Annotated in this window: 57 protein-coding genes and 1 pseudogene (1 of these 58 running past the window's edge); 21 read left to right on the forward strand and 37 right to left on the reverse strand. The window is 67.9% G+C overall.

Going from position 1 to position 54,280, the window contains the following annotated elements; genetic code table 11:
• Window positions 1-204 precede the first annotated feature (204 nt).
• Genes rph through ACWPKK_RS12535 form a run of 4 tightly spaced genes read left to right on the forward strand, consistent with a single transcriptional unit; the run spans window position 205 to window position 3,267 of the window.
• A complete protein-coding gene (gene rph, locus ACWPKK_RS12520) occupies window positions 205-924 on the forward strand; it encodes a ribonuclease PH (RefSeq protein ID WP_085086951.1) in 720 nt (239 codons plus the stop codon).
• 27 nt (window positions 925-951) lie between these two features.
• Complete coding sequence (rdgB, locus tag ACWPKK_RS12525; protein ID WP_452004350.1) at window positions 952-1,551, forward strand: RdgB/HAM1 family non-canonical purine NTP pyrophosphatase; 600 nt, start codon at window positions 952-954, stop codon at window positions 1,549-1,551.
• A complete protein-coding gene (gene hemW, locus ACWPKK_RS12530) occupies window positions 1,539-2,738 on the forward strand; it encodes a radical SAM family heme chaperone HemW (RefSeq protein WP_452004353.1) in 1,200 nt (399 codons plus the stop codon). The genes rdgB and hemW overlap by 13 nt, the downstream gene beginning before the upstream one ends.
• Before the next feature lie 34 nt (window positions 2,739-2,772).
• Window positions 2,773-3,267 carry a dihydrofolate reductase gene (locus tag ACWPKK_RS12535; RefSeq protein ID WP_452004355.1) on the forward strand — a complete coding sequence of 165 codons (495 nt, stop codon included), beginning with the start codon at window positions 2,773-2,775 and terminating at the stop codon, window positions 3,265-3,267.
• Between the two features lie 25 nt (window positions 3,268-3,292).
• Here the strand turns inward: ACWPKK_RS12535 and ACWPKK_RS12540 are convergent, their stop codons facing one another.
• From ACWPKK_RS12540 to ACWPKK_RS12570, 7 genes are all read right to left on the reverse strand, one after another.
• Window positions 3,293-4,204, reverse strand: coding sequence for a ParB/RepB/Spo0J family partition protein (locus ACWPKK_RS12540; RefSeq protein ID WP_452004358.1), 912 nt, complete (start codon window positions 4,202-4,204; stop codon window positions 3,293-3,295).
• Window positions 4,201-4,998 carry a ParA family protein gene (locus ACWPKK_RS12545; protein WP_111067462.1) on the reverse strand — a complete coding sequence of 266 codons (798 nt, stop codon included), beginning with the start codon at window positions 4,996-4,998 and terminating at the stop codon, window positions 4,201-4,203. The genes ACWPKK_RS12540 and ACWPKK_RS12545 overlap by 4 nt, the downstream gene beginning before the upstream one ends.
• A 65-nt stretch (window positions 4,999-5,063) precedes the next feature.
• Window positions 5,064-5,678, reverse strand: a complete 615-nt coding sequence (gene rsmG, locus ACWPKK_RS12550) for a 16S rRNA (guanine(527)-N(7))-methyltransferase RsmG (RefSeq protein ID WP_452004362.1) — start codon at window positions 5,676-5,678, stop codon at window positions 5,064-5,066.
• The gene (mnmG, locus tag ACWPKK_RS12555) at window positions 5,675-7,570 is read right to left on the reverse strand and encodes a tRNA uridine-5-carboxymethylaminomethyl(34) synthesis enzyme MnmG (RefSeq protein WP_452004364.1); all 1,896 of its coding nucleotides are present in this window, start codon (window positions 7,568-7,570) and stop codon (window positions 5,675-5,677) included. The genes rsmG and mnmG overlap by 4 nt, the downstream gene beginning before the upstream one ends.
• Before the next feature lie 252 nt (window positions 7,571-7,822).
• Window positions 7,823-9,166: a tRNA uridine-5-carboxymethylaminomethyl(34) synthesis GTPase MnmE gene (gene mnmE / locus ACWPKK_RS12560; RefSeq protein WP_452004366.1), complete on the reverse strand. Its 1,344-nt coding sequence runs from the start codon at window positions 9,164-9,166 to the stop codon at window positions 7,823-7,825.
• Between the two features lie 11 nt (window positions 9,167-9,177).
• Entirely contained in the window at window positions 9,178-9,552 is a 375-nt protein-coding gene (locus tag ACWPKK_RS12565) for a (2Fe-2S) ferredoxin domain-containing protein (RefSeq protein WP_452004368.1), read from the reverse strand.
• Window positions 9,549-9,800 carry a DUF6489 family protein gene (locus ACWPKK_RS12570; RefSeq protein WP_014249167.1) on the reverse strand — a complete coding sequence of 84 codons (252 nt, stop codon included), beginning with the start codon at window positions 9,798-9,800 and terminating at the stop codon, window positions 9,549-9,551. Before ACWPKK_RS12570 ends, ACWPKK_RS12565 begins: the two co-directional genes overlap by 4 nt.
• 182 nt (window positions 9,801-9,982) lie before the next feature.
• On the opposite strand from ACWPKK_RS12570, the gene ACWPKK_RS12575 reads away from it, so the two are divergent.
• Genes ACWPKK_RS12575 through ACWPKK_RS12585 form a run of 3 tightly spaced genes read left to right on the forward strand, consistent with a single transcriptional unit; the run spans window position 9,983 to window position 13,587 of the window.
• Window positions 9,983-12,034: a thioredoxin domain-containing protein gene (locus ACWPKK_RS12575; RefSeq protein ID WP_452004370.1), complete on the forward strand. Its 2,052-nt coding sequence runs from the start codon at window positions 9,983-9,985 to the stop codon at window positions 12,032-12,034.
• A gap of 18 nt (window positions 12,035-12,052) precedes the next feature.
• A complete protein-coding gene (locus tag ACWPKK_RS12580) occupies window positions 12,053-12,565 on the forward strand; it encodes a methylated-DNA--[protein]-cysteine S-methyltransferase (protein ID WP_452004373.1) in 513 nt (170 codons plus the stop codon).
• A 47-nt stretch (window positions 12,566-12,612) separates the two neighbouring features.
• On the forward strand, window positions 12,613-13,587 hold the full coding sequence (locus ACWPKK_RS12585; protein WP_452004375.1) for a quinone oxidoreductase family protein: 975 nt from the start codon (window positions 12,613-12,615) through the stop codon (window positions 13,585-13,587).
• 153 nt (window positions 13,588-13,740) lie between these two features.
• On the opposite strand, the gene dnaQ is transcribed toward ACWPKK_RS12585, so the two are convergent.
• From dnaQ to ACWPKK_RS12610, 5 genes are read right to left on the reverse strand one after another with little or no spacing between them, the layout of a single operon-like run.
• Window positions 13,741-14,424, reverse strand: a complete 684-nt coding sequence (gene dnaQ / locus ACWPKK_RS12590; protein ID WP_149223746.1) for a DNA polymerase III subunit epsilon — start codon at window positions 14,422-14,424, stop codon at window positions 13,741-13,743.
• Window positions 14,417-15,061 carry a dephospho-CoA kinase gene (coaE, locus tag ACWPKK_RS12595; protein WP_452004377.1) on the reverse strand — a complete coding sequence of 215 codons (645 nt, stop codon included), beginning with the start codon at window positions 15,059-15,061 and terminating at the stop codon, window positions 14,417-14,419. The genes dnaQ and coaE overlap by 8 nt, the downstream gene beginning before the upstream one ends.
• A 10-nt stretch (window positions 15,062-15,071) precedes the next feature.
• Window positions 15,072-15,938, reverse strand: coding sequence for a shikimate dehydrogenase (locus tag ACWPKK_RS12600; RefSeq protein ID WP_452004379.1), 867 nt, complete (start codon window positions 15,936-15,938; stop codon window positions 15,072-15,074).
• Entirely contained in the window at window positions 15,935-16,537 is a 603-nt protein-coding gene (locus ACWPKK_RS12605) for a Maf family protein (RefSeq protein WP_324867697.1), read from the reverse strand. Before ACWPKK_RS12605 ends, ACWPKK_RS12600 begins: the two co-directional genes overlap by 4 nt.
• Window positions 16,534-17,373: a pyruvate, water dikinase regulatory protein gene (locus ACWPKK_RS12610; protein ID WP_098740894.1), complete on the reverse strand. Its 840-nt coding sequence runs from the start codon at window positions 17,371-17,373 to the stop codon at window positions 16,534-16,536. Before ACWPKK_RS12610 ends, ACWPKK_RS12605 begins: the two co-directional genes overlap by 4 nt.
• Before the next feature lie 502 nt (window positions 17,374-17,875).
• Here ACWPKK_RS12610 and hemE point away from each other — a divergent pair.
• From hemE to rho, 4 genes are all read left to right on the forward strand, one after another.
• Window positions 17,876-18,901: a uroporphyrinogen decarboxylase gene (gene hemE, locus ACWPKK_RS12615; RefSeq protein WP_452004782.1), complete on the forward strand. Its 1,026-nt coding sequence runs from the start codon at window positions 17,876-17,878 to the stop codon at window positions 18,899-18,901.
• Between the two features lie 90 nt (window positions 18,902-18,991).
• Complete coding sequence (hemH, locus tag ACWPKK_RS12620; RefSeq protein ID WP_452004383.1) at window positions 18,992-20,131, forward strand: ferrochelatase; 1,140 nt, start codon at window positions 18,992-18,994, stop codon at window positions 20,129-20,131.
• A 41-nt stretch (window positions 20,132-20,172) separates the two neighbouring features.
• Window positions 20,173-20,601, forward strand: a complete 429-nt coding sequence (hemJ, locus tag ACWPKK_RS12625; RefSeq protein ID WP_324867703.1) for a protoporphyrinogen oxidase HemJ — start codon at window positions 20,173-20,175, stop codon at window positions 20,599-20,601.
• 382 nt (window positions 20,602-20,983) lie between these two features.
• Complete coding sequence (gene rho / locus ACWPKK_RS12630; protein ID WP_085086916.1) at window positions 20,984-22,240, forward strand: transcription termination factor Rho; 1,257 nt, start codon at window positions 20,984-20,986, stop codon at window positions 22,238-22,240.
• 254 nt (window positions 22,241-22,494) lie between these two features.
• Here the strand turns inward: rho and secB are convergent, their stop codons facing one another.
• Together secB and ACWPKK_RS12640 are read right to left on the reverse strand one after the other, a co-directional pair.
• Window positions 22,495-22,983, reverse strand: coding sequence for a protein-export chaperone SecB (gene secB, locus ACWPKK_RS12635; RefSeq protein WP_324867709.1), 489 nt, complete (start codon window positions 22,981-22,983; stop codon window positions 22,495-22,497).
• 184 nt (window positions 22,984-23,167) lie between these two features.
• A complete protein-coding gene (locus ACWPKK_RS12640) occupies window positions 23,168-23,803 on the reverse strand; it encodes an FxsA family protein (protein WP_452004388.1) in 636 nt (211 codons plus the stop codon).
• A gap of 259 nt (window positions 23,804-24,062) precedes the next feature.
• Here ACWPKK_RS12640 and ACWPKK_RS12645 point away from each other — a divergent pair, with 259 nt between their 5' ends.
• Both ACWPKK_RS12645 and mltA read left to right on the forward strand, forming a co-directional pair.
• Entirely contained in the window at window positions 24,063-24,743 is a 681-nt protein-coding gene (locus tag ACWPKK_RS12645; protein WP_324867723.1) for a Tim44/TimA family putative adaptor protein, read from the forward strand.
• Window positions 24,744-24,760: 17 nt separating this feature from the next.
• A complete protein-coding gene (gene mltA, locus ACWPKK_RS12650) occupies window positions 24,761-25,987 on the forward strand; it encodes a murein transglycosylase A (protein ID WP_452004391.1) in 1,227 nt (408 codons plus the stop codon).
• Window positions 25,988-26,041: 54 nt separating this feature from the next.
• Here the strand turns inward: mltA and hslU are convergent, their stop codons facing one another.
• From hslU to ACWPKK_RS12665, 3 genes are all read right to left on the reverse strand, one after another.
• The gene (gene hslU / locus ACWPKK_RS12655) at window positions 26,042-27,385 is read right to left on the reverse strand and encodes an ATP-dependent protease ATPase subunit HslU (protein WP_452004394.1); all 1,344 of its coding nucleotides are present in this window, start codon (window positions 27,383-27,385) and stop codon (window positions 26,042-26,044) included.
• A 5-nt stretch (window positions 27,386-27,390) separates the two neighbouring features.
• Window positions 27,391-27,954 (reverse strand): ATP-dependent protease subunit HslV, encoded by a 564-nt coding sequence (hslV, locus tag ACWPKK_RS12660; RefSeq protein ID WP_324867196.1) that lies wholly within the window; start codon window positions 27,952-27,954, stop codon window positions 27,391-27,393.
• A gap of 99 nt (window positions 27,955-28,053) precedes the next feature.
• Window positions 28,054-29,607, reverse strand: a complete 1,554-nt coding sequence (locus ACWPKK_RS12665) for a serine protease (protein ID WP_452004397.1) — start codon at window positions 29,605-29,607, stop codon at window positions 28,054-28,056.
• 171 nt (window positions 29,608-29,778) lie between these two features.
• Here ACWPKK_RS12665 and hisB point away from each other — a divergent pair, with 171 nt between their 5' ends.
• The 7 genes from hisB (at window position 29,779) to ACWPKK_RS12700 (ending at window position 33,980) form a co-directional block, all read left to right on the forward strand.
• Window positions 29,779-30,402: an imidazoleglycerol-phosphate dehydratase HisB gene (hisB, locus tag ACWPKK_RS12670; protein WP_324867200.1), complete on the forward strand. Its 624-nt coding sequence runs from the start codon at window positions 29,779-29,781 to the stop codon at window positions 30,400-30,402.
• Between the two features lie 61 nt (window positions 30,403-30,463).
• On the forward strand, window positions 30,464-31,108 hold the full coding sequence (hisH, locus tag ACWPKK_RS12675) for an imidazole glycerol phosphate synthase subunit HisH (RefSeq protein ID WP_324867202.1): 645 nt from the start codon (window positions 30,464-30,466) through the stop codon (window positions 31,106-31,108).
• Window positions 31,109-31,112: 4 nt separating this feature from the next.
• Entirely contained in the window at window positions 31,113-31,655 is a 543-nt protein-coding gene (locus tag ACWPKK_RS12680) for a GNAT family N-acetyltransferase (RefSeq protein WP_324867204.1), read from the forward strand.
• Window positions 31,656-31,685: 30 nt separating this feature from the next.
• Window positions 31,686-32,432: a 1-(5-phosphoribosyl)-5-[(5-phosphoribosylamino)methylideneamino]imidazole-4-carboxamide isomerase gene (hisA, locus tag ACWPKK_RS12685; protein ID WP_452004401.1), complete on the forward strand. Its 747-nt coding sequence runs from the start codon at window positions 31,686-31,688 to the stop codon at window positions 32,430-32,432.
• The gene (gene hisF / locus ACWPKK_RS12690) at window positions 32,432-33,229 is read left to right on the forward strand and encodes an imidazole glycerol phosphate synthase subunit HisF (RefSeq protein ID WP_452004404.1); all 798 of its coding nucleotides are present in this window, start codon (window positions 32,432-32,434) and stop codon (window positions 33,227-33,229) included. Before hisA ends, hisF begins: the two co-directional genes overlap by 1 nt.
• Window positions 33,222-33,581, forward strand: coding sequence for a phosphoribosyl-ATP diphosphatase (locus ACWPKK_RS12695; RefSeq protein ID WP_194913318.1), 360 nt, complete (start codon window positions 33,222-33,224; stop codon window positions 33,579-33,581). The genes hisF and ACWPKK_RS12695 overlap by 8 nt, the downstream gene beginning before the upstream one ends.
• A gap of 30 nt (window positions 33,582-33,611) precedes the next feature.
• Window positions 33,612-33,980, forward strand: coding sequence for a histidine triad nucleotide-binding protein (locus ACWPKK_RS12700; protein WP_452004408.1), 369 nt, complete (start codon window positions 33,612-33,614; stop codon window positions 33,978-33,980).
• A gap of 162 nt (window positions 33,981-34,142) precedes the next feature.
• Here the strand turns inward: ACWPKK_RS12700 and ACWPKK_RS12705 are convergent, their stop codons facing one another.
• From ACWPKK_RS12705 to ACWPKK_RS12760, 12 genes are all read right to left on the reverse strand, one after another.
• Window positions 34,143-34,541, reverse strand: a complete 399-nt coding sequence (locus ACWPKK_RS12705) for a helix-turn-helix domain-containing protein (protein WP_324867215.1) — start codon at window positions 34,539-34,541, stop codon at window positions 34,143-34,145.
• 24 nt (window positions 34,542-34,565) lie between these two features.
• Entirely contained in the window at window positions 34,566-35,141 is a 576-nt protein-coding gene (locus ACWPKK_RS12710; RefSeq protein WP_452004410.1) for a Smr/MutS family protein, read from the reverse strand.
• Window positions 35,142-35,279: 138 nt separating this feature from the next.
• Window positions 35,280-36,683 carry a c-type cytochrome biogenesis protein CcmI gene (ccmI, locus tag ACWPKK_RS12715; RefSeq protein ID WP_452004412.1) on the reverse strand — a complete coding sequence of 468 codons (1,404 nt, stop codon included), beginning with the start codon at window positions 36,681-36,683 and terminating at the stop codon, window positions 35,280-35,282.
• Window positions 36,683-37,165, reverse strand: coding sequence for a cytochrome c-type biogenesis protein (locus ACWPKK_RS12720; protein ID WP_324867221.1), 483 nt, complete (start codon window positions 37,163-37,165; stop codon window positions 36,683-36,685). The genes ccmI and ACWPKK_RS12720 overlap by 1 nt, the downstream gene beginning before the upstream one ends.
• Entirely contained in the window at window positions 37,165-37,704 is a 540-nt protein-coding gene (locus ACWPKK_RS12725; RefSeq protein ID WP_452004415.1) for a DsbE family thiol:disulfide interchange protein, read from the reverse strand. The genes ACWPKK_RS12720 and ACWPKK_RS12725 overlap by 1 nt, the downstream gene beginning before the upstream one ends.
• 13 nt (window positions 37,705-37,717) lie before the next feature.
• Window positions 37,718-39,712 carry a heme lyase CcmF/NrfE family subunit gene (locus ACWPKK_RS12730; RefSeq protein ID WP_452004418.1) on the reverse strand — a complete coding sequence of 665 codons (1,995 nt, stop codon included), beginning with the start codon at window positions 39,710-39,712 and terminating at the stop codon, window positions 37,718-37,720.
• 7 nt (window positions 39,713-39,719) lie between these two features.
• A complete protein-coding gene (gene ccmE, locus ACWPKK_RS12735) occupies window positions 39,720-40,184 on the reverse strand; it encodes a cytochrome c maturation protein CcmE (RefSeq protein ID WP_149223723.1) in 465 nt (154 codons plus the stop codon).
• Window positions 40,181-40,414: a heme exporter protein CcmD gene (ccmD, locus tag ACWPKK_RS12740; protein WP_324867230.1), complete on the reverse strand. Its 234-nt coding sequence runs from the start codon at window positions 40,412-40,414 to the stop codon at window positions 40,181-40,183. Before ccmD ends, ccmE begins: the two co-directional genes overlap by 4 nt.
• Window positions 40,415-40,432: 18 nt before the next feature.
• Window positions 40,433-41,179 carry a heme ABC transporter permease gene (locus ACWPKK_RS12745; protein ID WP_324867232.1) on the reverse strand — a complete coding sequence of 249 codons (747 nt, stop codon included), beginning with the start codon at window positions 41,177-41,179 and terminating at the stop codon, window positions 40,433-40,435.
• A gap of 235 nt (window positions 41,180-41,414) precedes the next feature.
• Window positions 41,415-41,897 carry an EVE domain-containing protein gene (locus tag ACWPKK_RS12750; protein ID WP_452004422.1) on the reverse strand — a complete coding sequence of 161 codons (483 nt, stop codon included), beginning with the start codon at window positions 41,895-41,897 and terminating at the stop codon, window positions 41,415-41,417.
• The gene (locus ACWPKK_RS12755; protein WP_452004425.1) at window positions 41,894-42,346 is read right to left on the reverse strand and encodes a VOC family protein; all 453 of its coding nucleotides are present in this window, start codon (window positions 42,344-42,346) and stop codon (window positions 41,894-41,896) included. Before ACWPKK_RS12755 ends, ACWPKK_RS12750 begins: the two co-directional genes overlap by 4 nt.
• Window positions 42,347-42,478: 132 nt before the next feature.
• Window positions 42,479-43,186, reverse strand: a complete 708-nt coding sequence (locus ACWPKK_RS12760; RefSeq protein WP_452004428.1) for a helix-turn-helix transcriptional regulator — start codon at window positions 43,184-43,186, stop codon at window positions 42,479-42,481.
• A 116-nt stretch (window positions 43,187-43,302) separates the two neighbouring features.
• On the opposite strand from ACWPKK_RS12760, the gene ACWPKK_RS12765 reads away from it, so the two are divergent.
• A complete protein-coding gene (locus tag ACWPKK_RS12765; protein WP_452004430.1) occupies window positions 43,303-44,037 on the forward strand; it encodes an SDR family oxidoreductase in 735 nt (244 codons plus the stop codon).
• A 75-nt stretch (window positions 44,038-44,112) separates the two neighbouring features.
• Here the strand turns inward: ACWPKK_RS12765 and pnp are convergent, their stop codons facing one another.
• From pnp to rimP, 8 genes and pseudogenes are all read right to left on the reverse strand, one after another.
• The gene (pnp, locus tag ACWPKK_RS12770; protein ID WP_063635661.1) at window positions 44,113-46,224 is read right to left on the reverse strand and encodes a polyribonucleotide nucleotidyltransferase; all 2,112 of its coding nucleotides are present in this window, start codon (window positions 46,222-46,224) and stop codon (window positions 44,113-44,115) included.
• Between the two features lie 358 nt (window positions 46,225-46,582).
• The gene (gene rpsO / locus ACWPKK_RS12775) at window positions 46,583-46,852 is read right to left on the reverse strand and encodes a 30S ribosomal protein S15 (RefSeq protein WP_014249210.1); all 270 of its coding nucleotides are present in this window, start codon (window positions 46,850-46,852) and stop codon (window positions 46,583-46,585) included.
• A gap of 14 nt (window positions 46,853-46,866) precedes the next feature.
• Entirely contained in the window at window positions 46,867-47,808 is a 942-nt protein-coding gene (gene truB / locus ACWPKK_RS12780; RefSeq protein ID WP_452004434.1) for a tRNA pseudouridine(55) synthase TruB, read from the reverse strand.
• A gap of 130 nt (window positions 47,809-47,938) precedes the next feature.
• A pseudogene (rbfA, locus tag ACWPKK_RS12785) lies at window positions 47,939-48,406 on the reverse strand (30S ribosome-binding factor RbfA); the annotation flags it as partial.
• Window positions 48,407-48,644: 238 nt separating this feature from the next.
• Window positions 48,645-51,512, reverse strand: coding sequence for a translation initiation factor IF-2 (gene infB / locus ACWPKK_RS12790; RefSeq protein ID WP_452004437.1), 2,868 nt, complete (start codon window positions 51,510-51,512; stop codon window positions 48,645-48,647).
• Window positions 51,513-51,533: 21 nt separating this feature from the next.
• On the reverse strand, window positions 51,534-52,334 hold the full coding sequence (locus ACWPKK_RS12795) for an RNA-binding protein (RefSeq protein WP_324867249.1): 801 nt from the start codon (window positions 52,332-52,334) through the stop codon (window positions 51,534-51,536).
• Between the two features lie 74 nt (window positions 52,335-52,408).
• Complete coding sequence (gene nusA / locus ACWPKK_RS12800; RefSeq protein ID WP_452004440.1) at window positions 52,409-53,968, reverse strand: transcription termination factor NusA; 1,560 nt, start codon at window positions 53,966-53,968, stop codon at window positions 52,409-52,411.
• Window positions 53,969-54,096: 128 nt separating this feature from the next.
• Window positions 54,097-54,280, reverse strand: the 3' end of a protein-coding gene (gene rimP / locus ACWPKK_RS12805) for a ribosome maturation factor RimP (RefSeq protein WP_194913331.1). It continues 317 nt past the right edge of the window; the window shows 184 of its 501 coding nt (coding positions 318-501); its start codon lies off the right edge, out of view — the gene reads right to left on this strand; it ends in the stop codon at window positions 54,097-54,099.

Consider the following 54,280-nt stretch of genomic DNA (forward strand, 5'->3'; position numbering starts at 1 on the left):
GCGCCGTTTTGTACGAATCATGCATTTTCCTGCCGATTAACGACACATCCAGTTTGTTTGTCATCCCATCCAATTCGTCTCCGCCCGTTCCACGGCCGCGCCCGCGCGCCGCTGCCGACCGACAGGCGGGACGCCATGCTGGACTGGGACGGGCGGAGCCGTTAGCTTGCCGCCCCATTGCAACCGACCTTCGGAATGATGCCCATGCGCCCCTCCGGCCGCGCCTTCGACCAACTGCGCACCGTCTCCCTCGAACCCGGCTTCAGCCGCTATGCCGAGGGCTCCTGCATGGTGCGCTTCGGCAACACGCATGTGCTGTGCACGGCCAGCGTCGACGAAACGGTGCCGCGTTTCCTGAAGAACACCGGGCTCGGCTGGGTCACCGCGGAATACGGCATGCTGCCGCGCTCCACCCACAGCCGCACCGACCGCGAGGCGGCCAAGGGCAAGCAGTCCGGCCGCACCCAGGAAATCCAGCGCCTGATCGGCCGCGCGCTCCGCGCCGTCACCGACCGTTCGGCGATGGGCGAGAAGCAGATCAAGATCGACTGCGACGTCATCCAGGCCGATGGCGGCACCCGCACCGCCGCCATCACCGGCAGCTATGTCGCCCTGCATCTGGCCTTCCAGCACCTGATGCAGATCGGCGCGCTGAAGACCATGCCGCTGACCGATCAGGTCGCCGCCGTGTCCTGCGGCCTGTTCCAGGGCAACGCCGTGCTCGATCTCGATTACGACGAGGATTCCAAGGCGCAGGCCGATGCCAACTTCGTCCTGACCGGCAAGGCCGGCATCGTCGAAATCCAGGGCACCGCCGAAGAAACCCCCTTCTCCGAGCCGCAGTTCATGGAACTGCTGGCGCTCGCTCGCAAGGGCGTGAACGAGCTGGTGGCGTTGCAGAAGCAAGTCCTCGGCATCAAGTAAGGCCGTATCAGCCAGAGGTTCATCATCATGTCCGCTCCCCGCCGCTTTACCGGCGACACCCTCGTCATCGCCAGCCACAACAAGGGCAAGGTGCGCGAGATCGCCGACCTGCTCGGCCCCTATGTCGCCACCTTCACCTCGGCCGGGGAGCTGGGCCTGCCCGAACCGGAAGAGACCGGAACCACCTTCATCGCCAATGCGGAGCTGAAGGCGAAGGCTGCGGCGGCCGCCGGCCATGTCGCGCTCGCCGACGACAGTGGGCTGGTGGTGCCGGCGCTGAACGGCGATCCCGGCATCTATTCCGCCCGCTGGGCTGGGCCGGCCAAGGACTTCGCCATGGCGATGCAAAAGGTCGAGGATGGCCTTGCCGGCAAGACCGACCGCAGCGCCTATTTCGTCTGCGCGCTGTCGCTCGCCTGGCCGGACGGCCATGTCGAGACGGTGGAAGGCCGCTGCTACGGCACGCTGGTGTGGCCGCCACGCGGGCCGCACGGCTTCGGCTATGACCCGATGTTCCTGCCGGACGGGCATGGCCTGACCTTCGGCGAGATGGATCCGGCCAAGAAGCACGAGATGAGCCACCGCGCCGACGCCTTCCGCCAGCTGGTGGAGCGGTGTTTCCGGTGAGTGGTTTCGATCATGGGTATGATGGGCCTGGGTATGATGGGCCTGGATTTGCCGTCTACGTCCATTGGCCCTTCTGCAAGTCGAAGTGCCCGTACTGCGATTTCAACAGCCATGTCCGCGAGCGCGTCGACCATGACCGCTGGCGGGCCGGGCTGCTGCGCGAGCTGGACCATTATGCCGACCTGACCGCCGGGCGCACGGTCACCTCGATCTTCTTCGGCGGCGGCACCCCGTCGCTGATGGAACCGGCAACGGTCGGCGCCATCATCGACCGCATCGCCCAACGCTGGCCGGTCGCCGATCAGCTGGAGGTGACGCTGGAGGCCAACCCGACCTCCGTCGAGGCCGACAAGTTCCGCGCCTTCCGCACCGCCGGGATCAACCGCGTCTCTCTCGGCATTCAGGCGCTGGACGACGCCAGCCTGAAGTTCCTCGGCCGTCAGCACAACGCGGCTGAGGCCACCGGCGCCATCGAACTGGCGGCGCGGACCTTCGACCGCTTTTCCTTCGACCTGATCTATGCCCGTCCCGGCCAGACGGTGGCGGCTTGGCAGGCGGAACTGGCGCGGGCGCTGGATTACGCGGTCGGCCATCTCTCGGTCTATCAGCTGACGATCGAGGAGGGGACCGCCTTCTACCCGCTGCATGCCCGCGGCGATCTGGTGCTGCCCGACGAGAACCTGTCCGGCGATCTCTACGAGGCGACGCAGAGCCAGCTTTCTGCCGCAGGTTTGCCGGCCTACGAGATCTCCAATCACGCCCGTCCGGGCGAGGAAAGCCGCCACAACCTGACCTATTGGCGCTATGGCGATTATGTCGGCATCGGTCCCGGTGCCCATGGCCGGCTGACGCTGGATGGCGAGAAGTTTGCGACCCGCGCCCACCGCGCCCCGGAGATCTGGCTGGAGCGGGTCGAGCGCGACGGCCATGGTGCCGCCGCTCCCGACCCGATCAACCGCGATGCCCGTGGCACCGAGCTGCTGATGATGGGGCTGCGCCTCAGCGAGGGGGTGCGGCTTGCCCGGCTGGTGGAGGAAACCGGCCGAACGCTGGACGATTTCGTGGAGCCGGCGGCGTTGTCCCGCCTGATCGAAGGCGGCTTCCTGACCCGCGATGCGGATCGGCTCTCTGCGACATCGGAGGGGCTACAGCGACTGAACGCGGTCCTCGGCGCGATTTTGGCGTAAGATCCACCGGTTTGGAGCCGGGAAAGGGCAGGGGATGCGCATCAGTCTGATTGTGGCCGCTGCGATGAACGACGTGATCGGCCGCGATGGCCGATTGCCCTGGAGTCTTCCGGGCGATCTGCGTCGGTTCAAGCAGCTGACCATGGGCAAGCCGGTGCTGATGGGTCGCAAAACCTGGGAGTCTCTGCCGCTGCGCCCGCTTCCCGGCCGCGACAATCTCGTCGTCAGCCGTCGGACAGCGGTGGGCGAGCATGACGGTGCCCGCTGGTTCTCCGGGTTGGGAGCCGCCGTATCCTGGGCGCAGGAATCCGGTGCGGCGGAACTCTGTGTCATCGGCGGCGCCGCGCTGTTCCGCGAGACGTTGCCCATCGCCGATTGCCTGCATCTGACCCGCGTGGAGAGCGCAGTGAGCGGCGACACGCTGATGCCGCCCATCGGTGCGGAATGGGTCGAAGTCTGGTCGAGCGCGCCCATGGAAGAGAACGGGCTGTTCTACCGCTACATCGATCTGGAGAAGGTGCGGGGATAGGGGGCGAGCGCCCCCCTGAGGCCCTTTACTCCTCCCCACCCAGACGGTGCAGGACGTCGTCCAGCTGGTCGAGCGTCTGGTAGTGGATGGTGATCGTGCCGCGCTGCCCCTGGGGATTGATCGCGACCTTCAACCCGATGCGGGCGGAGATCTCCTCCTCCAGATTGATCAGGTCGACATCCTTCATCGCCGGGGCGGCACCGGGCCCGTCGTTCGCCGCCTTGCCCTTCTTCGCCTTGGGCTGGTCGCCGCGCATGAGGTCTTCGGTCTGGCGGACGTTCAGGCCGCGCGTGATCACCTCGCGGGCAACTGCGGTCGGATCCGGGGCGGTCAGCAAGGCACGGGCATGGCCGGCTGTCAGCGCACCGTCCTGCACCATCGACTTGACCGGATCGGGCAGGGCCAGCAGCCGCATCATGTTGGCGACATGGCTGCGGCTCTTGCCGACGGCGCGGGCCAGATCCTCCTGCGTGTGCTCGAACTCCTCCATCAGGCGGCGGTAACCCTCCGCCTCTTCCAGAGGAGTCAGATCCTGGCGCTGGATGTTCTCGATCAGCGCGATTTCCAGCGCCTCGCGGTCGCTGAGATCGCGGATGATGACCGGCACCTCGTGCAGGCCGGCGATCTGCGCGGCGCGCCAGCGGCGTTCGCCGGCGATCAGTTCGTAGGAGTTCGCGTCCTCCGCATCACGGCGGACAAGCAGCGGCTGAAGGATGCCTTTGTCGCGGATGGACTCGACAAGGCCGCTGATCGCCTCTTCGTCGAACTTCCGCCGCGGCTGATATTTACCGGGATGAACGAATTCGATCGGCACCTGTTTGGACTGCCGCACCTTGTCGAGGGCCGAATAATCATCGGTTGCCTCGCCGAACAGGGCGGAAAGGCCGCGGCCCAGGCTGGCGCGGCGGGCGCCACCTTGCTTGGTGTCGTCGATCATGCGGTCAGTCTCTTCTCACGGCGCAGCACTTCGCCCGCCAGATGGATGTAGGCCTGGGAACCGGGGCAGCGCATGTCGTAGATCAGCACCGGCTTGCCGTGCGACGGAGCCTCGGAGACCTTGACGTTGCGCGGGATCACGGTGTCGTACACCTTCTCCCCGAAGAAGCCACGAACGTCCGCCGCCACCATGTCCGACAGGTTGTTGCGCTTGTCGAACATGGTCAGCACGACGCCGTGGATGTCGAGATTCGGGTTGAAGGCGCGCTTCACCCGCTCGATGGTGCGGACCAGATGGCTGAGACCCTCCAGCGCGTAGAACTCGCACTGCAAGGGAACCATCACGGCATGCGAGGCGACCAGCGCGTTCAGCGTCAGCAGGCCGAGTGCCGGCGGGCAGTCGATCAGGACATAGTCGTATTCCAGCGCGCTGTTGGCGACCGCCTCGCGCAGGCGGAACTCGCGCCGCTCGGCGCCGACCAGTTCGATCTCCGCACCCGACAGATCGACCGAGGAGGTGATGATCGACAGGTTCGGCACGGAGGAAGGAGTGGCGGCATCCTCCAGCGACACGTCGTCGAACAGCACGTCATAGATGCCGATGCGGCGGTCGGAGCGCGGAATGCCGAGACCGGTGGACGCGTTGCCCTGCGGGTCGAGGTCGATCACCAGCACCCGCTTACCGATGACGGCGAGCGCAGTGGCAAGGTTGATCGTCGTCGTGGTCTTGCCCACGCCGCCCTTCTGGTTGGCAATCGCAACCACACGGGCAAGGGGACGGGTGACGGCAGACATGGCAGCCTCTCGGGAGTCCGGTTGGCGGAAAGAAGGCGGGGGAACAACTGTGTCAGGCACGGTCTTCACGCACGCTCAAGGTGACTCACACGCAGGATGGTTCCGCTCGGATCGGTGCGGCTGTCAAATCGCTCAGGATCCATTGTCCAATATTGCGTGGTGGCGGTCAATTCATCGTCCAGGGCCGCACCCTTGAGGAACAGACACTTGCCGCGCGATCCGATGAAGGGATGAGCCCAGCCGAAGAGGTCGGTCAGCGGCGCCAACGCTCGGGCTGTGACGACATCGGCCTCGATCCCGGTGACGGTCTCGATCCGCTTTGTGTGGACGGTGACCGATGCTTCGCAGACGCGGGCCACCTCGCGCAGGAAGGCGCATTTGCGCACGTCGCTCTCGATGAGATGCACCTGCGGCACGCCGAGTATGGCAAGCACCAGACCGGGGAAGCCGGCACCGCTGCCGAGATCGACCAGCACCCGTGTGCCCTCCGGCAGCAGCGGATGGAGCTGGGCGGAGTCGAGGAAGTGACGCTTCCACGCATCGGGCAGGGTGGAGGGACCGACCAGATTGATCTTCGGCTGCCACTTGCGCAGCAGCCCTTCATAGGCAATCAGGCGGTCGAGCGTTTCACGTGAAACACCGGTAACTTCCCGAAACGCGACGGCATCGAACCCACTCATTCCGCGGCCACTCCGGATGCAATCCCATCGCGACGTTTCACATGACGAAGCAGAGCGACCAGAGCCGCCGGTGTCATGCCGGGAATGCGGGCCGCCGCCCCCAATGTCGCGGGCCGCGACTGGCGCAGCTTCTGGCGAATTTCGGCGGACAGACTTCCGATCCCATCGACGTCGAGATCGGCAGGAAGGGCGAGAGACTCGTCCTTGCGGAAGGCGCGGATGTCGGCCTCCTGCCGGCCGAGATAGCCGGCGTATTTGCCGTCGATCTCCAGCTGCTCGGCGATCTCCGGAGCGATATCGCCAAGCTCCGGCCATAGGCGGGCGAGGGCGGCGAGGTCGATGTCAGGATAGCGCAGCAGGTCGGCGGCGCTGCGGCGCACACCATCCTGGTTGACCGCCACGCCTTGGCGGGTCAGTTCGGCCGGCGTCGCCTGCAGCGAAGCGACCAGAGCACGGCCAGCCGACAGCGCGGCGCTCTTGGCGGCGAAGACATCGCGACGCTCCGACCCGACACAACCGACGGCAACACCCTTGCCGGTCAGCCGCTGGTCGGCATTGTCGGCACGCAGCAACAGCCGGTATTCGGCACGCGAGGTGAACATGCGGTAGGGCTCGTTGGTGCCCCGGCCGATCAGGTCGTCGATCAGCACGCCGATGTAGGCGTCGGCACGGTCGAGCACAAAGCCATCGCGGTTACCGCTCGCCGACAGCGCGGCGTTGATGCCGGCCATCAGGCCCTGGGCCGCTGCCTCTTCATATCCGGTGGTGCCGTTGATCTGGCCGGCCAGGAAAAGGCGTGGCGCCCGGCGTGTCTCCAGCGTCGGCTTCAGCTCGCGCGGATCGACATAGTCGTATTCGATGGCGTAGCCGGGGCGGATCATCACCACCTTCTCCAGGCCGGGCATGCTGGCGAGGATGCCAAGCTGCACGTCGCGGGGCAAGGAGGTCGAGATGCCGTTCGGATAGACGGTCGGGTCGTCCAGCCCTTCCGGCTCGAGGAAGATCTGGTGCTTCTCCTTCTCGGCGAAGCGGACGACCTTGTCCTCGATCGACGGGCAATAGCGCGGACCGGTGCCGGTGATCTGGCCGGAATACATCGGGGCACGATGCAGGTTGGCGCGGATCAGCGCATGGGCCTCATGCGTCGTCCAGGTGATCGCGCAGTCGATCTGCGGCGTGTCGATCCGCTCCGTCATATAGGAGAAGGGCGGGGGCGGTGTATCGCCGGGCTGCTTCTCCAGCGCGTCCCAATCGATGGTGCGTCCATCGAGGCGCGGCGGCGTTCCGGTCTTCAGTCGGCCGAGCGGGAAGCCCAGTCGGGCCAGCGTGTCGGACAAGCCGATGGACGGCGCTTCGCCCACACGGCCGGCGGGGGTGCGTTCCTCGCCGATGTGGATCAGGCCGCGCAGGAAGGTCCCAGTGGTCAGCACCACCGCACCCGCGCGGATGGACTCGCCGGCGCCGGTGACGACACCGGTGATGCGCTGCCCAGAAATACTGGAATCCGCATCGACGATCAGGTCCTCGGCACCGCCGGCTTCGATGAACAGGTTCTCCTGTTCGGCCAGCAGCGACTGCATCGCCTGACGATAGAGCTTGCGGTCCGCCTGGGCGCGCGGGCCGCGAACGGCGGGACCCTTGCTGCGGTTCAGGATGCGGAACTGGATGCCGCCGCGGTCGATGGCCTTCGCCATCACGCCGTCCAGCGCATCGATCTCCCGCACCAGATGACCTTTGGCGAGTCCGCCGATGGCGGGGTTGCAGGACATCTCGCCGATGGTTTCGACCTTGTGGGTCAGCAGGAGCGTGCGCGCACCCATGCGCGCTGCCGCCGCAGCCGCCTCACAGCCGGCGTGACCGCCGCCGACAACGATGACATCAAAGCTTCGCATGTGCGGGACCATAGCGGAATGGTGGTGCGGATCCAAGAGGCGGGGCAGGGATATCGTGGGGTGGGGTGGTTGCGGGATGGTAGAGTGGTCGTCCGATGCCCCCACCTTAATCCTCCCCCGCTGGGCGGGGGAGGAGATTGGTGCTGATGCGGGAGAGTGGCGGCAGTCCCTCCCCTGCGTGAGCGGGGGAGGTTAGGTTGGGGGTCTAGCTCCGCAACGCGCCACACCCACTGTTTCACGTGAAACACGCCCTCACTTCCCAATGCAGAAATCCCGGAAGATCACGTCCAGCAGGTCCTCCACATCAACCCGCCCGGTGATGCGCCCCAACGCCCGGCTGGCGAGCCGCACATCCTCCGCCGCCAGTTCGGGCAACGGTGCCTCCAACGCCCGCAGCAGGGACTCCCGGCATTCGGTCAGCGCAGCGCGGTGGCGGGCCCTGGTGAGGGACGGCGCACCGCCGATGGCAAGGCGGTCGGCGCTGTACTCGGTCAGCTTTTCCTCCAGCGCCTTCAACCCTGACCCGGTGTGAGCGGAGACCGGGATCGGGGACAGATCCGGCCGCAGGTCACCGGCGGTCGCGAGGTCGGTCTTGTTGAACACCACCACCGTATCGAGGTCGATCAGGTCCAGGGTCGCCGGGTCGAGGTCGGGCAGGGTGGTAGCGTCGAACACCGCCACCTTCACGTCCGAGCGCGCCGCCCGGTCACGGGCGCGGCGGATGCCTTCCTCCTCCACTTCGTCGGCGGCGGCTTCGCGAAGCCCGGCGGTGTCGGCCAGCACGACCGGATAGCCACCGAGGTCGAGATGAACCTCGATGATGTCGCGGGTGGTGCCGGCGCGGGCGGACACGATGGCGGCGTCACGCCGGGCCAGCGCGTTCAGCAGGCTCGACTTACCGGCATTGGGCGCGCCGACGATGGCGATGTGCAGCCCTTCGCGCAGACGCTCACCACGGCCGCCGTCATTGAGATGGGCGGCGATCTCGTCGGCCAGCCCGGCGATCACCGGACGGACGGCATCGGCGACACCGCCCGGCAGATCATCCTCGGCGAAGTCGATGTCGGCCTCGATGTGGGCGAGCGAGCGCGTAAGCCGCTCCCGCCAGCCGTCATAAAGCCGGCCAAGCGCACCCTCCATCTGCCGCAATGCCTGGCGGCGTTGCGCGGTGGTCTCGGCGTCGATCAGGTCGGCGACCGCCTCGGCCTCCGTCAGGTCGAGCTTGCCGTTTTCGAAGGCGCGGCGGGTGAACTCGCCGGGCTCGGCGAGCCGCAAGCCGGGCAGGGTGGCGAGCGCCTCGATCACCCCGGTGACGACGGCACGGCCGCCATGCAGGTGCAGCTCCACCACATCCTCGCCGGTGAAGCTGGCGGGGGCGGTGAAGCGCAGGACCAGAGCGTCGTCGAGCGCATCACCGGTGCGTGGGTCCCGCAATTTGGTCAGCACGGCGCGGCGCGGCGCGGGAAGGGCGCGGCCGGTCAGCGCGGCGAGGGCGGATCCGGCTTCGGGTCCGGAAATGCGAACCACCGCCACACCGGATCGGCCGGGGGCGGTGGCGAGCGCAAAGATGGTGGTGAGCAAGTTGGTGGTGACCATTGATGGGTGGATCAGCCGCGCTGCTCGGGGCGCAGCTCCCGCTGCTCCGTGGTCAGCATCAGGCGCTCGACGCGGCGGCCTTCGACCAGATGGGTTTGCAGGATTTCGTCCACGTCGCCGGTGCTGTGATAGGTGTACCAAACGCCATCGGGATAGATCACCAGCGTCGGACCCAATTCGCACCGGTCGAGGCAGCCGGCCGAGTTGATCCGCACCTTGCCGTCGAAGCCGAGTTCACGGGCGCGGGCCTTCATATAGTCGCGCAGCTTCTCCGAGCCGTGGGCGGCGCAGGACCCACGCTTGTGCCCGTCGGGGCGGCGATTGGTGCAGCAAAAAACATGGGCTTCGAAATACGGCTTTTGCGCTTCAATAATTTGGTCGGTCACTTTCTTCCTTCCTGCCCCAAGGCAGACGCCATCTGGGACCAAAACATCTTCTGCATCTGCTCCATGCCCTGGATGCCGGCGGGAAGCCAGGTTTTCAGCATCGTCTCCGGGTCCATGGCCTGGAGGTTCGCACGCATCCGCTCCTGGATCTCGTGCATCATGGCATCCTGCATCGGCTTCACGTCGGGCAGGCCCAGGAAGTGCCGGGCCTCGTCCGGGGTGCAGTCGATGTCGACGGTGATTTTCATGGGACCCCCTCCAGACCGGGACCAAGAGCCGGATCCGGCACCGGTCCAGGCATTGGCCGTGTTGATTTTGGGGTTGAGCGCCGCGGCGGCTCATGCCCCACTATACAGATAGGATGCACTGGCGCAACGCCACCCCGGCGCCACCTATTGATTCACGACACACCAACAGATCGGACACCGCCATGCCCGCCACTCCGTTGGGCGCGAACCTGCTAGGCCGGGAGACGAGCCCCTATCTGCTGCAGCACAAGGACAACCCGGTGCATTGGATGCCCTGGGGACCGGAGGCGTTCGCCCGCGCGAAGGCGGAGAACAAGCCGGTGCTGCTGTCGGTCGGCTATGCCGCCTGCCACTGGTGCCACGTGATGGCGCACGAGAGCTTCGAGAATCCGGAGATCGCCGGGCTGATGAACGAGCTGTTCGTCAACATCAAGGTGGACCGGGAGGAGCGGCCGGATCTCGACACCATCTACCAGTCGGCGCTTGCGCTGCTGGGGCAGCAGGGCGGCTGGCCGCTGACCATGTTCCTGACGCCGGATGCGGAGCCCTTCTGGGGCGGCACCTATTTCCCGCCGGCCCCGCGCTATGGCCGCGCCGGCTTCCCCGACGTGCTGCGCGGCATCGCCGGCACCTACGCCCAGGAACCGGACAAGGTCGGCAAGAATGTCGACGCGCTGAAATCGGCGCTCGCGGGAATGGGAGAGAACCGGTCGGCCGGCGCCGTCGATGCCGGGGTGCTGGATCAGGTGGCTCAACGGCTGCTGCGGGAGGTCGATCCAATTCATGGCGGTATCGGCACGGCGCCGAAGTTCCCGCAGGTGCCGCTGTTCGAGCTGCTGTGGCGGGCTTGGCAGCGTACCGGGCGCGAACCGTTCCGCGAGGCGGTGACCCACACGCTGGCCAACATGGCGCAGGGCGGCATCTACGACCATCTCGGCGGCGGCTTCGCCCGCTATTCGGTCGACGAACGCTGGCTGGTGCCGCATTTCGAAAAGATGCTCTACGACAACGCGGAGCTGCTCGACCTGATGACGCTGGTCTGGCAGGAGACGCGCGACCCGTTGCTGGAGACCCGCATTCGCGAGACGGTCGGCTGGCTCCTGCGCGAGATGATCGCCGACGGCGGCGGCTTCGCCGCAACGCTGGACGCCGACAGCGAAGGCGAGGAGGGACTCTTCTATATATGGAACGAGGAGGAGGTCGACCGGCTGCTGGCTCCCGCCCTGGGCGCCGACGGGCTGGCGACGTTTAAGCGCGTTTACGAGGTGCTGCCCCAGGGCAATTGGGAAGGCGTCACCATCCTGAACCGGCTGGGCGGCCTGTCGCTGGCCGACGACGCCACCGAGGCGACGCTCGCGAAGGGCCGCGAGATTCTGCTGCGGGCGCGGGCCAAGCGGGTGCGGCCGGGCTGGGACGACAAGGTGCTGGCCGACTGGAACGGCCTGATGATCGCGGCGCTGACCCATGCCGCCCTGGCGCTGGACGAGCCGGAGTGGCTGGACGCCGCCGGTCGCGCCTTCGCCTTCGTCCGCGACCGGATGGACACGAACGGGCGGCTCTGCCACAGCTGGCGTCACGGGCAGGGCAAGCATGCGGGCATGCTCGACGACTATGCCCACATGGCGCGCGCCGCACTGGCGCTGCACGAGGCGACCGGGGATCCGGCGGCGCTCGATCGGGCCAAGCTTTGGGTGGCGACGCTCGACGCCCATTTCTGGGATGGCGCCAACGGTGGTTATTTCTTCACCGCCGACGATGCGGAAGGGCTGATCGTCCGCACCAAGACCGCCTACGACAACGCCACGCCCAGCGGCAACGGCACCATGCTGGCGGTGCTGACAACGCTGTTCCAGCGCACCGGCGAGGATGCCTATCGCCAGCGGGCGGATGCGCTCGCCGCCGCCTTCTCCGGCGAGTTGACCCGCAACTTCTTCCCCCTGACCACCTTCCTGAACTCCGTGGAACTGATGACGGCGCCGCTGCAGATCGTCGTCGTCGGCCCGCCCAAAGCGGCGGAGACGGAGGCGCTGCGCCGCACCGTGCTCGGCCATTCGCTGCCCAACCGCATCCTGACCGTGCTCGCACCGGGGGCGGATCTGCCCGCCAATCATCCGGCACAGGGGAAGGGGATGCGCGACGGGGCGGCCACCGCCTATGTCTGCCGCGGCATGACCTGTTCGGCTCCGGTGACGGCGCCGGCGGATCTGGCCGCTCTTCTGTCAAACAAGACCTGAACTTTGCGGGAGGAAACCATGGCGCGTCTTTCCATCGACAGCCCGCTGGGGCCCCTGATGCTGACCGGGGACGGATCCGCCCTGACCTCGGTCGGCTGGGGCCGCTTCGACCATGACGAGGCCGATGCGGTGCTGATCGAGACGGCGCGCCAGCTGGAGGCTTATTTCGCCGGCCGGCTCCAGCGCTTCGACCTGCCGCTGAAGCCGGCAGGCACCCCGTTCCGGCGAAGCGTCTGGGATGCCATGCTGGCGATCCCCTATGGCGGCACCGCGACCTACGGCGGTATGGCGAAGATGCTGGGCAGCGCGCCGCGCGCGGTCGGCGGGGCCTGCGGGGCCAACCCGATCCCGATCATCATTCCCTGCCACCGGGTGCTTGCCAGCGGCGGAGCGCCCGGCGGCTATTCCGGCCATGGCGGGCTTGATACCAAGTCGTGGCTGCTGGCGCTGGAACGCCGCCATGCCGGCCCAGAAAATTCCAGCAGGGGGCAGGGCAATGGCGCAGCGGCGGAGCAGTTCGCGCTGCTGTAAGGCTCACCCGAAATCCAACGATCAACGATAAGGGAAACCAAACCACCATGGTTCACGCGATCCGCATCCACGAGCACGGCGGGCCGGAAGTTCTGCGCTGGGACGAGATCGAGGTGGGAAAGCCCGGTCCCGGTCAGGTGCGCATCCGCCAGACCGCGGTCGGGCTGAACTACATCGACACCTATCACCGTTCCGGCGCCTACAAGCTGGCGGATCTGCCGGCGGTGATCGGCATGGCCGGCACCGGCGTGGTCGAGGCGTTGGGGCCGGACGTCACCACGCTGAAGGTCGGCGACCGCGTCGGCTACGCCATGTCCATCGGCGCCTATGCCGAGAGCCGCCTGATCGCCGCCGACCGGCTGGTGCCGCTGCCGAGCTGGCTCGACGATCAGGCGACCGCCGCCACGCTGCTGCAGGGACTGACCGCACAGTATCTGCTGCGCAGCACCTATGTGGTGCAGCCCGGCGACACCATCCTGGTACAGGCCGCGGCCGGCGGGGTGGGGCTTCTGCTGTGTTCCTGGGCGCGGCATCTCGGCGCCACGGTGATCGGCACCGTCGGGTCGGCGGAGAAGGCCGAACTGGCGAAGGCCCATGGCTGCCACCACACCATCGACTACACCCGCGAGAACTTCGTCACCCGGGTAAAGGACCTGACGGACGGGCAGGGCGTGCCCGTCGTCTATGACGGCGTCGGCAAGACGACCTTCCTGGACGGGCTGGACTGCCTGCGGCCACGCGGGCTGATGGTGCTGTTCGGTGCGGCGTCGGGTGCGCCGGCACCGTTGGACCTGGGGCTGCTGGCGGCGAAGGGGTCGCTGTATGTGACGCGGCCGACGCTGGCGACCTACACCGCCAAGCGGGAAGACCTGATGGCTTCGGCCGCGGATCTGTTCGACGCGGTGAAGAATGGCGGCGTGACGTTCACGGTGAACCAGCGCTTCGCCCTGAAGGACACGGCGGAAGCGCATCGGGCGCTGGAAGCGCGGGCGACGACGGGGTCGACGGTGCTGGTGCCGTAAGGTTTCGGCTGACGATTGCCCCCACCTTGATCCTCCCCCGCTGGGCGGGGGAGGAAATTGGACTTTTGTCGGCGTCCAGTCTTGTCAACGCTTTAGCAGCAGTCCCTCCCCCGCCCAGCGGGGGAGGTTAGGTGGGGGTCTAACCTTGCACCCTCACTCCACCGCCCAGAGCGGGTTCTTCATCTTCTTCAGCATCTCGGCATGGGCCGCGGCTTCCTCGTCGCTGACGGCGAAGACGCGGGCTTCGCGGAAGGGGCGGTCGATGCGGACCGGGCCGGCAGATCCGCCCTTCGATGCCGGACCGCCGGCAAAGGACAGGCCGGTCTGCCGTCCACCCAGCAGCTCCAGATAGACCTCGGCCAGCAGTTGGGCGTCCAGCAGCGCGCCGTGCAGGGTGCGGTTGGAGTTGTCGACGCCGAAGCGCTTGCACAGCGCATCCAGGGTGGCGGGCGAACCGGGGAACTTCTGCCGGGCCATCAGCAGCGTGTCGATGGCACGGTCCTTCGGCATCACCGGATAGCCGGCGATCTTCAGCTCCCAGTTCAGGAAGTGCATGTCGAAGGCGGCGTTGTGGATCACCAGCGGTGAATCGCCGATGAAGGCGACGAAGTCGGCGGCGACGTCGTTGAACAGCGGCTTGTCGGCCAGGAATTCGGTGCTCAGCCCATGGACGGCGAAGGCCTCCGGCGGCATGTCGCGTTCGGGGTTGAGGTAGACGTGGAAACGTTCGCCGGTGGCCAAGTGGTTGACCAGCTCGATGCAGCCGATCTCGACCAGCCGATGGCCTTCCTCCGGCTTGAAGCCCGTGGTTTCGGTGTCGAGAACGATTTCACGCATGATGGATTTGCCCCGGTTGATAGCCGCGCGGCGGCCAATGCCTGCCCGGCCGCCGCATCACGTTCCGCACAATGCCTTGAAGTGCACGCCGCGTCACCAACCGACCGGCGCCGGTCGGCACGACATAGTCGGCACGGCGGCGCTTCTCCGCATCCGGCATCTGACGGGCGAGGATGCCGGCGAACTTCTCCGCCGTCATGCCCGGCCGGGCGAGCACGCGGGCGCGCTGGATGGCGAAGGGGGCGGAGACGACGACGGTCGCATCGACCCGCCGCTCGCCATGGGTCTCGAACAGCAGCGGGATGTCCAGTACGGCGATCTTCGCACCGCGGCGTGCCGCACGGGCGAGGAAGCCGCGCTGCGCCGCCTGGACCATCGGGTGCAGGATCGCCTCCAGCCGCTTCAGCGCATCCGGATCACGGAACACTGCAGCGCCCAGCGCGGGCCGGCTGACCGCCCCATCGATCACCACACCGGGGAAGGCGGCATCGATGACCGGCACCGCCCGGCCGCCGCGGCCGAGCAGCCCATGCACCACCGCATCGGAATCGCAGACCGGAGCGCCCATCGCCTGCAGCATGCGGGCGGCGGTGCTCTTGCCCATGCCGATGGAACCGGTCAGGCCCAGCACGATCATGGCCCGGCCCTCAACCTTCCAGCACGAAGCGGGTCAGTTCCGCCGTCACCTGCGGCTCGACGCCGAACCAGGCCTTGAAGCCGGGGCGCGCCTGATGCAGCAGCATGCCGACACCGCCGGCCACCGGATTGCCGCGCGCCCTGGCCTCGGCCAGCAGCGGGGTTTCCAGCGGCACATAGACGATGTCGTTGACGACCGCCGGGACGGGCAGGGCGCGCAAAGGCAGGTCCAGCGCCGGCTGTCCCGCCATGCCCTGGGTGGTGGTGTTGACCAGCAGCGCGGCACCGTCGAGAGCCGTTTCACGTGAAACCCAATCGACCACCGTCACGCCGCCGGCAAGCCCCACCGCGGCCAGATCCGCCGCCAGATCCTCGGCACGGGCACGGGTGCGGTTGACCAGGCGAACCTCCGGCGCGCCGGCATCGAGCAGGGCGACCACCACCGCACGGGCGGCACCGCCGGCGCCGATCACGACCGCAGGACCGCGTTCCGCCGTCCAACCCGGCTGCTCCGCGCGCAGATTCTCGATGAAGCCGAAGCCATCGGTGTTGCCGCCCTCCAGCGCGCCGTCGTCACCCACCACGATGGTGTTGACCGCGCCCATGCGCCGGGCGGTCTCGTCCAGACGGTCGACGGTGCGATAGGCGATTTCCTTCAGCGGGACGGTGACGTTGCAGCCGCGCAGGCCCAGAGCGGGCAGGGCGCGGATCGCCTGCTCGGCCCGCTCAGGCGCCACCGCCAGCGGCACATAGGCGCCGTCGATCCCATACTGCCGCAGCCAGAATCCATGCAGCCGGGGGGACCGCGAATGACCGATCGGCCAGCCCATCACGCCGGCGACCTTTGCCTTGCCGCTGATTGAATCGACCGCCGTCATTCCTTGCCAACCCCATGCACGCGCAGAAACCCGAGCAGCGGCAGAAGCGGCAGCCCGAGGATGGTGAAGAAGTCGCCTTCGACCCGCTGGAACAGCTGCGCCCCCAACCCTTCCAGCTGGTAAGCACCAACGGAATGCAGCACGTCGTCGCCGACCCGGTCCAGATAGTCGTCGAGGAAGGATTCGGAGAAGTTGCGCATGGTCAGGCGGGCGCTGTCGATCTTGTGCCACATCCGCTCGCCGTCGCGCACCACAACCGCACAGCTGACCAGCCGGTGGGTCCTGCCGCGCAGGTCCAGAAGCTGGGCGCGCGCCGCGGCGCGGTCGGCCGGCTTGTCGAACCAGCGCCCTTCGCATTCCAGCATCTGGTCGGCGCCGACCACCAGAGCGCCGGGATGGCGACGGGTGATGCGCTGGGCCTTCAGCTCGGCCAGGGCCTCGGCGACGGCATCGGCCGGCACGCCCTCCGCCCGGCCGGCGGCCTTCACCTCGTCCTCGTCGACCAGCGGCTTGTCGAGGATGGCGCTGACGCCGGCCTGCTCCAGCATCGCCGCCCGCGTGCGCGAGCCGGACGCAAGCACCAGCAGGGGCGCGCTCACGTCTTCTTTCCTTCGGGACTGAAATTGGCGCTCTGGCGCCGGGCCAGCAGCATCATGATCTCGGCGGCAGTCTCCTCGATGGAGCGGCGGGAGACGTCGATCACCGGCCAGCCGCGCCGGCTGAACAAGCGCCGCGCCTCCTGCACCTCGGAGCGCACCAACTCCGGATCGGCATAGCTGGAGCCCTCGCCCTGGTTGAGCAGCTTCAGCCGGTTGCGGCGAATCTGAACCAGCCGGTCAGGGTCCTTGGTCAGCCCGACGATCAGCGGCCGGGTCAGCAGATCGACCTCGGCAGGCAGCGGGCTGCCGGGCACCAGCGGGATGTTGGCCGCCTTGATGCCTCGATTGGCCAGATAGATGCAGGTCGGTGTCTTGGAGCTGCGCGACACGCCGATCAGCACCACGTCGGCCTCGTGCAGGTCCCAGTTCGACTGGCCGTCGTCATGCGACAGGGCAAAATCGACGGCATCGATCCGGCTGAAATATTCGGCGTCCAGGACATGCTGGCGTCCGGGCTGGCGCTGCGATTCCACGCCCAGGAAGGCGGCGAGGGCGTTGATCAACGGATCGAGCACGGGGATGCAGGGCACCTGCATCTCGCGGCAGAAATCCTGCAGGCGGCGGCGCAGCGTCTCGTCGACCAGCGTGAACATCACCAGCCCGTGATTGTCCCGGATCCCCTCCAGGACAAGGTCGAGCTGGCGGTCGGTCCGCACCAGATTCCAGAAATGCTCGATTGGTCGAACGTCGTCGAACTGGATGACGCAGGCGCGCGCCACGCTGTTGATGGTCTCGCCCGTCGCATCGGACACGAGATGTAGGTGGAACTCTTTCATCCGTCCCCAACATTCTGTGGAGAACCCGGCCCAGATCTGTGGACAACCGGATCCGCCTGCGTTTCATCCCGACCGGGGGACTCCTCCTCCCCGATACGGCCAAGGGGAGGACAACTCCGCCGACCGCTTCGGAAGCTGGGAAGATCCGGCCCCGCCCGCGCTGTTATCCACGGGACTCCCGTTCGTCCAGCTATAGCATTTCAGCCGTTTCCCGGGGTAGTGCTCCGAATCGTCCACAGATCCGCGCACATGCCCGCACAAGCCCCCGGATCTGTGGATAGATTCATGTGCCTCGGGGATCACCGTTATCCACAGCCATCCACCTCATCCTCTTCCTTTCTCCCTTTAAAAAATATAGTGAAGAAGAGGGGATAAACCCGTCCGAGATTCCGCGTCCGATTCCGTGTTGGAATCGCGGAATCGGGATTCGCATTCAGGGGAACGCACCGCTTTGTCCGATTCCAGCTCCGCCGTCCAGAATCCGAAGTCACCGCTGAAGCCGATGCTCGCCGCCCTGGCGGGAGAGGTGCGGACGCGTCCGCCCTTCTGGCTGATGCGTCAGGCCGGGCGCTATCTGCCGGAGTACCGGGAACTGCGGGCGAAGGCGGGCAGCTTCCTCGACCTCTGCTACAATCCCGACTTCGCGGTCGAGGTGACCCTGCAGCCGCTGCGCCGCTACGGCATGGACGCGGCGATTCTGTTCTCCGACATCCTGGTGGTGCCGCATGCCCTGGGCCAGCCGCTGGCCTATCTGGAAGGGGAGGGGCCGAAGCTGGATCCGGTCCGCAACGTCGAGGACCTGAAGCGCCTGTCGCGCGACCGCTTCCACGAGACGCTGGCGCCGGTCTACGAGACGGTGCGCCGGCTCTCCACCGCGATCCCCCAGGATACGACGCTGATCGGCTTTGCGGGGGCTCCCTGGACCATCGCCTGCTACATGGTCGAAGGGGCGGGGTCGAAGGAGTATGCGCATGTCAAGCGCTGGGCCTACGGCGACCCGGCGGGATTCGGCCAGCTGATCGATCTGATCGTGGAGGTCACCGCCGATTATCTCTGCCGCCAGATCGAGGCGGGGGCGGAGACGGTACAGCTGTTCGACAGCTGGGCCGGCGTTCTGCCGGTCGGCGAGTTCCGCCGCTGGGTGATCGAGCCGACGCGGCGGATTGTCGCACTGGTGAAGGCCAAGCATCCGAACACGCCGATCATCGGCTTCCCGCGCGGGGCCGGCCACGCCTATGAGGATTACATCGCCGATGCCGGTGTCGACGCCGTCGGGCTCGACACCACCGTCTCGCCGGTCTGGGCGGCGCGCAATCTGCAGACGCGGCTGCCGGTGCAGGGGAACCTCGATCCGATCATGCTGGCCACCGGCGGCAAGGCGCTGGAAACGGCGACCCGCGGCATCCTGGAGGCGTTGGCCGACCGGCCCTTCGTGTTCAACCTGGGCCATGGCGTGATCCAGTCCACCCCGCCCGATCATGTGGCGGCGCTGACCCGGATCCTGCGCGAGTGGCCGGACCGCGGCTGACGGCTTTTCCGGCGGCAGGTGCCAAAGGGTTGAAAAAGCGACGGCGGGGGTCTGGACACAAGCACGGCGACGCTCCAGTTTAGCGGCACCATGAGCCAGCAACCCCCCCAGACATCCGCCTCGCAATCCGTTCCCGGCGGCCGGCCGCGCCGCGTGGCCGTCGTGCTGTTCAACCTCGGCGGTCCCGACGCGCCGGAGGCGGTACGGCCCTTCCTGTTCAACCTGTTCGCGGATCCGGCCATCATCCGGCTGCCGAACCCGTTCCGCTTCCTGATCGCCAGCCTGATCAGCGGGCGGCGGGCGAAGCCGGCGACGGAGATCTACGCCCAGCTCGGCGGCAAGTCGCCGCTGCTGGAGAACACGGAGGCCCAGGCCGCGGCACTGGAGGCGGCGCTCGCGGCGGGTCCGGGGCCGGATCTGGGGCCGGATCCGGGGGCAGATCCGGCTGTCGATGGCGCGGAGACCAAGGTCTTCATCGCCATGCGCTACTGGCATCCGATGAGCGCCGAGACGGCGGCCCGGGTGAAGGCCTACGACCCGGATCTGGTCGTTCTGCTGCCGCTCTATCCGCAATTCTCCACGACCACCACGGCGTCCAGCGCCAAGGTCTGGCACGAGGCGGCGAAGACCGTCAGGTTGACGGCGCCGACCAGGCTGCTGTGCTGCTATCCGACCCAGGCCGGCTTCATCGACGCGTCGGCGGACCTGATCCGCCCGCTGTACGAAGCCGCAAAGGCCCATGGTACGCCGCGCGTCCTGTTCTCCGCCCACGGGCTGCCGAAGAAGGTGGTGACCTCCGGCGACCCCTATCAGTGGCAGTGCGAGCGTACGGCCGAATCCATCGCCGCGGCGCTGGGCATCGAGCATTTGGATTGGGTGAACTGCTACCAGAGCCGCGTCGGCCCGATGGAGTGGATCGGCCCCAGCACCGACGCCGAGATCCGCCGCGCCGGCCAGGACGGCGTGCCGATCCTGGTGGTGCCGATGGCCTTCGTGTCGGAGCATTCCGAGACGCTGGTGGAGATCGAGATCGAATACCGCCATCTGGCCAAGGAAGCCGGGGTTCCGCACTTCACCCGCGTGCCGACGGTGGGGGTGCATCCCGGCTTCATCGACGGGCTGGCCCGGCTGGTGCGGCAGATGGTTGCGGGAAAGGCGACGGTCTGCGCCCAGAACGGCGACCGGATCTGCCCGTCCAACTTCCCAGGCTGCCCGCAGGCGCGGCGCTGAACCGCAACGGCCGAACCGCAAGGAAAGAGGGGACACGCCCGGTGCTGTACGAATGGATCAAGGCGCTGCACGTCATCAGCATCATCGCCTGGATGGCGGGGCTGCTCTATTTGCCGCGCCTGTTCGTCTACCACTGCGAGGTGCCGGCCGGATCGGACACGTCGGAACGCTTCAAGGTGATGGAACGCCGCCTGCTGCGCGCCATCATGAACCCGGCGATGATCGCGGCGTACGTGTTCGGCATCGCCATGATCGTGCTGACGCCGGAATGGATGAAGCAGGGCTGGCTGCATGCCAAGCTGCTGTTCGTGCTGCTGCTGACCGCCAGCCACATGATGATGGCCAAGTGGCGCCGGGAATTCGCCGAGGACCGCAACACGCGCCCGCAGCGCTTCTACCGCATCGCCAACGAGGTGCCGACCCTGCTGATGATCGGCATCGTCATCTTCGTCATCGTGAAGCCCTTCTGACCGGCGGTACGTGATCGAACAGTCTTCCACACCCCGGAAAAATCGGAATCCGCGACCGGCGCGGGTTTCGCTTTCGTTTGACTTGCGCCCGCCGATCCGATAACCATGTCAGGACCACGGGGTTTTCGCCCCGCGGCCTCCCACGCCCACATCTGCCGATCCGACGCTCTATTCTTGAGCCGGGCCTGGTGGCTGGCGAACCGCTCCCGTGCGACCATTTTCCGGACGCCCTGGCGCGCGATCGTCAAAGCGCCACCCGCTGCCCACCCGACGCGACCGCGTTGCGGCTCCCGCCGCCTCCAACCGCCGTCCGCCGGGGTTCCAGGCACTTCCCATCCCCTTAGGGTCACCTCCCCCGCATGACGATTTCACAGGCAATCCGATGCATCTCCAAGAGCTGAAGTGCAAAAGCCCCGCCGAACTGCTGGCGTTCGCGGAGGAGCTGCAGATCGAGAACGCGAGCACGCTGCGCAAGCAGGACATGATGTTCGCGATCCTGAAGCAGCTGGCCGAGAACGACATTCCGATCTTCGGCGACGGCGTTTTGGAGGTGCTGCAGGACGGGTTCGGTTTCCTGCGCTCGCCGGAAGCCAACTATCTGCCGGGTCCCGACGACATTTACGTCAGTCCCAGCCAGGTGCGCCGCTTCGGCCTGCGCACCGGCGACACGGTGGAAGGGCAGATCCGCTCGCCCAAGGACGGTGAGCGCTACTTCGCCCTGCTGAAGGTCAACACCATCAATTTCGACACGCCGGACAAGGTCCGTCACCGCATCAACTTCGACAACCTGACGCCGCTCTATCCGGAAGAACGCATCCGGATGGAGGTCGAGGACCCCACCAAGAAGAACCTCACCGGCCGCATCGTCGACCTGGTGGCGCCGCTCGGCAAGGGGCAGCGCGGGCTGATCGTGGCGCCGCCGCGCACCGGCAAGACGGTGATGCTGCAGAACATCGCCCACTCGGTGGCCACCAACCACCCCGAAGCCTACCTGATCGTCCTCCTGATCGACGAGCGTCCGGAAGAAGTGACGGACATGGCCCGCTCGGTCCGCGGCGAGGTCATCAGCTCCACCTTCGACGAGCCGGCCACCCGCCACGTCCAGGTCGCCGAAATGGTGATCGAGAAGGCCAAGCGTCTGGTCGAGCACAAGCGCGACGTGGTGATCCTGCTGGACAGCATCACCCGTCTGGCCCGCGCCTACAACACGGTGGTGCCGAGCTCCGGCAAGGTGCTGACCGGCGGCGTCGACGCCAACGCCCTGCAGCGGCCCAAGCGCTTCTTCGGCGCCGCCCGCAACGTGGAGGAGGGCGGGTCGCTCACCATCATCGCCACCGCGCTGATCGACACCGGCAGCCGCATGGACGAGGTGATCTTCGAAGAGTTCAAGGGCACCGGCAACTCGGAAATCGTGCTGGACCGCAAGCTCTCCGACAAGCGCACCTTCCCGGCCATCGACATCTCCAAGTCGGGCACCCGCAAGGAGGAGCTGCTGGTCGACAAGGGCACCATGTCGAAGATGTGGATCCTGCGCCGCATCCTGATGCCGATGGGCGTGACCGACGCGGTCGACTTCCTGGTCGACAAGCTGAAGCACACCAAGTCGAACAACGAGTTCTTCGAAAGCATGAACCAGTAAGGACCGGATCCGGGTCCGGATCCGCCGGCCCTTCGCCTGGAGAGCCACGGGAAGCGTCATCCCCGCGAAGGCGGGGATCCAGGCGTCCCGTGGCGGCTGCTTTCCGCAGCCCTGGATTTCCGCCTTCGCGGGAATGGCGGCCGAAAGAGATGGCTGGCGGCTCGAAGAGAACACAGAAAAAGGGCGGGGGCCTTTCGGCCGCCCGCCCTTTCCTTTTCGACTCCGTCCGATCCGCCTGGGATCGGAAACCCTGATCAGAACGGAGGCTGCTGCGGCTGTTCGGCCTGCTGGGCCGACTGGCGGTGGTACAGCTCGGCGAAGTCGATCGGGTTGATCATCAGCGGCGGGAAGCCGCCTTCGCGGGTCGCGCTGGAGACGATGGCGCGGGCGAACGGGAAGATCATCCGGGCGCCTTCGATCATCAGGACCGGGCGGTGATGCTCTTCCGGCAGGCCGGGGAACTGGAACAGGGCGCCATAGGACAGCTCGACCAGGAAGGCCACGGACTCGCCCTGGCGGGCTTCGCAACGCAGGTTCAGCGTCAGCTCGTAGATGTCCTCGCCGACCTTCTGACCCTGGACGTCGACGCCGATGTTCACCTGCGGCTGCGGCTGGTTGGGCAGCAGGCTCTGCGGGGCGTTGGGGTTCTCGAACGAGAGGTCCTTCACATACTGCGCGAGGACATGCATCGGCAGCGAGGACGCCTGCTGCTGCTCGGCGCCGTTGCTCATCTGATCGGACATAACGGACTCCTAATCGCCGGCCTTCCTCCCGGCCCGGGTTCCGGCTTGGAACAGGGCAGGGGCGGCGGGCCGACCCGGATGTGAGGTGACAGGGTTTGGTTCGCGACGGTTGTGCCTTCGCCCAACGGGCTGGCTATCACGGATCGGCCGTCCTGCCAACGGAAACCGCCTGCAATCCTGCGGCTCAGCGCCGCTCATCCGGGCGGTGCTTCCCCCATTGGGAATCGGTCAGCCGCGGCGCGTCGGCATCGTCCTTCCCATCGCCTGTTCCACCCTCGCCGGGCGTGACGTCGCGGTAATCCACGTCGATCACGCCGGGTGCGGGGCGGAAGGGATCATCGGCGCGGCGGGCATCGCCGGGTCCGAAGCCCGGCTCGCCGAAACCACGGTCCGTCGTGCCGCCGAAACCACCGCTTCCGAAGCCGGGCCGCCCGCCGGCGGTGGTCCCGCCCATGGTGAAGACCGGCATGCCGGCGCCGATGCGGCCGAGCAGCCAGCGGCCGATGCCGCGGCGCAGCGGACCGATCAGCAGGACCAGTCCCAGTATGTCGGTCAGGAAGCCGGGGATGATCAGCAGGATGCCGGCCAGCACGGCGCAGAAGCCGTCCAGCACCGTGCCGATCGGCGCCTCGCCGCGGGCCGCCGCGGCCTGCGCACGGGTCAGCGACGACAGGCCCCGGTGGCGGACCAGCAGCACGCCCACCACCGCCGACAGGGCGAGAAGCCCGATGGTCGGCCCGGCGCCGATCCAGTCGCCGACCTGGATGAATCCGACGATCTCCAGGATCGGCAGAAGAAGGATCAACAGCAGGGGATTCATGGTGTCCTTGCTCTTCGGGCTCGCTGCCCCTATCTAGGTTTGGATAGGTCGTCCGGTCGAAAGGCCGGCGGCTCCATCCGGGATGGCGGTTTCTGACGGGCAAGCAACACGTAATGCCGCCCATCCGCAAGGTCCAGGGGTGGGGCCGGCGGTGACGCCGCGGTCGCAGCCGGATCTTTCATCGGATCCGTCGCCGGATCCGCCGTCTCAAGGCCGCTTCCGCAGGTCAATTCGCTTAAGTCGTTGGAAGGAACAGATGATGGGAGATGGGTTCGTGTTCATCGAGATCGTGATCTTCGCGATGATCGCGGCCTTCCTCGTTTATCGGCTGCGCAGCGTCCTGGGCCGACGGACGGGGGAGGAGCGTCAGCGCCCCAACCCGTTCACCCCCGCCCCCAGCACCGCGAAGCCCGACAATGTCGTGCCCCTGCCGGAGCGCAATCGGCCGCGTCCTGATGTCGCAGTCTCTCCGGACGAGCCGCTGTCGCTGGCCGCCTCCATCGACCAGCTCCGTGCCGCCGACCCGACTTTCGACGAAAAGCATTTCCTGGAAGGGTCCAAGGCCGCTTTCGCCATGATCGTCGATGCCTTCGCCCGCGGCGACACCGCGACGCTTCGCCCGCTGCTGGCCGACGATGTGTACGAGAGCTTCGCCCGCGTCATCCGCGACCGTCAGGCCGCCGGCGAGCAGCACGAGGCCCGCATCGAGTTCGTGCGCGAGGCCGAGGTGGTGGAAGCCAGGTTGGATGCCGGCCGCACCGCCTTCGTCACCGTCCGCCTGGTCACCGATCAGGTCAATGTGGTGCGCGACCGCGATGGCACCGTCATCGACGGCGATCCCAAGGCGCTGGTGGAGAACGTCGACGTCTGGACCTTCGCCCGCAACATCCGCTCACGCGATCCGAACTGGTCGCTGGTCGAGGTGCGGCCGGTTCAGTGATCGGACGTCCGCCTGTAATGAACACCCGTCATCGGACCGGTTTCAGCGCCATCGCCCTCTTCGGGGCGGTGGCGTTGCTGTTTTCGGCCTGTACGCCGAAGGATGAAGCGAAGCGGGAGGAGGCCAAGTCGCCGCCCGATGTCCTGACCCTGGCGCCGCTGACCTTCGCCGAGCTTCCGGGCTGGCGGACCGATCCGGTCGCCCAGGCGATCCCGGCGCTCGCCCGCTCCTGTGCCCGCTTCAGGACCCAGTCGGCGGACCGCCCGGTCGGGCCGAACGGGGTGGCCGGCACCATCGGCGACTGGCGGGGCCCTTGCGCCCAATTGGCGGATCTGCCGCCCGGCGACGATGCCGCCCGCGCCTTCTTCGAAGCCAACTTCACCCCCTACGCCGCCGGCAACAACGGCACGCGCGAGGGGCTGTTCACCGGCTATTACGAAGCCGAGTTGGAGGGCAGCCGCCGGCCGGATCCGGCCTATCCCGTGCCGCTCTACCGCCAGCCGCCGGATCTGGTGATGGTCGATCTCGGCGACTTCTCCGACCGTTGGAAGGGGGAACGCACCGCCGGCCGGGTGGTGAACGGCCGGCTGAAGCCCTATGAGGACCGCGCCGCCATCGTCGCCGGCTCTCTCAAGGGCAAGGGGCTGGAACTGGTCTGGGTGAAGGATCCGATCGGCGCCTTCTTCCTGCAGATCCAGGGGTCAGGCCGGATCCGGCTAGCCAATGAAGGTAATGGCGGCAACGAGATGCGCGTCGGCTACGCCGCCCAGAACGGCCATAAGTACGTCGCCATCGGCAAGGAGCTGATCGACCGCGGCGCATTGAAGCGGGAGGAGGTCTCGCTCCAGACGATCCGCGCTTGGCTGCTTGCCAATCCCGATCAGGCGGCGGGGGTGATGAACGTCAACCCGTCCTACGTCTTCTTCCAGCCGCTGACCGGCGACGGTCCCAACGGCGCCCAGGGCGTGGCCCTGACGCCGGGCCGCAGTCTGGCGGTGGACTCCAAGTTCATGCCCTATGGGGCGCCGGTCTGGCTGGATGCCGAGGACCCGCTGGACGGCCGGCAGCGGCTGCAGCGCCTGCTGGTCGCCCAGGACACCGGCGGTGCCATCCGCGGCCCGGTGCGCGGCGACGTCTTCTGGGGCCATGGGGCGGAGGCGGAGCAGAAGGCGGGGGTGATGAAGAGCCGCGGGACCTACGCGCTGCTGCTGCCGAAGAGTGTGAAGCTGGCGGCAGGCGGGTAGGGGGAATGTTTCACGTGAAGCGGAGGGCACCCGACACGAGCGCCCCCCACGCCCTCACAGGATGAACTTCGAGAGATCCGCGTTCTTCGCCAGACCGCCGACCCGCTCGCGGACCAGCGCGGCGTCGATGGTGATGGTCTCGCCGGCGCGGTCGCTGGCGACGAAGCTGATCTCCTCCAGCAGGCGCTCCAGCACCGTGTGCAGGCGCCGCGCGCCGATGTTCTCGACCGAGCTGTTGATCTCCGCCGCCAGCCGCGCCAGCTCGTCGATGCTGTCGTCGGTGAAGACCAGATCGACCTCCTCCGTCTTCATCAGCGCCTTGTACTGGCGGATCAGGCTGGCTTCCGGCTCGGTCAGGATGCGCTTGAAGTCGTCCTGGCTCAGCGCCTTCAGTTCGACGCGGATCGGCAGGCGGCCCTGCAGTTCGGGCAGCAGGTCCGACGGCTTGGCGATGTGGAAGGCGCCCGACGCGATGAACAGGATGTGGTCGGTCTTCACCGGGCCGTGCTTGGTCGACACCGTCGTGCCCTCGATCAGCGGCAGCAGGTCGCGCTGAACGCCCTCGCGGCTGACATCGGCGCCGCGCGCGTCGGAACGGGCGGAGATCTTGTCGATCTCATCGAGGAAGACGATGCCGTTCTGCTCGACCGCGCGGATCGCCTCCGCCACCACCTTCTCCTGGTCCAGCAGCTTGTCGGACTCTTCGGCCATCAGCACGCCGTGGCTCTCGGCCACCGTCATCCGGCGGGTCTTGGTGCGGCCGCCCATCATCTTGCCGAACATGTCGTTCAGGTTCAGCATGCCCATCTGGGCGCCCGGCATGCCGGGAATGTCGAAGGTCGGCATGTTGCCGGCGCCGGTGTCGGCCACCTGGACTTCGATCTCCTTGTCGTTCAGCGTGCCCTCGCGCAGCATCTTGCGGAACTTGGCCCGCGTGTCGGCACTGGCGCTGTCACCGCAGAGCGCGTCGAGCACGCGTTCCTCGGCGCGCAACTCGGCCTTGGCGGCGACCTCCTTGCGCAGGCGCTCGCGGGTCAGGCCGATGGCGGCCTCCACCAGATCGCGGACGATCTGCTCGACGTCGCGGCCGACATAGCCGACCTCGGTGAACTTGGTCGCCTCCACCTTCAGGAAGGGAGCCTGGGCCAGCTTGGCGAGCCGGCGGGCGATCTCCGTCTTGCCGACGCCGGTCGGGCCGATCATCAGGATGTTCTTGGGCAGAACCTCTTCCCGCAGGCCCTCGGGCAGCTGCTGCCGGCGCCAGCGGTTGCGCAGCGCGATGGCGACCGCGCGCTTGGCATCGTTCTGGCCGACGATGTAGCGGTCGAGCTCGGAGACGATCTCGCGCGGGCTGAAGGCGGCGGTGTCGGAGGACACGGAAGCGGTCTGAATCGTCATGACGCTCACAGCTTTTCCAGGGTGACGTTTTCGTTGGTGTAGACGCAGATGCCGGCGGCGATCTTCATCGCCTTGCGCGCCACCGCCTCTGCGTCCATCCCGTCGATGTCGATCAGCGCACGCGCCGCCGACAGGGCATAGGACCCGCCGGACCCGATGCCGATCAGCCCGTCCTCCGGCTCCAGCACGTCGCCATTGCCGGTCAGCACGAGGCTGACGGTCTTGTCGGCCACCGCCATCATCGCCTCCAGGCGACGCAGGTAGCGGTCGGTGCGCCAATCCTTGGCCATCTCCACACAGGCGCGGGTCAGCTGGCCGGGATACTGCTCCAGCTTGCCTTCCAGCCGCTCGAACAGGGTCAGCGCATCGGCGGTGGCACCGGCGAAGCCAGCCATCACCGTGCCGCCGGCCAGCCAGCGGACCTTGCGCGCATTGGCCTTCATCACCGTCTGGCCGACCGAGACCTGCCCGTCGCCGGCGATCACCACCTGACCGTTCTTGCGCACGGACAGGATGGTGGTGCCGTGCCATTGGATGGGATCGTGTGGATTGGACGCTGGGTAGGTCATGCGCAAACCATGCAGGAAAAGGGGAGCCGCCCGCCGCCCCGGAAAGGCGCACCGTTACAGGGCGCAAGTCCCTGGAGCCGCGGCGGCAGGGCATCCGGTCTATGTGGGAGGGGCGCGGTCCCCGTCAAGAACATCGCCGTCAAGCTCCCCGTCCTCCGCCCAGGGATCGGCCAAATCGTCGGACGGACTGCCGCGGCCCTGCCGCTTCCGCGCCGTTGCTTGAGCCCGGTTGCGGTCCATCCGATCCTGTTTGAATGGCGGAGAAGATGCGCTTGGCCCGGCCGGATCCACACCAGCTGTATCCGGGCCAGCCGGATCCGCCCCCAGCCGGTCAATCAGCGGACCGATCGCCAGGAACTCGACCAGCCCGGCCGGGGTGGCGACCGAGCGGCCGGCGGACGGCGCCACGCCGACCAGCATGCCGTCGCCATCCAGCAGCGGATCGCCGGCCTCCGTCACCGCCGTGAACAGGGCAGCGGAGCCCAGATCCGCCTGGATCAGCGTGGCACCGCGGCTCTCTCCGGATTGCAGACCGCCGACGATCCCCTCGACCTCCTTGCCCCGTCCGCCGGGGATCGCCCGCACCGGCTCGCTGACGCGCAAGGTCCGGGTGCGGATGGGAAGGGCGGTCAGCCGCGCCGGCACCCTCACCAGGGCGAAGCCGCTCGCCGCATCGCGCCCAACCACCCATCCGGTCAATTCCACCCCGCGCGCCGGCCGAACGGTGACGGTGGGGTCGGATCCGGGGAGGGGAGCCAGCAGCACGGCCTGCACCTCGCCTGCCACATCGGTCTCTCCGATAACGAACCCACGGGAAACGCCCGACGATCCAGCGACAGCCACCCGCGCCGACGCGACCCGGCCGGACCCGGACCCGGTCCGCAGCAGAAGCCGGCCCGCCGATGGGTAAACGGATGCCGGACCCGGGGTAGCAACCGCCGGCGTCAGCGGGATCGGCCCGGATCCGGCCGGCGATGCCGTGGAGACCATCGCTGCCGTCGCCGCCGCCGGAGCGGGCAGGGTGCCGCCCGACAGCAGGGCGCGGAAACCGGCATCGGCGGCGAGCGCCTCTACCGCCGCGGCGAATGCCTCCTCCATCAGCAGGGTGTCGCCCTGGGGTACGCCGCGCTCCTGCGTCGTGGCCCCGGTGGTGACGATGCGGTGGACGAGCCCGCCGCCGCGCGTGTCGTAGACCGTCCATTCCACCTTGACGCTGCCGCTGCCGGAACTGCCCTTGCTGCTGCCGGTCAGCCAGTTGACTCGGTTGCACAGCTCCAGCTGCACGTCGCGCAGGTCGCCCTGCACGGTGAAGCGGGCGCGGCTGCGATTGCCGTCGGGGCTGTCGGGACCGCCGGGCCGTCCGACCACGTCGAAGCCGGCGGCGGTCATCACCTCGGCAAACCGCTCCTCGAAGGTGGAGCCGCGGCGCATGTTGACGCCGCTGGTCCAATAGACGTCGTCATAGGGCGGGGCGCAGTCGATGCCCCAGACATAGCGGCCGATCTGCATCCCGCGCCGCATCGACCCGATCGCCAGTTCGCCGAAGCGGAAGGGGGCCGTGGTTCCGGCAGCGACCGGCGGCGCCGCCTTGCCGACCTGCGGGGGCGGGGAGGTACCGCCGCAGCCGGCCGGCAGCAGGCCGAGAAGAAGCATCAGGACTGCGGCGAATGGGCGCGGGTGGGGCATCATAAGCGGATATGCACGCAGGAAGTGTACAAGACTGTAACCCGCACACCTTCGTAGGACAATCGTCGGAATGGACATGCCGCGCATCAATCGTGCCGGATGCTGGCGCGCAGGGATGCTTCCTGCTACAAAACCGCCATGGACCAGACCCCCATCAACGGCGGCCGCCGCGCCTCGATCGAGCGGAACACCACCGAGACCCGGATCCGGGTCGCGCTGAACCTTGACGGCACCGGCGTCTATGACGTCAAGACGGGGGTCGGCTTCCTCGACCACATGCTGGAACAGCTGTCGCGCCACAGCCTGATGGACCTGACGGTCCTGGCCGATGGCGACCTGCACATCGATTACCACCACACGACCGAGGACACCGGCATCGCCATCGGCATGGCGGTGGCGAAGGCGCTGGGCGACCGCAAGGGCATCCAGCGCTACGGCCATTCCTATGTCCCGATGGACGAGACGCTGACCCGGGTGGCCCTGGACTTCTCCAACCGGCCCTACCTGATCTGGAAGGTGAACTTCACCCGCGACAAGATCGGCGATTTCGACACCGAGCTGTTCCGCGAGTGGTTCCAGGCCTTCGCCATGTCCGCCGGCGTGACGCTGCACGTCGAGAACCTGTATGGCGAGAACAACCACCATATCGTGGAAAGCTGCTACAAGGCGCTTGCCCGCGCGTTGCGCGCCGGGGTGGAGATCGACCCGCGCAAGCGCGATGCGGTGCCCTCCACCAAGGGTACGCTCGGCGGATCGCTCTGACGGCGGGGACCCCGGTCCAACCAACCTCCACCGCCGTCCTATCTGAAGGTTTGTCACGTCCATGGAAACGGTCGCGCTGATCGATTACGGCTCCGGCAACCTGCGCTCCGCCGCCAAGGCGATCGAGCGCGCGGCCGGCGAAGCCGAGGCCTCCTACACAGTTCTCGTCACCTCCGACGCCGATGCGGTCCGCCACGCCGACCGCGTGGTTCTGCCGGGCGTCGGCGCCTTTGCCGATTGCAAGCGCGGCCTGTCGGAAGTCCCCGGCATGCTCGAGGCGCTGGAGGAAGTGGTGCACCGCCGCGGCCGGCCTTTCCTGGGCATCTGCGTCGGCATGCAGCTGATGGCGGAACGCGGCCGCGAATATGGCGTGACCGAGGGGCTGGGCTGGGTCCCGGGCGAGGTGGTGAAGCTGGAGCCGGCGGATCCGGCCCTGAAAATCCCGCATATGGGCTGGAACGAGCTGAACATCCGCCATCCGCACCCGGTCCTGGCCGGTCTGCCGGAGGGCAGCCACGCCTATTTCGTCCATTCCTACCAGTTCAAGCTGGCCGATCCCGACACGCTGATCGCGTCGGCCGATTACGGCGGCCCCTTCGCTGCGGTGGTCGGGCGCGACAATCTGGTCGGCACCCAGTTCCATCCGGAAAAGAGCCAGGCGACCGGTCTGGCGCTGATCGCCAACTTCCTGCGCTGGAAGGTCTGACGCGATGGCCGAGATCGCCATCGACAAGGTCGATGCGCTGAAGACCGCCGACCTGCACGACCTGTGCGACGCGGCCGACGACGCCATCCGGGCCGGCGGCGGCTTCGGCTGGGTCGAGCCGCCGCCGCGCGACGTGATGGAGCGGTTCTGGAAAGGCGTGCTGGTGGTGCCGGAACGGGTGCTGTTCGTTGCACGCCTCGACGGGGTGGTCGCCGGATCCGCCCAGCTGGTCAAGCCGCCGCGCAACAACGAGGCGCAGGCCCATGCCGCCCAGTTGACCACCAGCTTCGTCGCCCCCTGGGCGCGCGGCCACGGCCTTGCCCGCCGCCTGACCATGGCGGTGGTGGACGAGGCCTGCGCAGCCGGTTTCCAGGTGCTGAACCTGGATGTCCGCGTGACCCAGGAGGCGGCCATCGCGCTCTATGAATCGCTCGGCTTCAGGCGCTGGGGAACCCATCCCTTCTATGCGCTGGTGCAGGGCAAGCCGCTCGCCGGCCATTTCTACTGCAAAGACCTCCAGCCCGCCCACCAGCCGCCTGCCCAATAACCGCCAGCAAGCCATAGGAAGACGCCAGCGATGATCATCTACCCCGCCATCGACCTCAAGGACGGTGCCTGCGTCCGCCTGCTGCGCGGCGAGATGAGCCAGGCCACGGTCTTCAACACCGATCCCGGCGAACAGGCCCGCCTGTTCCAGAGCCAGGGTTTCGAATGGCTGCATCTGGTCGACCTCAACGGCGCCTTCGAAGGCAAGCCGGTGAACGGCGCCGCGGTCGAAAGCATCCTGAAATCCGTCACCATCCCGGTGCAGCTCGGCGGCGGCATCCGCGACCTGACCACCATCGGCATGTGGCTGGAGAAGGGTGTCAGCCGCGTCATCCTGGGCACGGCGGCGCTGCGCGACCCGGAACTGGTCAAGGCCGCCTGCCGCGAGTTCCCGGGCAGGATCGCGGTGGGCATCGACGCGCGCGAAGGCTATGTCGCCGTGGCCGGCTGGGCCGAGACCTCCGACATCAAGGCGCTGGATCTGGCGCTGAAGTTCGAGGATTGCGGCGTCGCCGCCATCATCTACACCGACATCAACCGCGACGGCGCCATGGGCGGCGTCAATGTGGAGTCGACCTCCGACCTCGCCTTCCACCTGACCACGCCGGTCATCGCGTCGGGCGGCGTCTCCTCCATCGAGGACCTGAAGGCGCTGAAGCTGGAGGAGGACACCGGGATCGAGGGGGTGATCTGCGGCCGTGCGCTGTACGATGGCCGGATCGACCCCAAAGAGGCGCTGGCCCTGCTCTCCGCCACTGCCGTCGAGGACGCCGACTGATGCTGAAGATGCGCGTCATCCCCTGCCTGGACGTCAAGGACGGCCGGGTGGTGAAGGGGGTCAACTTCGTCGATCTGGTCGATGCCGGCGATCCGGTGGAGCAGGCCCGCGTCTACGACCGCGAGGGTGCCGACGAGCTGACCTTCCTCGACATCACCGCCAGCCACGAGAACCGCGACACCATCTTCGACGTGGTGCGGCGGACGGCGGAGCAGGTCTTCATGCCGCTGACCGTCGGCGGCGGCGTGCGCACGGTGGACGATATCCGCAAGCTGCTGCTGGCCGGCGCCGACAAGGTGTCGATCAACACCGCGGCGATCCACCGCCCCGACTTCGTGCGCGAGGGCGCGGAAAAGTTCGGCGCCCAGTGCATCGTCGTCGCCATCGACGCCAAGAAGGTCGCTCCCGGCAAATGGGAGGTCTTCACCCATGGCGGCCGCAACGCCACCGGCATCGACGCGGTGGAATGGGCCAAGCGGATGGAATCGCTGGGAGCCGGCGAAATCCTGCTGACCTCGATGGACCGTGACGGCACCAAGAGCGGCTTCGACCTGGAGCTGACGCGCACCGTGGCGGACTCCATCCGCATCCCGGTGATCGCGTCGGGCGGCGTCGGCACGCTCGACCATCTGGTGGAAGGCATCCGTGAAGGCCACGCCACCGCGGTGCTCGCCGCCTCGATCTTCCACTTCGGCACCTACACCATCGGTCAGGCCAAGGCGGCGCTGAGCGCCGCCGGCATTCCGGTGCGCCCGGCCCGGGCGGCGAATGCGGCGGTGGAGACGGCACATGGGTGACAAGAAGTCTGCCGACAAGGCGCCGGCCCCGCTGGGCGCCGAGGTGCTCGACCGGTTGTTCGTCACCGTCCAGGCCCGGAAGGGCGCGGATCCGGAGACCTCCTACACCGCGAAGCTCTACAGCCGCGGTACCGCCAAGATCGCCCAGAAGGTGGGCGAGGAGGCGGTGGAGGCGATCCTGGAGGCGGTGCGCGGCGACAAGGCGGCGCTGGCCGCGGAATCCGCCGACCTGCTCTATCACCTGCTGGTGCTGTGGGCCGACCTGGGGCTGGATCCGGCGGAGGTCTGGACCAAGCTCGCCCAGCGCGAGGGCACCAGCGGCATCGACGAAAAGAAGTCCCGCAAAGCCTGAGCGGGATTCCCCACCAAGAGGACGCACGCGATGGCCAAGAGCTATGACGACAGCAACGTGTTCGCCCGCATCCTGCGCGGCGAAATCCCGTGCAAGACGGTGTTTGAGTCCGAGCACGCGCTCGCCTTCCACGACATCGACCCGCAGACGCCCACCCATGTGCTGGTGATCCCCAAGGGCGCCTACATCGACATGGACGACTTCACCGCCAAGGCGTCGGACGCCGAGATCGCCGGCCTGTTCCGCGCGGTGGGCGAGGTCGCCCGCATGGTGGGTGCCGACGGTCCCGGCTATCGCATCCTGTCCAACTGCGGCGAGGCCGCGCACCAGGAAGTGCCCCACCTGCACATCCACCTGTTCGCCGGGCGCGACCTGGGGCGGATGATCGGGAAGGCTTGAGGGCAGGCTGCGCCTTTGCTGAGTTAGACCCCCACCCCAACCCTCCCCCGCTGGGCGGGGGAGGGGGCAAGTGCTTGTTTGGCGGATTGGCGGCAGTCCCTCCCCCGCCCAGCGGGGGAGGTTAGGTGGGGGCATCCGGTAGCCGACACCCCCACAACTCCACTACCGCCGCCGCACCCCCGCCCGGCGCCGTGCGCCCTTCTTCGGCGGCACCGCGTCCAGGATCGCCAGGATCGCGTCGATCCGCTCCTCGTCCAGGTCGCCGATGCGTTCCGACAGCCGGTTGGCCAGCTCCGTCGCTTTCGCGCTCAAGCCCGCGGTGTCGACGGTCACGCGGGGATGGGACAGATCTGCAAGCCGTTCCAACTCCTCCGCATCGTCCCAGATGATGCCGAAATAGGCGCAGATCTGCCGGACCAGCTGGGGGGAGGGCTGGCCGCGCTTGCCGTGTTCCAGGGCGGAAAGATAGGCGGACGAGATGGAGAGGTCCGTCGCCATCTGCTTCAGCGTCACGCCCTTGGCGTCGCGCAGCGACCGGACCCGTTCGCCGAACGGGGTCATGGGTAGTCCCTGATTGTTTGGGACTCAGTCCTTACGGTCGCGCCGCCGTTTGATCAAGACATACAGCGCGCCGTCGCCGCCATCCTTGGGCCGGGCCGGCTGGATCGCCAGCACCATAGGGCGCAGGGCCGGATCCGCCAGCCAGCGTGGCGTCGCCTGACGCAGGACGCCCAGCCCGCCGAAGCTGCCCTTGCCGGTGATGACCAGGATACAGCGCCGCCCCTCGTTCCAGGCGCGGTGGACGAAGGAGGCGAGTGCGGTATGCGCCTGCGCCTGGGTCATGCCGTGCAGGTCGATCCGGCCATCGATCTCCAGCTCGCCGCGGCGGAAGCGGTCGCCGGTGCGGCGGTCGATGTTGGCGGTGGATCCGGGCGTCAGCGGCGGATGGACCGTCCGGGAGGGGCGGGGCGGGGCGGGGAATTGCTTGGCAGTCGGCGGCGGGGCGAGGCTGGTCGCCACCGGTTCCTCCACCAGCTCCGCCATGGTCGCCACGGGCTCCGGCTCGGCCTCGATCTGCCGGCCCGGCATCGGATCGGCGTCGCGCATGGCGAGCCGCCACAAGCGCCGCTCGTCGGGCGTGGGCAGTCGTCTGCGGGTCATCGGCGCGGAACCTTCTGCGGAAAGGAAAAAGGGGCTGCGCCGTGGGATAAAGCCCGCCGACGCGCCCCTGTCAATGTGTGTCGCCGCAACGCGAAAGAAAAGGCGCCGGGAGAAATGGAAGAGGGCAGGCGGAAAGCCTCAGCCGCCAGCCTTCAACGCGTCCAAACGCCCCTTCAACAGGGTGTATTCCGGATCGCTCGGCTTGAACTGGGCGATCAGCTTGCCCCAATGGGCGGCGGCCTCGTCCCGGCGGCCCGACATCATGGCGTCGAGGCCGAGCAGCCACAGCGCATCCTTGTTCTCCGGCTCCGCCTTCAGCGCCAGGCGCAGGGCGGAGGTCGCCTCCTCGGGCAGGGGCTTTGGCGTCTCGTTGCGCGGCTGGGTCTGCAGCACGGCGTTGGCGTAGACCACCTGCACGTCGGCGCGGTCCGGCGCCCGTTCGCGCGCCTTGCGGGCGGCCTCCAGCGCCTTGTCCGGTTCACCCAGCACACCATAGGAGCGGGCGAGCTTCAGCCACCCCTCGACGTCCGACGGGTCGGCGTCCAGCTTGGCGGCGAGGCTGGAGACCATGCCGCGGATCATCTCGTCCTGGCTCTGGCCCTCGGACACCTGTCCGTTCTGGCCGGGCTGGCCCTGGGCCATCGGACCGGCGGGCTTCTGCTCGGCCGGCAGCGGCTGCGGCGTCACCTTGGTGGGATCGAGGTCCAGGGCAATCGCGGCCTCGCGGATCTGGTCGCGCAAGACCGGGACCCACGGCGCGTCGGCCGGCGATTCCGCCATCAGCGAGGCCCAGCGGTCGAGAGCGTCCTTGCGGTCGCCGGCCTGGTAGCGGGCGAGCGCCGCGAAGAAGCGGGCGCGCGGGTCCTTCGGCTCCTTCGCCAGCACGGCGTCGAAGGCCTTCACCGCCTCTTCCCCGACCATGCCATCGTTGGCCGACACCAGCGTCTCGCCGAACAGTCCCTGCAGCTCCACATCGTCCCCGTTCAAGGCGACGGCGCGGCGCAGGGCATCCGCCGCGTCGGCGTTGCGGCCCATCTTGGCATAGGCCTGACCCAGGATCAGCCAGCCCTGCAGGTCGTTCGGATTCTCCGCCAGCTGCGCCTTCAGCTTGTCCATCGCCGCCAGCACGGTCTTTGGCGGGCCGCCGCGTTCCTGTTCCAGATTGCGCGACGCCAGCGGCTGCGCCGGCAGATCCGGGCGCCCATACAGGCCATAGACGCTGAGCGCGCCCAGCGGCAGCACCAGCGCCAGCAGCACCGCCAGCACGCGCGCACTGCGCGGGGTCGCGGGAGTTGCGGCGGAACCGCTTTTCTCGGCGGTCGCCAGCATGCGCCGCGCGATTTCCGCCTTGGCGGCCTCGGCCTGGGCGTCGTTGATCAGGCCGCGTGCGCGGTCGCGCTCCAGCTCGTCCAGCTGGTCGCGATAGACCTCGCGGTCGAAGGCGTCGCGATCGGGAGCGGCGGCACCGGACCGCAGCAGCGGCGGCACGATCAGCAGCAGCACGGCCGCGGTCAGGACGGCGGCGAGAATCCAGAACAGCATCAGTCGTCTTTCCGCAGCAGGGCATCCAGCCGCCGCCGCTCATCCGCGCTCAGGGGAGCGGTGTCGGCGCCGGCGGCCACACCCCGCCGCCCGCGCAGGAACAGGAAGGTGCCGATCGCCCCCAGCAGCAGCACGGCGAAGGGGCCGATCCACAGCACCAGCGTGGTGGCCTTGAAGGGCGGGCGCAGCAGCACATAGTCGCCGTAGCGGTCGGTGACGTACTCCATCACCTTGGCGTCGCTGTCGCCGGCCTGCAGCCGGTCGCGCACCAGAACCCGCAGGTCGCGAGCGAGCGGCGCGTTGCTGTCGTCGATCGACTGGTTCTGGCAGACCAGGCAGCGCAGTTCCTGGCTGATGGCGCGCGCGCGGGATTCCAGCGCCGGGTCCGGCAGGACCTCCTCCGGCTGGACGGCAAGGGCGGGGGTCAGCGCCGGCAGGGTGACCGACAGCGCCAGCAGGGCGGCAAGAAGGGCGCGTTTCATCAGCCCTGCCTCAGATGCTTGACCATGGGGAGAAGCTGCTCCTCCACCACCTGCGGGGTCAGCGGGCCGACATGCTTGAAGCGGATTCGGCCCTGGCGGTCGATCAGGTAGCTTTCCGGCACGCCGTACACGCCCCAGTCGATCGACACCCGGCCGTCCTGGTCGGCGCCGATGGCGGCGTAGGGGTTGCCGTTGCGCGCCAGCCAGATCAGCGCGTCCTCCGGCTTGTCCTTGTAGTTGATGCCGAAGACCGTCACCCCCTGCTCCCGCGACAGGCGGGTGATGACGGGATGCTCCGCCTTGCAGGGAATGCACCAGGAGGCGAAGACGTTCACCAGCGTTACGTCCCCCTTCAGCTTGGCCGAGGACAGGCCGCCCGTCGCCGGCTGCCCCGGGATGGCCGGCAGCTCGAAGGTCGGCGCCGGCTTGTCGATCAGGGCCGACGGGATGTCGCGCGGGTCGCGCTGGAACCCTAGGTAGAAGGCGATGCCCACCCCGATGAACAGCAGGAAGGGCAGCAGGTACAGAAGGCGGCGCATGGTGTCTTGGTCCTCATTCGGCCGGTAGCGGAGCCGACTTGCCGGCCGTGCGGCGGCGTTCAGGCGCGCCGATGCGGAACCGGCGGTCGGTCAGGCTCACCAGTCCGCCCAGCATCATCCCCGCGCCGCCGATCCAGATCCACGGCACCAGCGGGTGGTGGTAGATGCGGACGATCCAGGCGGTGCCGTTCTGCGTCGGGTCGCCCAGCGCCACATACAGGTCGGAGAAGACCGTGGTGTGGATGGCCGATTCCGTGGTCGTCATCCGGGTGGTGCTGTAGCTGCGGCGTTCCGGCGTCAGCGTGGCGATGGGCCGTCCGTCGCGGGTGACGGTGAAGACGCCGCGTTCGGCCTTGAAGTTCGGGCCGTCGACCAGCCCGATGCTGTCGAAACGGAACTCGTAGCCTGCAACGGCGGCCTGGTCGCCCGGCTTCATCGCCGTGATCGATTCCGTCTGCCAGGCCGAGGTGCCGGTCATGCCGAGGATCGACAGCCCGACGCAGGCGTGCGCGATGGTCATGCCCCAGGCGCTGCGCGGCAGATGCACGGCGCGGTGCCAGCTGTTGCGGAAGGAGGTGCGGAACAGGGCGATGCGGTCGGCGAACTCCACCAGCGAGCCGACGAAGGCCCAGGCGGCGAGCGCGATGCCCACCAGCGCCAGCAGCGGCCCGCCGCCCGCCTTGACATAGGCGGTGACGGCGACGGCGATCACCACGGCGACCCCGGCGATCCACAGCCGGCTCAGCGCCGCCCACAGATCCGCCCGCTTCCAGGACAGGAAGGGCCCCACCACCATGGCGACGATCATCGGGATGGCGACGGGGATGAAGGTGGAATTGAAGAAGGGGGCGCCGACCGACACCTTGCCCAGGTTCAGGATGTCGAGGAACAGCGGATAGAGCGTGCCGATGAACACCGTCGCCGTCGCGGTGGACAGCAGCAGGTTGTTCATGACCAGCGCGCCCTCGCGGCTGATCGGCGCGAACAGACCGCCGGCCTTCAGCGACGGCGCGCGCAGGCTGTAGAGCAGCAGAGAGCCGCCGGTGGCGATCGCCAGCAGCACCAGGATGAAGACGCCGCGCTTGGGATCGACCGCGAAGGCATGGACCGAGGTCAGGATGCCGGAGCGCACCAGGAAGGTGCCCATCAGCGACAGCGAGAAGGTGACGATGGACAGCAGGATGGTCCAGCTCTTCAGCGCGTCGCGCTTCTCCACCACGATGGCGGAGTGCAGCAGCGCGGTGCCGGCCAGCCAGGGCATGAAGGACGCGTTCTCCACCGGGTCCCAGTACCACCAGCCGCCCCAGCCCAGCTCGTAATAGGCCCACCAGGAGCCCATGGCGATGCCCATGGTCAGGGTCGACCACGCCGCCAGCGTCCAGGGCCGCACCCACCGCGCCCAGGCGGGATCGACCCGCCCCTCGATCAATGCGGCGACGGCGAAGGAGAAGGCCATGGAGAAGCCGACATAGCCGGCATAGAGGAAGGGCGGATGGAAGGCGAGGCCGGGGTCCTGCAGCAGCGGGTTCAGGTCGTTGCCGTCGAGCGGCGCCGGGATCACGCGGATGAAGGGGTTGGACGTCGCCAGGATGAACAGCAGGAAGCCGACCCCGATCAGCCCCTGGACCGCCAGCACGCGCGCCTTCAGCGTCGGCGGCAGGTTGCGCCCGAACATGGCCACGGCGGCGCCGAAGACCGTCAGCATGACGATCCACAGCATCATCGAGCCCTCGTGGTTGCCCCAGACGCCCGACACCTTGTAGAGCATCGGCTTGGCCGAGTGGCTGTTCTGCACCACGTTCAGCACGCTGAAGTCGGACACCACATGCGCCCAGGTCAGGGCGGCATAGGCGACCAGCACCAGCAGCATCTGGGCGATGGCCGCGGGCACCGCGACGTTCATCCAGGCACCGTTGCGGGTGGCGGCGCCGACCAGCGGCGGCACCGACTGCACCAGCGCGACGAAAAGCGCCAGCACCAGCGCGTAATGGCCGAGTTCGGGGATCACGGTCCCGCTACTCCTTCTTCGCGGTCTTCGTCTCGGACTCCGCCGGGTTCTTGTAGACGCCGGCCTGCTTCAGCGCCTCCGACACCTCGGGCGGCATGTAGTTCTCGTCATGCTTGGCCAGGACCTCGCGCGCGACGAAGACGCCGCCGGTCAGCTTGCCCTCGGCCACCACGCCCTGGCCCTCGCGGAACAGGTCGGGCAGCTGGCCGCGATAGCGGACGTCGATGGTGTGGGCGGTGTCGGTGACCCGGAAGGAGGTGGTGAGGCCGTCCGGCGTCTTCTGCACGCTGCCTTCCTCGACCAGCCCGCCCAGGCGGAAATTGCGGTCGCCCACCTGCTGCGTCTGCAGCTGGGTCGGGCTGTAGAAGAAGACGATGTTGTCCTGGAAGGCGGTCAGCGCCAGGGCGGTCGCCGAGCCCAGCCCCAGAAGGGCGAGGCCCAGCATGTAGAGGCGGCGTTTCTTGCGGGTCATCCTTCGCTCGCTTCCGCCGGCGTTCCGGCGTTCTGATCGGCCGTCTTCCGGCCGGCGTTGCGGGTGCGGCGGCGGGCCGGGCGGGCGCTTTCCAGCGCCTTCAGCGTCGCCTCGGCGTTGCGCAGCCCCTTCCAGGTGGCAACCAGCAGGCCCAGCAGGACAAGGGTGGCGATGCCGTAGGCCGGCCAGACGTAGGCGGCGTACCCGCCCATGTGGAGGAATTCGTTCATCGTCTTGTCCCTGCGTCCTCAGCCCTGCATCCCGTCCGTCACCGCGCCGTCGCCGGCAACTGACAGCCGCAGCGTCTGTATCTTGCGCTGGGCGATCTCCGTGCGCACGCGCAGCAGGACCACCGACAGGAAATAGGCGGTGAAGGCACCGGCCATCACCAGAAGCGGCGTCAGCATGGTGGGGTCGATGCTGGGGCCGCCCATGCGCACGACGCTGGCGGGCTGATGCAGCGTGTTCCACCAGTCGACCGAGAACTTGATGATCGGCACGTTGACGATACCGACCAGCAGCAGGACGTTGCCGGCCTTCGTGCCGCGCTGCGGATCGTCGAAGGCGTTCACCAGGGCCATGTAGCCCAGATACAGGAAGAACAGGATCAGCACGCTGGTCAGCCGCGCGTCCCACACCCACCAGGTGCCCCACATGGGCGCTCCCCACAGCGACCCGGTCACCAGGCACACGAAGGTGAAGCCGGCGCCGATGGGGGCGGCGGCCTTGGCGAACAGGTCGGCCAGCGGGTGCTTCCACACCAGACCAACCGCCGCGGCGACGGCCATGTTGGTGTAGACGAACAGGCTCATCCAGGCGGCGGGAACATGGATGTACATGATCCGCACCGTCTCGCCCTGCTGATAGTCGGGCGGCGAGCCGAACAGGCTGAGCCACAGCCCGAGGATCGTCAGGATCACGGTCGCCCCGGCGCACCACGGCAGAAGCACGGCCGACAGGCGCAGGAAACGGGCGGGATTGGCGAAGCGATGCATAGAACGATGGCCCCGGTACAAGTGACCTTGGTCAGGCTTGCGGACGATATAAGCGCATGTATGGCGGACTGCGAGGGGTTTCGCCTTGATCTCGGTCAGGAAGAACCGCCATTCGTTCGTACTCTGACACCAAGGTATGAGAGGTCCCAAGCCCCTGGAGGCACTCGGTTCATTGGCTGTATGGACGCCGGGGGAGGGGATTTTCATCCCTTCCCGCCGGCGGATCTTTTTTCGGTCAGGCGGCCAGTTCCTCCCGCATCCCCTCGCCCAAGGCCGCCCGCATCGCCCCGGCGATCAGGTCGAAATCGCGGGGGCTGACCGGCAGCAGGCCGAAGCGGAAGGGATAGCCCCAGTTCCGCACCCCGGCGGTCAGCTCCAGCCGGTCCAGCAGCGGCTGGATCGGTGCCTCCTCCGCCGGCCACCAGGACACGTCGCGCCGGAAGGGGATGAAGCCGCCGCCCATGTCGAATTGGTAGGGCTCTCCCGCCAGGACGGTGCCGATGGCGGTGAAGGACTTCAGCCCGTCCGCCGCGCCGAACCGGTCGGTGGGGGAGTAGTAGGCGACCCGGTCGCCCGGCCGGATCCGCCGCAGCGGCGCCGCCTTGCCGTGGCAGACCTGCATGAAGCCGCCGGCCCGGCCGCGCCGCACATGCTCGGCGCTGGCCACCGCGATCCAGCTGCCGGTGCGTGTGCTGCCGGTGCGCGTGCCGCCGCTCACGACCGCACCTGTTCGGACTGGTTCTCTTCCTGATGGGGGGCGAACACGCGGAGCCGGTGGCCGTCGGGGTCGCGTGCAACGAAGGTATGACCGAAATCCATCGTGGTCGGCGGCTGCAGGATGGTCAGGCCGCGGGCGCTCCAGTCGGCGTGGAGGTCGCGCACCGCGGCCTCGTCGGCGACGGTGAAGGCGATCTCGCTGCCTCCCGGCAGGGTCGCGGCCGGCTCCACCGTATGGCGCGACCACAGGCCCAGCATCAGCCCGTCGCCCGCCTTGAACATGGCGAAGGTGGGGGAGGCCTCCACCGGCGGCCGGCCCAGCAGGTCGGCATAGAAGGCGGCGCTGGCGGCCGGGCTGTCGACATGGAGCAGGACGAAATCGAGCGCGAGCTTGGCGGCGGGCTTGGCAGTGGTGGGCTTGGCAGTGGCGGTGGTTGCGGTGGCGGTCATGGCTGGCTCCGGTCTTGAAGGGATGGGGTGGGGCGGCCGGTTGGTTCCGTTCGCCGCCCTCACCGGCACAGCCAAGACTAGGCCGACATGCTGACAGTTTCCGTCAGCATGGTGTCAGCTCCACCCCGTTCCTTATTGCGGAATGCCCTCCGCCGCGCGCCATTCCTTCAGCATCGCCTGCCGGCGGCGGGGATAGCGGGTGTCGCTGGCGGTCAGCGCCAGGATGCGGTCGGTGCGGAAATGGCGGAAGGACTGGCGCAGTTCGCACCACGCCACCATCACCCGCACCCGGTCGAAGAAGCCGAGCGCGAAGGGCCAGACCATGCGCCGGCTTTCCGACCCGTCGCGGTCGCGATAGGCGATCTCCAGCTTGCGCTCCGCCCTGATGGCGGTACGGATGGTCGCCAGCTCTGCATCGCCAGCTGAAACGTCGTTATCGCCTCCGGCGATGGGCTCGCCCGGCCCGACCAGCAGGGTGGAGCCGTCCAGCCCCTCGCGCTTGTCCGGCGGCAGCACCGCGGCGATCTTGGCGAGCGCGTTGCGCGCCGCCCCGCCCAGCCGGCTGTCGCCGCGGTCCACCACCCAGCGCGACCCCAGCACCAGCGCCTCGACCTCCTCCTCGGTGAACATCAGTGGCGGCAGCAGGAAGCCGGCGCGCAGCAGATAGCCGACTCCCGGCTCCCCCTCGATCATCGCGCCCTGTGCCTGCAGGGTGGCGATGTCGCGATAGAGCGTGCGCAGGCTGACCCCCAACTCGCCGGCAAGCGACTTGCCGCTGACCGGCTGGCGATGCCGCCGCAGAACCTGCATCAGATCGAGGAGACGTTCGGCGCGCGACATGGTACCGGAGGGAAAGGGACGAGAGGCGCGGTGGAAAGCACCGCTTGTTCGGGGGTGTTCACCCGGTTCGGCCAAGCATACTGTCGCGGTGGTTGAGGCTCAATCCAGAGGAACTGATGAAGACCATCCTTATCACCGGCGGCGGGCGCGGGATCGGAAAGGCCATTGCCCTGCTGGCCGGCAGCCGCGGCTGGTCGGTCGGCATCAACTATGTCGGCAACGAAACCACCGCCCGTGAAACGGCCGACGCGGTGCGGGCGGGCGGCGGACGGGCCGTGACGCTGCGCGGAGACGTGGCGGTCGAGGCGGATGTCGTCGCCATGTTCGAGGCGGCGGAACAGCAGCTCGGGCCGCTCGACGGCGTGGTGGTGAACGCCGGCATCGTCGCACCATCCTGCCCCTTGACCGAAATGAGCGCCGAGCGGATGCGCCGGGTGTTCGAGGTGAACGTCTTCGGGGCCTATCTGTGTGCGCGCGAGAGTGCGCGCCGTCTGGCACCGCGGGGGGTGGGGTCGATCGTTCTGATGTCCTCCGCGGCGGCCCGGCTCGGTTCGCCCTTCGAGTATGTGGACTATGCCGGATCGAAGGCGGCGCTGGACACGTTGACGGTCGGGCTGTCGAAAGAGCTGGGACCGCAGGGTGTCCGCGTTAACGCGATCCGCCCCGGTTTGATCGACACGGAAATCCACGCCAGCGGAGGCCAGCCCGGCCGCGCACAGCGCCTGGGCGTCAACGCTCCGCTCGGGCGGGCCGGGCGAGCGGAGGAGGTGGCCGAGGCCGCCATCTGGCTGCTGAGCGATGCCGCATCCTACACGACCGGGGCGATCCTTGACGTATCGGGCGGACGCTGACGGCGCCGCAGAAAGAAAAAAGCCCCGGCTCCTGCGAGCCGGGGCTTTTTCGTTACCCGAACCGGGAGAGACGGATCACTCCGCCTTCTTGGTCAGGTCTTCGCCGGTAGCCTGGTCGACCTGCTTCATCGACAGCTTGACCTTGCCGCGGTCGTCGAAGCCGATGACCTTGACCTTCACCGAGTCACCCTGCGACACGACGTCCGACACCTTGCCGACGCGCTGCTGCGCCAGTTCGGAGATGTGGACGAGGCCGTCGCGCGAGCCCAGGAAGTTCACGAAGGCGCCGAAATCGACGACCTTCACGACCTTGCCGGTGTAGACGACGTTCATCTCCGGCTCGGCGACGATGCCCTTGATCCACTCGATGGCGGCGTCCGACTTCTTCTGGTCGACCGCGGACACCTTGACGGTGCCGTCGTCGTCGATGTCGATCTTGGCGCCGGTCTGCTCCACGATCTCGCGGATCACCTTGCCGCCGGAGCCGATCACGTCGCGGATCTTCTCCTTCGGGATGTTGATCACGGTGATGCGCGGGGCGTTCTCGTTGACGCCTTCGCGGGCGCCGGTCAGCGCCTTGGACATCTCGCCCAGGATGTGCAGGCGGCCGTCCTTGGCCTGGCCCAGCGCGATCTTCATGATCTCCTCGGTGATCGAGGTGATCTTGATGTCCATCTGCAGCGCGGTGACGCCGACTTCCGTGCCGGCCACCTTGAAGTCCATGTCGCCCAGGTGGTCTTCGTCACCCAGGATGTCCGATAGGACGGCGAAGCCGTGGTCTTCCTTGATCAGGCCCATGGCGATGCCGGCGACCGGACGCGCCAGCGGGGCACCGGCGTCCATCAGCGACAGCGAGGTGCCGCAGACGGTGGCCATCGAGGAGGAGCCGTTGGACTCCGTGACTTCCGACACGACGCGCAGCGTGTAGGGGAAGTCTTCCTTCTTCGGCAGCAGCGGGTGGATCGCGCGCCACGCCAGCTTGCCGTGGCCGATCTCGCGGCGGCCCGGGCTGCCCATGCGGCCGGCTTCACCCACCGAATACGGAGGGAAGTTGTAGTGCAGCATGAAGTGCTCGCGGTACTCGCCCTCGAGCGCGTCGATGATCTGCTCGTCCTGGCTGGTGCCCAGCGTGGTGACGACCAGCGCCTGGGTCTCGCCGCGGGTGAACAGGGCCGAACCGTGGGCGCGCGGCAGCACGCCGACTTCCGACACGATCGGGCGCACGGTCTTGGTGTCGCGGCCGTCGATGCGGCGGCCGGTCTTCAGGACGGCGCCGCGCAGGATGTCGGCCTCCAGCTCCTTGAACTCGAAACCGATGGACTGGGCGTCGAATTCCTCGGCCAGCGTCTCGAGCGCCTTCGCCTTGGCGGCGCCGACCTTCTCGTAGCGGGACTGCTTGACCGTCTCGGTGTAGGCGGCTTCCACGTCCGACCCGACGGTCTCGCGCAGGCGGGCCTTCAGGGCCTTGCGGTCGTAGGCCGGCTCCGGCAGGTCCCACGGCTCCTTGGCGGCTTCCTCGGCCAGGTCGATGATCATGTTGATCACCGGCTGGAAGTTGGTGTGGCCGAACATGACGGCGCCCAGCATGACCTCTTCGGTCAGTTCCTTGGCTTCCGATTCGACCATCAGCACGCCTTCGACGGTGCCGGCGACGACCAGATCCAGGTCGCTGTCCTCGACCTCGTCCATGGTCGGGTTCAGCACATACTGGCCGTTCTTGTAGCCGACGCGGGCGGCGCCGATCGGGCCCAGGAACGGGATGCCGGAAATCGTCAGGGCGGCCGAGGCGCCGACCATCGCCACGATGTCCGGATCGTTCTCCAGATCATGGCTCAGCACGGTGCAGACGACCTGCGTCTCGTTGCGGAAGCCATCGGCGAACAGCGGACGGATCGGGCGGTCGATCAGGCGGCTGACCAGCGTTTCCTTCTCGGTCGGACGGCCTTCGCGCTTGAAGAAGCCGCCGGGGATCTTGCCGGCCGCGAACGCCTTTTCCTGGTAATTGACGGTCAGCGGGAAGAAATCGACGCCCGGCTTCGGCGCCTTGGCGGCGACGGCGGTGCACAGGACGGTGGTGTCACCATAAGTGACCAGAACCGCGCCGTTGGCCTGACGGGCAATCTTGCCCGTTTCCAGGACCAGCTTGCGCCCGCCCCATTCGATTTCTTTACGATGAACAGTAAACATGGATTTTTTCCTTCCATCCGACACCCTGCAACGGCCGGATTGCCGCCCAAGGCCGGGGCCATCGGTCGTAGGACCCCGCGAGAAAACTGGAGATATGGTGTTCGACAACAGCACTGAACGAATCAAGATAGAGGCGTTGCGGATGCAAAAAAGGCCGGTCCCCGAATGATCGGGCCGGCCTGTCCGTTACGAAACGCTCAAGATCGAGTTTCTATTGCCAATAACCAATGAGGTGTTCCGGAACGATACAGGTGGACGACGAATACGGTATTCGACTTCATGGCCCGCTGATTTGGGGAAACCCCCGGCCGGTGGCCGGCCAGGGGAACCCGAACCCGTCAGCGGGACGGCGCTGCCGTTAGCGGCGCAGGCCCAGACGCTCGATCAGAGCGGCGTAGCGCGACTGATCCTTCTTCTTCAGGTAGTCGAGCAGACGGCGGCGCTGACCGACCATCACCAGCAGACCACGGCGGGAGTGGAAGTCCTTCTTGTGGCCCTTCAGGTGCTCCGTCAGGTTGCTGATCCGCTCCGTCAGGATCGACACCTGGACCTCGGGCGAACCGGTGTCGTTGGTGCCGCGGGAAAATTCCTTGATCAGCTCTTGCTTGCGCTCGGGCGTAATCGACATCGGGGTCTCCTAAATCACGTGAGGTTGAGCACGCGCACCGGACGGACCTCCGCCCCCTCGACACGGGCCAACGCCACCGGCGTTCCGCCGAAAAGCGCAATGACGGTGCCATCCCCACCGTCAGCACCCTGAACCGCCATCAGCCGTTCACGATCCTGCCGGGTGAGGAGAGCCACCGTCTGGCCGTGCCTCAGTCGGTGCGCTTCCGCTTCCGTCAGGGCCAGCGCCGGGATGTCGTCCAGCGCGGTCTCAATCGGCAACAGAAGTCGTTCGACGGCCGCACCTTGCTCCATGGCGGCCAGTTCGTCCAGGGAAATCGCGCGGTCCAGCGTGAAGGACCCGACGCGCAGACGGCGCAGAAGCCCGACATGGCCGACCGTGCCCAGCGTCTCCGACAGGTCGCGGGCCAGCGAGCGGACGTAGGTGCCCTTGCCGCAATCCACCTCGAACACCGCATGGTCGGCGTCGGGTTCCTCGACCAGTTCGAAGCGGTCGATGCGCACGGTGCGGGCGGCGAGATCGACCGCGTCGCCTTCGCGCGCGATGTCGTAGGCACGCTCGCCGTCGATCTTGATGGCGCAGAATTGCGGCGGCACCTGCTGGATCTCGCCCAGGAAGGCGGGCAGGGCAGCGCGGATCGCCTCGGTGGTCGGCCGGTGGTCGGAGCGGTCGATCACCGCGCCTTCCCGGTCGTCGGTGGTCGTCCGCTCGCCCCAGCGGATGGAGAAGCGGTAGGTCTTGGCGCCGTCCATGGCGTAGGAGACCGTCTTGGTCGCCTCGCCCAGCGCGATCGGCAGGATGCCGGTCGCCAGCGGGTCCAGCGTGCCGCCATGCCCGGCCTTCTCGGCGTTCAGCAGGCGGCGCACCTTCGACAGCGCCTGGGTGGAGGTCATGCCCTCGGGCTTGTCCAGCACGATCCAGCCATGGATCGGCGTGCCCTTGCGCTTACGAGCCACGACGGCCGCCCCGGCTCACGTCGTCGCTTTCGCCCTTGTCCTCGCCTTTATCCTCGTCATCGAGCATGGCGCGGTCGTCATCCTCGAGGTCGTCGTCCTCGTCAGACTCATCGGGACCGAGATCGTCCTCCTCGTCCCAGGAATCGTCCTCATCCTCGTCATGGTCGTCGTCGCCGTTGACCCGGCCCAGCGGGTGGCCGCTCAGGTCGCGGGCGACCTCCGGGCTGTGCAGGATGCTGTCGATGCGGTGGGCGTAGTCGAAGGAGGTGTCGCCTTCGAAGCTCAGCGTCGGGGCGTGGCGCAGGTTGACCATGCGCGCGACCTGTCCGCGCAGGAAGGCGGCGGCCCGCTTCAGGGCGACCTGCGCCTCCTCCATCCGCTCGCCGCCCAGCGTCGAATAGAAGACGGTGGCGTTGGACAGGTCGGGGCTGATCCGCACCTCGGTGACCGTGACGTTCAGCGAGGCCAGCTCCGGGTCGTGGAAGTCACCGCGGCGGAACAGGTCGGCAAGCGCGTGGCGCACCTCCTCGCCGACGCGCAGTTGCCGTTGGGACGGGGGCTTGCCGGCGATGAACGCGCCGCGCTTCTTGCTGGCCATGGTACGTGTCTTTCGTCGATGTCTCTTGCCGGGCTGCTTCAGCTCACCGGCCGATCACACACATATGGGAGCTGTCGGTCTTCCACCCCAACCGCCGCCCGCTGGGCAGGCTTAAGGCGGTGGCGATCACCCCAATATAGGAACAGGGCGCAGGACTGATCCCGCGCCCCGCAAAACCAAAAAGGCCACCCGATCCTTCCCGGCGGGAAACCGGAAGGGATCGGGCGAACCGAACAGGTCACAGCTCGCGAGCGATTTCCTCGATCTCGAAAGCTTCGATCTGATCGCCGGCCTGGATGTTGTCGTAGTTCTCGAAGGCCATGCCGCACTCGTAGCCCTCGCGCACTTCCTTGACTTCGTCCTTGAAGCGCTTGAGCGTCTTGAGCGTGCCTTCGTGAATGACGACGTTGTCGCGCAGCAGGCGGACGCCGGCGCCGCGCTTGACGACACCCTGCGTGACCATACAACCGGCGACCTTGCCGACCTTCGTGATGTTGAACACCTCGCGGATGGTCGCGTAGCCGATGAAGCGTTCCCGCAGCGTCGGAGACAGCAGACCGGTCAGCGCCGCCTTCACGTCGTCGATCACGTTGTAGATGATCGAGTAGTAGCGGATTTCGACGCCGTCGCGCTTGGCGAGGTCGCGGGCCTGCGGGTTGGCGCGGACGTTGAAGCCGATGATCATCGCGTTGGACGCATTCGCCAGCGTGATGTCGGACTCGTTGATCGCACCGACCGAGTTGTGCAGGACGCGGACCTTGACCTCGGTGTTCTCGGCTGTGAGCTTCTCCAGCGAGCTGGCGATGGCTTCGATCGAGCCCTGCACGTCGCCCTTGATGACGACCGGCAGTTCCTTGGCCTCGCCGGCCTGGATGCGGCTGAACATGTCCTGCAGCGAACCGCGGGCGGAGGCCGCAACCACCGCTTCGCGCTTCTTGCGCTGGCGGAACTCGGCGATCTCGCGGGCACGGGCTTCGGACTCGACGACGGTGAAGTCGTCGCCGGCCATCGGCGTGCCGTTCAGGCCCAGGACCTCGACGGGGACGGCCGGGGCCGCCTCGTTGACGTTCTGGCCGCGGTCGTTGATCAGCGCACGGACGCGGCCCCATTCGGCACCGGTCACGAACACGTCACCGACCTTCAGCGTGCCGCGCTGGACCAGCACGGTGGCGACCGAACCACGGCCACGCTCCAGCTTCGCCTCGATGACGACGCCTTCGGCGGCGCGCTCGGGGTTGGCCCGCAGCTCCAGGATTTCGGCCTGGAGGAGGATCGCCTCTTCCAGCTTGTTCAGGTTGCGCTTGGCCTTGGCCGACACTTCGACGTCGAGAACGTCGCCGCCCATCTCCTCGACCACCAGCTCGTGCTGGAGCAGTTCCTGACGGACGCGCTCCGGCTTGGCATCGGGCAGGTCGCACTTGTTGATGGCGACGATGATCGGAACCTTGGCCGCCTTGGCGTGGCGGATGGCTTCGATCGTCTGCGGCATGACGCCGTCGTTGGCGGCGACCACCAGCACGACCACGTCGGTGACGTTGGCACCGCGGGCACGCATCTCGGTGAAGGCGGCGTGACCCGGCGTGTCGATGAAGGTGATCTTCGCACCCGACTCCAGCTGCACCTGATAGGCGCCGATGTGCTGGGTGATGCCGCCGGCCTCGCCCGACACCACGTCGGTCTGGCGCAGCGCGTCGAGCAGCGAGGTCTTGCCGTGGTCGACGTGGCCCATGATGGTGACGACCGGCGGACGCGGCACCAGGACGGCACCCTCTTCCTCGGTGGCACGCAGGCCGATCTCGACGTCGGACTCCGACACGCGGCGGACGCGGTGGCCGAACTCGGTGATGACCAGTTCGGCGGTATCGGCGTCGATGGTCTGGTTGATGGTCGCCATGACGCCCATGCGCATCAGCGCCTTGATGACGTCGGCGCCACGCTCGGCCATGCGGTTGGCCAGCTCCTGGACGGTGATGACCTCCGGCAGGACGACGTCGCGGGTGACCTTCGCGGTCTCCTGACGGCTCATCTGGCGCAGGCGTTCACGCTCGCGGGCACGGCGGACGGCAGCCAGCGACCGGGTGCGGTCGCCGCCGTCGTCGCTGAGCGCCTGGGAGACGGTCAGCTTGGTGCCCTTGCGGCGGTCGGCGCCGGCGGGAGCCTTGGCGGCCGGACGGGCCGGAGCGGCCTTGGCCGGGGCGCCGCCACGGCCACCCTTGCGACGGTTGTCCTCCTCCTCCTCGACGGCGCGGGCCGGCGGGGCGCCGGCACCCGGCGGGGTACGGCCGGGAGCGGCGTCGCCGGCAGGACGGGCGGAAGCACCACCGGGGCGCTGGTCGCCGGCAGGACGGGCACCGGCGGGACGGGCACCGTCGCGGGCTGCGCCATCGCGGCCACCGTCGCGGCCGCCATCACGGCGGGCCGGCGGTTCGGCGTCGCGGCGCTTGGCCTCCTCGGCTTCCTTGCGCTTGGCCTCTTCCTCCTTGCGGCGGCGTTCGGCCTCTTCGGCGACCTTGCGATCTGCTTCCTGAATGGCGCGCATCTCGTCCAGCTCGCGCTGGCGCAAGGTCTCGGCGTCCAGAATGATCGGCGGCATTTCCGGCGCGGTCTGGGCCGGAGCTTCAGCGGCGGCCGGAGCGGCGGCTTCGGAGGGGGCGGCCGGAGTGACTTCGGGCTCTTCGGCAGCGCGGGCCTCGGCCTCGGCGGCGCGGGCTTCGGCGCGCACCGCTTCTTCCTCGGCCTCGATCCGGCGCTGCTCTTCGAACGCCGCGGCGCCGCGAAGGGCACGCAGGCGCGATTCCAGCTCCTCGCGGGTCAGCTGGCGCCCGGCAGGGGCACCGCCACCGCGGGGCCGTTGGCCCTGCGCACCGCGCATGGGCAGGCCCTGGGCAGCTTGACGCGCGGCGGCGCCGCCGTCTGCGACGCCGGGCACGGCGCCCTTTTCAACATGACGCTTGCGCTTGACCTCTACGGTCACCGCTTTTGACCGGCCATGGGAGAAGCTCTGCCGGACCTGGGTCTCGACCGGCTTCTTCGACTCCAGCTTTCCTTTGCTGGCGCCGGTTAGGTGCAAGACTTTCTTCTGGTCCTGGTCGTTGCTGTCGGTCATCGGTTCCCGAATGGTCAGACGTTACATCGCAGGCCGGCCGGCCGTATCGCCGACTCCCAAGCCCTTATCAGAATCCTGGTGCGCATCCCGATCCCCTTGGGGACCTTTCAGGTCCAGGTGCCCCCGGGGACCTTTCAGCCCCCTCAAGCGTGCCGCTTCGCGGACCAGCCCAGCGGCCAGCCTGCCTCGCGCCACCACGGCATGCACCGCGTGATCGCGTCCCAGCGCCGCGGCCAAGGCCGAGGACTCGAACAGATCGATCACCGGCAGCGACGGCGCGAGCGCCGTCACCTTGCCGCGCTGGTCCAGCGAGCCGTCCGCGGCTTCGACCAGCAGGGCCGGCGGGGGACCCGCACGGCCGACCTGGTTGGCCCTCAACGCCTCGCGCACCTTTTCGTATCCTGCCAGGACGTGGCCGGCACGGCGGGCAAGGCCCAACGCGTGCAGACAACGCCGTTCCAGCAGCCGTTCCAGCCTTTCGGCCAGATCGGGCGGTACTTTCACCGCCCGGCGGGCCGCCTTGGCAAAAACGGATTTCCCCATGGCTTTCGCCAGGGCATCCCTGTCGGCCGTGACCCAAAGGCCGCGACCGGGCAGACGTTCCTCCAGGTCCGGCACCACCTCGCCGTCGGGGCCGATCACGAAGCGGATCATGCCCTCTTTCGGCCCGACCGTACCCGACGCGATGCAGCGGCGCAGAGGCCCCTTCTCGTCGTCGGCCGGCAGGCGGTCCGTCCCGGCACCTTCGTCCTGTGCCAATTCCTGATCCGGCACCGCATCCGCGGCGGCGGTCGGTGTCCGTTCGTCGTTCCGTTCGGTCATCCGATCGTCATCCGCTCGCGCGGTCCCGAATAATGGTTCCTGTCGGGCGCAGTTCCAACCGGCATTGCTGCCGGTCAGGCCTGCGCGCCCTGACCGCCGGCGCTGCCATCTGCCGCAGGGGCCGCGGCGGCGCCGTCCTCTTCCTCACCCTCGAACCAGTGGGCGCGCGCGGCCATGATGATCGCGTTCGCTTCCTCTTCGGTGGGAGCGTCCTTGGCGCCGTCCTTGCTCAGGATCTCCACCAGCTCGTCGCCGGCCAGATCGGCCAGATCGTCCAGCGTCTTTACGCCGTTCTCGCCCAGCTTCACCAGCTGCGTGGCGGTGAAGCCGGTCAGCTCGGCGACGATGTCCTCGACGCCCAGTTCCAGGCGACGCTCGTTCGCCTGCTCGTCCTGCACTTCCAGGAAGGCGAGGGCGCGCTGCTTGAGCTCGTCGGCGACCGACTCGTCGAAGCCTTCGATCTCGGCCAGTTCCTCGGTCTCGACGAAGGCGATCTCCTCGACCGAGGTGAAGCCTTCGGCGACCAGCAGGTGGGCGATCACGTCGTCGACGTCCAGGGCCTGCATGAACAGGGCGGAGCGGTTGTGGATTTCCTCCGACCGGCGCTCCGACTCTTCCTGTTCGGTCAGGATGTCGATGTCCCAGCCGGTCAGCATCGAGGCGAGGCGCACATTCTGGCCGCGGCGGCCGATGGCCAGCGACAGCTGGTCGTCGGGCACCACCACCTCGATGCGGCGGTTGTCGTCGTCGAGCACGACCTTGGCGACCTCGGCCGGGGCGAGCGCGTTGACGACGAAGGTCGCCGCCTCGCCCGACCACGGGATGATGTCGATCTTCTCGCCCTGCAGCTCGCCGACGACCGCCTGGACGCGGCTGCCGCGCATGCCGACGCAGGCGCCGACCGGGTCGATGGAGCTGTCGTTGCTGTGGACGGCGATCTTCGCACGGCTTCCCGGATCACGGGCGACCGCCCGGATCTCGATGATGCCGTCGTAGATTTCCGGCACTTCCTGGGCGAACAGCTTCGCCATGAACATGGGATGCGTGCGCGACAGGAAGATTTGGGGCCCGCGCGGTTCCTCGCGGACGTCGTAGATATAGGCGCGCACGCGGTCGCCGTTCTTGAAATGCTCGCGTGGCAGCAGCTCGTCGCGGCGCAGGATCGCTTCGGCGCGGCCCAGGTCGACGGTGACGTTGCCGTATTCGACGCGCTTGACCAGACCGTTGACGATCTCGCCGTTGCGGTCCTTGTACTCGTTGAACTGGCGCTTGCGCTCGGCGTCGCGCACCTTCTGCACGATCACCTGCTTGGCGGTCTGGGCGGCGATGCGGCCGAAATCGATCGGCGGCAGCGGGTCGACCAGGAAATCGCCGATCTTGGCGCCGGCCTTGCGGCGCTGGGCGTAGGGCAGGGTGACCTGCGTCGCCTCGTTCTCCACCGTCTCGACCACCTCCAGGTGGCGGGTCAGATGGATGTCGCCGGTCTTGCGGTCGATCCGGGCGCGGATGTCGTGCTCGTGGCCGTACTTGGAGCGGCCGGCCTTCTGAATCGCCTGCTCCATCGCCTCCAGGACTTCGTCCCGGTCGATGTTCTTTTCGCGGGCGACCGCGTCAGCGACTTGCAGCAATTCCATCCGTTACACTTCCTGGCTCGGTCTTGTGTGATGCCGGTCTTGCGTGATGTCCGGTCGGTTCGGCGGGATATCGGTTCGGCTTTCGGGGGCGGGCATCCTGTCGGCGTGTCCTTGGCGGACCCGGGCCGTCAGTTTTGCGGGCCCTCCTGCTGCTCCTGGCTGGCGCGGATCAACTCGTCCGTCAGCACCAGCTTGGCGCGCAGGATGTTGTCGAACTCCAGCCGGGCCGGTCCCTGTTCGGTGTCGACGCACACGAGGCCGTCCTCGACGCCCTTCAGCATGCCCTTGAAACGCTTGCGGCCGTCGATGGCC

The organism is Azospirillum largimobile (genome assembly GCF_977007025.2).

Excerpts from the sequence above, each read along its gene's own strand:
- ACWPKK_RS12765 (WP_452004430.1), top strand. The coding sequence starts at position 43,303 with ATGAAGACCATCCTTATCACCGGCGGCGGGCGCGGGATCGGAAAGGCC.
- pnp (WP_063635661.1), bottom strand. The coding sequence starts at position 46,224 with ATGTTTACTGTTCATCGTAAAGAAATCGAATGGGGCGGGCGCAAGCTG.
- rdgB (WP_452004350.1), top strand. The coding sequence starts at position 952 with ATGTCCGCTCCCCGCCGCTTTACCGGCGACACCCTCGTCATCGCCAGC.
- mltA (WP_452004391.1), top strand. The coding sequence starts at position 24,761 with ATGAACACCCGTCATCGGACCGGTTTCAGCGCCATCGCCCTCTTCGGG.
- ACWPKK_RS12720 (WP_324867221.1), bottom strand. The coding sequence starts at position 37,165 with ATGAAACGCGCCCTTCTTGCCGCCCTGCTGGCGCTGTCGGTCACCCTG.
- hemE (WP_452004782.1), top strand. The coding sequence starts at position 17,876 with ATGCTCGCCGCCCTGGCGGGAGAGGTGCGGACGCGTCCGCCCTTCTGG.
- ACWPKK_RS12695 (WP_194913318.1), top strand. The coding sequence starts at position 33,222 with ATGGGTGACAAGAAGTCTGCCGACAAGGCGCCGGCCCCGCTGGGCGCC.
- rpsO (WP_014249210.1), bottom strand. The coding sequence starts at position 46,852 with ATGTCGATTACGCCCGAGCGCAAGCAAGAGCTGATCAAGGAATTTTCC.
- ACWPKK_RS12535 (WP_452004355.1), top strand. The coding sequence starts at position 2,773 with ATGCGCATCAGTCTGATTGTGGCCGCTGCGATGAACGACGTGATCGGC.
- ACWPKK_RS12725 (WP_452004415.1), bottom strand. The coding sequence starts at position 37,704 with ATGCGCCGCCTTCTGTACCTGCTGCCCTTCCTGCTGTTCATCGGGGTG.
- ACWPKK_RS12610 (WP_098740894.1), bottom strand. The coding sequence starts at position 17,373 with ATGAAAGAGTTCCACCTACATCTCGTGTCCGATGCGACGGGCGAGACC.
- ACWPKK_RS12545 (WP_111067462.1), bottom strand. The coding sequence starts at position 4,998 with ATGTCTGCCGTCACCCGTCCCCTTGCCCGTGTGGTTGCGATTGCCAAC.
- rho (WP_085086916.1), top strand. The coding sequence starts at position 20,984 with ATGCATCTCCAAGAGCTGAAGTGCAAAAGCCCCGCCGAACTGCTGGCG.
- ACWPKK_RS12645 (WP_324867723.1), top strand. The coding sequence starts at position 24,063 with ATGGGAGATGGGTTCGTGTTCATCGAGATCGTGATCTTCGCGATGATC.
- ACWPKK_RS12540 (WP_452004358.1), bottom strand. The coding sequence starts at position 4,204 with ATGATCGACGACACCAAGCAAGGTGGCGCCCGCCGCGCCAGCCTGGGC.
- ACWPKK_RS12755 (WP_452004425.1), bottom strand. The coding sequence starts at position 42,346 with ATGACCGCCACCGCAACCACCGCCACTGCCAAGCCCACCACTGCCAAG.
- ccmI (WP_452004412.1), bottom strand. The coding sequence starts at position 36,683 with ATGCTGTTCTGGATTCTCGCCGCCGTCCTGACCGCGGCCGTGCTGCTG.
- coaE (WP_452004377.1), bottom strand. The coding sequence starts at position 15,061 with ATGATCGTGCTGGGCCTGACCGGTTCCATCGGCATGGGCAAGAGCACC.
- ACWPKK_RS12570 (WP_014249167.1), bottom strand. The coding sequence starts at position 9,800 with ATGAAAATCACCGTCGACATCGACTGCACCCCGGACGAGGCCCGGCAC.
- ACWPKK_RS12795 (WP_324867249.1), bottom strand. The coding sequence starts at position 52,334 with ATGACCGAACGGAACGACGAACGGACACCGACCGCCGCCGCGGATGCG.
- nusA (WP_452004440.1), bottom strand. The coding sequence starts at position 53,968 with ATGGAATTGCTGCAAGTCGCTGACGCGGTCGCCCGCGAAAAGAACATC.
- ACWPKK_RS12710 (WP_452004410.1), bottom strand. The coding sequence starts at position 35,141 with ATGACCCGCAGACGACTGCCCACGCCCGACGAGCGGCGCTTGTGGCGG.
- ccmD (WP_324867230.1), bottom strand. The coding sequence starts at position 40,414 with ATGAACGAATTCCTCCACATGGGCGGGTACGCCGCCTACGTCTGGCCG.
- ACWPKK_RS12600 (WP_452004379.1), bottom strand. The coding sequence starts at position 15,938 with ATGACGGCGGTCGATTCAATCAGCGGCAAGGCAAAGGTCGCCGGCGTG.
- dnaQ (WP_149223746.1), bottom strand. The coding sequence starts at position 14,424 with ATGCGTGAAATCGTTCTCGACACCGAAACCACGGGCTTCAAGCCGGAG.
- ACWPKK_RS12680 (WP_324867204.1), top strand. The coding sequence starts at position 31,113 with ATGGCCGAGATCGCCATCGACAAGGTCGATGCGCTGAAGACCGCCGAC.
- ACWPKK_RS12575 (WP_452004370.1), top strand. The coding sequence starts at position 9,983 with ATGCCCGCCACTCCGTTGGGCGCGAACCTGCTAGGCCGGGAGACGAGC.
- secB (WP_324867709.1), bottom strand. The coding sequence starts at position 22,983 with ATGTCCGATCAGATGAGCAACGGCGCCGAGCAGCAGCAGGCGTCCTCG.
- ACWPKK_RS12640 (WP_452004388.1), bottom strand. The coding sequence starts at position 23,803 with ATGAATCCCCTGCTGTTGATCCTTCTTCTGCCGATCCTGGAGATCGTC.
- rsmG (WP_452004362.1), bottom strand. The coding sequence starts at position 5,678 with ATGAGTGGGTTCGATGCCGTCGCGTTTCGGGAAGTTACCGGTGTTTCA.
- mnmG (WP_452004364.1), bottom strand. The coding sequence starts at position 7,570 with ATGCGAAGCTTTGATGTCATCGTTGTCGGCGGCGGTCACGCCGGCTGT.
- hslU (WP_452004394.1), bottom strand. The coding sequence starts at position 27,385 with ATGACGATTCAGACCGCTTCCGTGTCCTCCGACACCGCCGCCTTCAGC.
- ACWPKK_RS12700 (WP_452004408.1), top strand. The coding sequence starts at position 33,612 with ATGGCCAAGAGCTATGACGACAGCAACGTGTTCGCCCGCATCCTGCGC.
- hslV (WP_324867196.1), bottom strand. The coding sequence starts at position 27,954 with ATGACCTACCCAGCGTCCAATCCACACGATCCCATCCAATGGCACGGC.
- hisH (WP_324867202.1), top strand. The coding sequence starts at position 30,464 with ATGGAAACGGTCGCGCTGATCGATTACGGCTCCGGCAACCTGCGCTCC.
- hisA (WP_452004401.1), top strand. The coding sequence starts at position 31,686 with ATGATCATCTACCCCGCCATCGACCTCAAGGACGGTGCCTGCGTCCGC.
- hisB (WP_324867200.1), top strand. The coding sequence starts at position 29,779 with ATGGACCAGACCCCCATCAACGGCGGCCGCCGCGCCTCGATCGAGCGG.
- ACWPKK_RS12665 (WP_452004397.1), bottom strand. The coding sequence starts at position 29,607 with ATGCTTCTTCTCGGCCTGCTGCCGGCCGGCTGCGGCGGTACCTCCCCG.
- infB (WP_452004437.1), bottom strand. The coding sequence starts at position 51,512 with ATGACCGACAGCAACGACCAGGACCAGAAGAAAGTCTTGCACCTAACC.
- ccmE (WP_149223723.1), bottom strand. The coding sequence starts at position 40,184 with ATGACCCGCAAGAAACGCCGCCTCTACATGCTGGGCCTCGCCCTTCTG.
- ACWPKK_RS12580 (WP_452004373.1), top strand. The coding sequence starts at position 12,053 with ATGGCGCGTCTTTCCATCGACAGCCCGCTGGGGCCCCTGATGCTGACC.
- rph (WP_085086951.1), top strand. The coding sequence starts at position 205 with ATGCGCCCCTCCGGCCGCGCCTTCGACCAACTGCGCACCGTCTCCCTC.
- ACWPKK_RS12760 (WP_452004428.1), bottom strand. The coding sequence starts at position 43,186 with ATGTCGCGCGCCGAACGTCTCCTCGATCTGATGCAGGTTCTGCGGCGG.
- hisF (WP_452004404.1), top strand. The coding sequence starts at position 32,432 with ATGCTGAAGATGCGCGTCATCCCCTGCCTGGACGTCAAGGACGGCCGG.
- ACWPKK_RS12585 (WP_452004375.1), top strand. The coding sequence starts at position 12,613 with ATGGTTCACGCGATCCGCATCCACGAGCACGGCGGGCCGGAAGTTCTG.
- ACWPKK_RS12745 (WP_324867232.1), bottom strand. The coding sequence starts at position 41,179 with ATGCATCGCTTCGCCAATCCCGCCCGTTTCCTGCGCCTGTCGGCCGTG.
- mnmE (WP_452004366.1), bottom strand. The coding sequence starts at position 9,166 with ATGGTCACCACCAACTTGCTCACCACCATCTTTGCGCTCGCCACCGCC.
- ACWPKK_RS12705 (WP_324867215.1), bottom strand. The coding sequence starts at position 34,541 with ATGACCCCGTTCGGCGAACGGGTCCGGTCGCTGCGCGACGCCAAGGGC.
- hemH (WP_452004383.1), top strand. The coding sequence starts at position 18,992 with ATGAGCCAGCAACCCCCCCAGACATCCGCCTCGCAATCCGTTCCCGGC.